This window comes from Streptosporangium sp. CA-115845 (genome assembly GCF_050943795.1).
Classification (GTDB): Bacteria; Actinomycetota; Actinomycetes; order Streptosporangiales; family Streptosporangiaceae; genus Streptosporangium.
This window is the reverse complement of the sequence record NZ_CP191988.1, coordinates 7,023,174-7,080,844: the sequence shown is the minus strand read 5'-3', so window position 1 is coordinate 7,080,844 and position 57,671 is coordinate 7,023,174. Positions and strand designations below refer to the sequence as shown.

Genomic DNA, 57,671 nt, shown 5'->3' with positions numbered 1-57,671 from the left:
GACGGTGGCTCCCAGTGGACCACGAGGAGATCACCCACCTCGACGGGCACGCCGAGTTCCTCGGTCACCTCGCGCCTCGCGCACGCGTGGGGCGCCTCGCCCTCTTCCACGACCCCACCGGGGAAGTCCCAGGTCGGCCGGTAGTTGGGTTTGACCAGCAGCACCCGGTCCTCGGGGTCGGTGATCAGCAGGCAGGCGCAGGTGAACACGGTGGGCAGGGTGGCGTACCAGGTGACGGGGTCGAGGTAGGGCTTGCTCACCCTCGCCACGCTACCGCCGCGAGCCGCCCGTCCCAGGCAAGGCCCGCCGAGCCGTCCGCCGGGCTCGATGAGATTCCCCTTGTCCATTCCGCCACGTCGGACACGTCAATATGGCCTACGCCCGACGACTTATCAAGGGCAAGATCGGCGGTTCGGGAACAGGCACTTACCGTCTGGACCCGGTCAAGGATTCGCTCAATCGGTTCGTGAAGAACGGCTCCCTGTTCGGGGATATATCACCAATATTTTAACAATCTGTACAGTTTCACGCTCCCGTCCGCCTGCAATCCCCAGTGCGATACGCCGTACGCCAAGGTCGGCCACACCACCTGGAACAACTGGACGATCATGTGGATGGTCCCGTCTGGCGTCACCCTGGCTTGGAATTTCACCATCACGCCGTCAGGCGCCACATGGACGATCAAGGCGCCGAGCTGGGTTATAGGCCTGGCATCTGGCGCGTCGGCCACGTTCGGCTTCCAGGCCAACGGCCCGTCCACGCCGTCCGACATCACCTGCTCCTGGCGAGCTGGGGGCATGAGGCTCATCGTGACGGAGGAGTTACAGGATTCGCATGACTCTTTCGGGTAATTAAGAATTCCTCTGTGATCTACATCACACAGTCTTTTGAGTCTGCCAATGGTGCAGGCATGTGAGCTGCCCGAACCCTTGGGCCGGTTCAATTCGCCGGCCTCCCGCACCGCTCTGACTGGCTTGTCAAGATCTATACCTGGTTCGTCCTATCTATGTATATCTGTGGTGTTCTTTATGCGGCGCTTACGGGGATGCGCTTGAGGCCCTTGGGGTTTCTGGTCTACGGGGAGTGTGGGCGTGGCCATGTGGCGTGCTCAGGCAGGTACGAGTGTGCCGGGTCGAAGCCGGTTCGGGCTCGGACGGAGCGGACCATCGAGGTGGGTGAGCCGCGTCGGCTTGGTCGTAACCCTGGCTCTCATGCCGGGGGTTCTCGCGCTGGAGGCGCAGTCGTTCGCGATCGGCCCTTCTCCGAACCGGCTGACAATCCCCGGTTCCCCATCTTCAGGTTCCGTCAGCAGTGCCCCTGTCCAGGATTCGGGGTCCGCGGCGAATCTGCCGCACCTCGTCGGCCCGGCCGCCACTCAGCCGCAAGCGGAAGGCAAGACGGGCAGCGACGGTAAGCGGCCCAAGGGTGCGCTTCCGCTGGAGAAGCCGCGCGAGATGGTGGACGAGCCGGCCACGAATGGGCTGAACAGTCCGCCGCCGTTGACATGGGAATCGTCCCCCGCTGCCACCGGATCAGCACAGGTGACGAACGGCGGACGACAGGCCCGTGTTCGCGCTGAGAGCACTGGTATCCGCAAAGTCTCTCCGTCGACGCTTAACGGCCGGAAAAGCGCGGTGCAGGGCGATACAAAGGCAGCCCGGACGCAGGCTGTGTCGGCTGTCACGGCCGCCGCACTGCCGACGGTGTCGGTTGTGGAGGCCTCCCCGGGACAGCAGGTGTCGGGGTTGTGGACGTTGTCGTCCACGGAGCCGATCTTTGATGCCTTCGGTGCTGATCCGGAGTCGCGGACACTGCGCCTGGAAGCCCAGGTCGAGCATGACCCGTCGGCTGCCGGTCAGGGGTCGGGGTTGATCTGGTCCGGTACTGGAAATCTGTCGACCAGTGGGTGTTCCACGGTGATTAAGTGCTGGTTGCAGACTCCTGCGGTGGCTTCGGGCAAGCTGAAGGACGGCTGGTTGATCCGTTGGCGGGTGCGGGTGTCGACCTCTGCCGCGGTGTCTGGTCCGTGGTCGGAGTGGCAGGCCGGGCGGGTGGACACCTCTAAGCCGACGGTGTCGGTTGTGGAGGCCTCCCCGGGACAGCAGGTGTCGGGGTTGTGGACGTTGTCGTCCACGGAGCCGATCTTTGATGCCTTTGGTGCTGATCCGGAGTCGCGGAAACTGCGTTTGGAGGCGGAGGTTGAGCATGATCCGTCGGCTGCCGGTCAGGGGTCGGGGTTGATCTGGTCCGGTACTGGAAATCTGTCGACCAGTGGGTGTTCCACGGTGAGTACGTGCTGGTTGCAGGCTCCTGCGGTGGCTTCGGGCAAGCTGAAGGACGGCTGGTTGATCCGTTGGCGGGTGCGGGTGTCGACCTCTGCCGCGGTGTCTGGTCCGTGGTCGGAGTGGCAGGCCGGGCGGGTGGATACCTCTAAGCCGACGGTGTCGGTTGTGGAGGCCTCCCCGGGACAGCAGGTGTCGGGGTTGTGGACGTTGTCGTCCACGGAGCCGATCTTTGATGCCTTTGGTGCTGATCCGGAGTCGCGGAAACTGCGTTTGGAGGCGGAGGTTGAGCATGATCCGTCGGCTGCCGGTCAGGGGTCGGGGTTGATCTGGTCCGGTACTGGAAATCTGTCGACCAGTGGGTGTTCCACGGTGAGTACGTGCTGGTTGCAGGCTCCTGCGGTGGCTTCGGGCAAGCTGAAGGACGGCTGGTTGATCCGTTGGCGGGTGCGGGTGTCGACCTCTGCCGCGGTGTCTGGTCCGTGGTCGGAGTGGCAGGCCGGGCGGGTGGACACCTCTAAGCCGACGGTGTCGGTTGTGGAGGCCTCCCCGGGACAGCAGGTGTCGGGGTTGTGGACGTTGTCGTCCACGGAGCCGATCTTTGATGCCTTCGGTGCTGATCCGGAGTCGCGGAAACTGCGCCTGGAAGCCCAGGTCGAGCATGACCCGTCGGCTGCCGGTCAGGGGTCGGGGTTGATCTGGTCCGGTACTGGAAATCTGTCGACCAGTGGGTGTTCCACGGTGAGTAAGTGCTGGTTGCAGACTCCCGCGGTGGCTTCGGGCAAGCTGAAGGACGGCTGGTTGATCCGTTGGCGGGTGCGGGTGTCGACCTCTGCCGCGGTGTCTGGTCCGTGGTCGGAGTGGCAGGAGGCCACGGTCGCGGTGAGCGGGACGGCAGGCAGCGGCCTGGGTGCGGTGCCGGCCACCCGTGGCACCGACTCGTGGACGGTGGCTTCGGCCATGCCGTGGCTGTATGCGAAGGTGACCGACGCCGGTGGAGCGAAGCTGGTGCTGGGTGCGGAGATCGAGCACGATCCGGCCGCGACCGGGCAGGGCGCGGGGCTGATCTGGTCCGGCAAGGGCACCACCTCCTCCTCTTCCGGTGGTAACGCGTGGGTGCAGGTGCCGGCTGGGAATCTGTCCGATGGGATGAAGGTCCGCTGGCGGGTACGCGGTGTCACCACCGCGGGCGCGGAAGGTGAATGGTCCCCCTGGCAGAACGCCACCGTCGATGTGACGAAGCCGGCTGCTTCCGATGTGGGGTTGACTCCGGCGACCAAGGGGGCGATGTCGTGGACGGCTTCGTCGGTTACGCCGTGGGTGTATGCCAAGGTCAGCGACCCTGATTCGCGTGCTTCGCGGCTGTGGGTACAGTTCGAGCACGATCCGGCCGCGACCGGGCAGGGCACGGGGCTGATCTGGGAGGGCAAGGGCACCACCGCCTATGCTTCCGGCGCCAACGCGTGGGTGCAGGTGCCGGCCGGGAATCTGTCCGATGGGATGAAGGTCCGCTGGCGGGTACGTGGTGAAACCACCACCGGTGCTCTCGGCCCGTGGACCGACTGGACCGCTACCAGCATCGACCTTCGCAAACCGTCGGTGGCGGGATTGTCGATGACGCCGGCGACTTGGGACGCAGGGGCATGGACAGCGGCGGCGACTTCGCCGTGGCTGTATGCGAAGGTGACCGACTCGGAGAATAGAGATTCCCTGCTCGCCGTGGAAATCGAGCACGACCCGACAGCGATCGACCAAGGCAGCGGCCTGATCTGGACCGGGAAGAGCGCTCAGCCGTACCGCTCCGGCGACAACGCGCTGGTGCAGGTGCCGGCCGGGAAGTTGTCCGATGGGATGAAGGTCCGCTGGCGGGTACGTGGTGAAACCACCACCGGTGCTCTCAGCCCGTGGACCGACTGGATCCAAGCACGCATTGACCTCCACAAGCCGTCGGTCGAGTCGCTGGGTATGGATCCGGCTCTTGCGGGTTCCGCGTCGTGGACGGCGGGGACGTTGACGCCGTGGCTGTATGCGAAGGTGACCGACCCGGAGAACCGGTCGAGCAAGCTCAACGCGGAAGTGGAGCACGACCCGGCTGCGGCGGGTCAGGGCACGGGCCTGATCTGGTCGGGTTCCTCGGACAAGACATACGCGCCGGGAACCAACGCCTGGGCGGTCGTCCCGGCCGGGAAGCTGACCGACGGCTGGCACATCCGCTGGCGGGCACGGGCCACAACCACCTCTGGAGTGTTGGGGCCGTGGTCGGAGTGGATGTCGGCTCGTGTGGACACGACGATCCTCAAGACGATCCCGCCCGGGCCTGTTGTGAGCAAGGTGTCGGCACCTGTCGGTCAGCTGGTATCAGGGGTGTGGGTATTGCCGAGCGCCAGCCCGGCCTTCACCGCCGCGATCTCCGATGTTGATCGGCGGCCTGGCGTGCTGGAGGCGGAGGTTGAACATGACCCGTCGGCTACCGGGCAGGGTTCGGGGCTGATCTGGTCGGGGCAAGGGAAGACCTTCGGGGAGACCTGTTTCACAGGGCAGACGTGTTCGGCCTCGCATCGGTCCCCTGCGGTGACGACGTTGCAGAATGGCTGGCTGATCCGTTGGCGGGTCCGCGCAGTGGTGCAGTCCACCGATTCTCTTGGTGCGCTGGTGTCTGGTCCGTGGTCGGAGTGGCAGGCAGGGCGGGTGGATACCTCCAAGCCGACGGTGTCGGTTGTGGAGGCCTCCCCGGGACAGCAGGTGTCGGGGTTGTGGACGTTGTCGTCCACGGAGCCGATCTTTGATGCCTTTGGTGCTGATCCGGAGTCGCGGAAACTGCGTTTGGAGGCGGAGGTTGAGCATGATCCGTCGGCTGCCGGTCAGGGGTCGGGGTTGATCTGGTCCGGTACTGGAAATCTGTCGACCAGTGGGTGTTCCACGGTGAGTAAGTGCTGGTTGCAGGCTCCTGCGGTGGCTTCGGGCAAGCTGAAGGACGGCTGGTTGATCCGTTGGCGGGTGCGGGTGTCGACCTCTGCCGCGGTGTCTGGTCCGTGGTCGGAGTGGCAGGCCGGGCGGGTGGATACCTCTAAGCCGACGGTGTCGGTTGTGGAGGCCTCCCCGGGACAGCAGGTGTCGGGGTTGTGGACGTTGTCGTCCACGGAGCCGATCTTTGATGCCTTTGGTGCTGATCCGGAGTCGCGGAAACTGCGTTTGGAGGCGGAGGTTGAGCATGATCCGTCGGCTGCCGGTCAGGGGTCGGGGTTGATCTGGTCTGGTACTGGAAATCTGTCGACCAGTGGGTGTTCCACGGTGAGTAAGTGCTGGTTGCAGGCTCCTGCGGTGGCTTCGGGCAAGCTGAAGGACGGCTGGTTGATCCGTTGGCGGGTGCGGGTGTCGACCTCTGCCGCGGTGTCTGGTCCGTGGTCGGAGTGGCAGGCCGGGCGGGTGGATACCTCTAAGCCGACGGTGTCGGTTGTGGAGGCCTCCCCGGGACAGCAGGTGTCGGGGTTGTGGACGTTGTCGTCCACGGAGCCGATCTTTGATGCCTTTGGTGCTGATCCGGAGTCGCGGAAACTGCGTTTGGAGGCGGAGGTTGAGCATGATCCGTCGGCTGCCGGTCAGGGGTCGGGGTTGATCTGGTCTGGTACTGGAAATCTGTCGACCAGTGGGTGTTCCACGGTGAGTAAGTGCTGGTTGCAGGCTCCTGCGGTGGCTTCGGGCAAGCTGAAGGACGGCTGGTTGATCCGTTGGCGGGTGCGGGTGTCGACCTCTGCCGCGGTGTCTGGTCCGTGGTCGGAGTGGCAGGCCGGGCGGGTGGATACCTCTAAGCCGACGGTGTCGGTTGTGGAGGCCTCCCCGGGACAGCAGGTGTCGGGGTTGTGGACGTTGTCGTCCACGGAGCCGATCTTTGATGCCTTTGGTGCTGATCCGGAGTCGCGGAAACTGCGTTTGGAGGCGGAGGTTGAGCATGATCCGTCGGCTGCCGGTCAGGGGTCGGGGTTGATCTGGTCTGGTACTGGAAATCTGTCGACCAGTGGGTGTTCCACGGTGAGTAAGTGCTGGTTGCAGGCTCCTGCGGTGGCTTCGGGCAAGCTGAAGGACGGCTGGTTGATCCGTTGGCGGGTGCGGGTGTCGACCTCTGCCGCGGTGTCTGGTCCGTGGTCGGAGTGGCAGGAGGCCACGGTCGCGGTGAGCGGGACGGCAGGCAGCGGCCTGGGTGCGGTGCCGGCCACCCGTGGCACCGACTCGTGGACGGTGGCTTCGGCCATGCCGTGGCTGTATGCGAAGGTGACCGACGCCGGTGGAGCGAAGCTGGTGCTGGGTGCGGAGATCGAGCACGATCCGGCCGCGACCGGGCAGGGCGCGGGGCTGATCTGGTCCGGCAAGGGCACCACCTCCTACGCTTCCGGTGGTAACGCGTGGGTGCAGGTGCCGGCTGGGAAGCTGTCCGATGGGATGAAGGTCCGCTGGCGGGTACGCGGTGTCACCACCGCGGGTGCGGAAGGTGAATGGTCCCCCTGGCAGAACGCCACCGTAGACCTCCGCAAGCCGAGCATCGACGGCCTGGGGATGAATCCGGCGATTCGCGGCACGACATCGTGGACGGCAGAGTCGTTGACGCCGTGGATGTATGCCAAGGTGACCGACCCGGAAAACCGGCCCAGCAAGCTCAATGTCGAGGTGGAGCACGACCCGGCCACCGGTGACGAGGGCACGGGCCTGATCTGGTCGGGCGCCTCTGACAAGGAATACGCGTCCGGGACCAACGCCTGGGCGGTCGTACCGGCCGAGAAGCTGACCGACGGCTGGCACATCCGCTGGCGGGCACGGGCCACAACCACCTCTGGAGTGTCGGGGCCGTGGTCGGATTGGGTGTACGCGACCGTGGCGGCGCTGCCGTTCGAGTCGTTCTCCCCGGCGAACAACAGCCAGGTGGGCACCCTGACGCCGGTGCTGTCGGCGAATGCGCGCCCCTACAACAAGGGCGAGGTCAAGTACTGGTTCCAGATCTGCGCAGGAACCGCACCGAACTGGCGCTGGTGCAAGGACTCCGCGGCGGAGACCAAGGATTGGACCGAGGAAGGCACCTGGCAGGTCAACGACAAGCGGTTGAAGTGGGGCGAGACGTACTCGTGGATGGCCAAGGCGGCCACCACCTACACCACGGTGACCTCCTCGTGGCGGACCTTCACCCCGGTGCCGGAGCAGGGCAACATCAACGGGCTGTTGGCAGCGGGGACGCAGGGCCGTGAGTTCAACCACACCTCGGGCAACTTCGCGCACACCGCGACCGACGCCTCAGTGGCGGCGGTAGGGCCGCCGCTGTCGGTGAGCCGTACCTATAACAGCCTGGACCCGCGCACCGACGGCATGTTCGGCGCCGGATGGACGACCCGTTATGACATGCGGATCGAGGTGGAGCCGACCGGCAGCCTGCTGGTGACCTACCCGGGCGGCGAGCAGATGCGGTTCGCGCCAACGGGCAATGGCAGCTTCGCACCCCCGCAGGGAACATTCGCGACGCTGGCCGCCGAGCAGGCGGGTGGCTGGCGGTTGATGGACAAGTCCGCCACCTCCTACTGGTTCGACGCTACCGGCCTCCTCACGAAGATCACTGATCATCGGGGGCGGGCGCAGGAGCTGACTCGCGGCACCGATGGCAAGCTGACCAAGGCGACCGCCACAGGCGGCCGGTCGCTGACATTCACCTGGGCAGGGAACCACGTGATGAGCGTGTCCACCGACCCGGTGGATGGCAACCCGCTGACCTGGGCTTACAGCTATGAGGGTGATCAGCTGGTCAAGGTGTGCCCGCCGACTTCGGCGACCGCCTGCAACAGCTACACCTACGGAGCGGGCTCGCGGTACAAGAGCGTGATCACCGATTCGCGGCCGGAGTACCACTACCGGCTGAACGAGGCCGAGACCCGTACCGGCAGCACCGTCGCGAGCGCGGCGGGCTGGAACATCACCGAGGAGCAGGCCAAGCTGGACGGGACCACCCCGGCCGACCTCGGCGCCCAGGTGCCGGGTGCGCTGGCCGGGTCGCCGGACACCGCGATGCGCTTCAAGGGAGCGGCGACCTCGACCTTCGTGCAGCTGCCACGGAACGCCGTGAGCGGCCAGGGCGTGGAACTGGCGGTCGAGGCGTGGTTCAAGACCACCGCCTCCGGCACGGTCATCGGCATGCAGAACACCGCCGACAACACGCCGTCGGCGTCCGCGCCGGTGGTGTATGTCGGCACCGACGGCAAGCTGCGCGGCCAGTTCTTCACCGGCCTCTCGACCATCGCGCACACCCCGATCACCTCCACCGGGGCGGTGAACGACGGAGCCTGGCACCATGTGGTGCTGTCGGCGACGGAGACCAAGCCGGCCACGAGCTCGACGCCGGCGGAGCACACCCAGACGCTCTACCTGGACGGCCTGGCCGTGGGCACGCTGGCTGGGGAAATCCAGCACGGCGACATGTGGGAAACCCGGATCGGATCCGGTCAGGCCTCTTCGGCCTGGCCGTTCACGACCAGCGCGGCCGCGATCTTCCCGTTCAACGGCGACATCGATGAGGTGGCGGTGTACGGCAAGCCGCTCGGCGTGGCAGCGGTGGCCCGGCACTTCACGGCCGGGAAGCCGCAGCCGCAGCTGACGCAGGTGACGTTGCCGTCCGGCCGGGCCTGGGTGGTCAACACCTACAACCCCGACGGGGGCCGGTTGGCCACGCACACCGACGCCCATGGCGGCACGTGGAAGCTATCGGACCCGGTGTACGCCAAGCAGACCACCATCTCCACCTTCGCTACCGTGACGGTGACCGACCCGTACAACGGGGTCGTCACCTACGTCGCCGACGCGCAGCGTAGCTACAGGCAGGTGTCGGTGACCGACCAGATCGGCGCTACCACGAGATACATCTATGACATCGGAGGTTTCCCTGCCAAGGATTACGATCCCAACGGGAACGCGGTGGAGATGGCATTCAACGCCCGGGGCAACATGTTGTCCAGGAAGACCTGCCGGGCGGCCAACAGTTGCTCCACCGAATACTTCACCTATTTCCTAAATGCGGAGAACTCCTTCGACGCTCGCAACGACCTGAAGATCGCACACCGGGACGGCAGGTCGGCCTCGCCGACGGATGAGACGTACCAGACGTCCTGGACGTTCAACACCTATGGCGAAGAGGTCAAGCAGACCACCCCGGCCACCGAGGACTTCCCGCAGGGCCGTTCAGCGGTGAAGACCTACACCGACGGCACGGAACCAGCGGTAGGCGGAGGGAACACTCCGGCAGGACTGCTGAAATCAGCCAAGAACTACAACGACGACGAGGTCACCTACGCCTACACCTCGTCCGGGGATGTGGCGGTGGAGACCGTGGCGACCGGGCTGACGTACAAGCGGGAGTACAACGTGCTCGGCCGGATGGTCAAGGAGATCGAGGTCTCGAAGGCGTTCCCGGACGGGCTGGCCACGACGATCACCTATGACGCGCTCGGCAGGAGCACCTCGCATACGGGCGCGGGCGTCAAGAACGAGGTCAGCGGTGTGACGCACACGGTGAAGTGGAGTCGTACCTACGATCAGGACGGGTTGCCGCTGATCGAGACGCTGTCCGACCTGACCGGCGGCGACGCGGCCAGGACCACCGCCTACGGCTATGACTCCTACGGGCGGCTGGAGACGGTGACCGGCCCAGAGGGCGGTGTGCAGCGCTTCGCCTACGACCGCAAGGGGCAGAAGGTGAGCTTCACCGATGAGCGTGGCACCACCTTCCATTACGGCTATACGGCGCGGGGTGAGCTGGCGACGAGCACGCTGAAGGGGTGGACCGGCAGTCCGCTGGACCCTCAGCAGGCGGCCGACGTGGCGATGGTCTCGTACGCCTACGACCCGGCCAGCCGGCTGGCCTCGGAGACAGATGCGATGGGCCGTACCACCGCCTACACCTACTACGGCGACGACCTGCCGGCGAGCAGGATCGCCAAGGGGGCGCGGCTCAACGGATCGTCCACACCGCGAGACGTGGTGCTGGGATCACGGGTGTACGACGCGGCGGGCAACGTCGTAGAAGAGACGACCGATGGTGGCACGCTGCGGTTGGCAGGCGTGTACGACGCCGCGGGGCGGCTGACCCGGCTCGCGACGGATCCGGACAAACTCAACCGGGTCGCCAACTACAGCTACGACGCCAACGGCAACGTGATCAAGATCAGCCGGAGTGCGGCGGGCTCGGACCGCACCGAGGTCAGCGAGTACGCCTACAACGCCGCCAACCAGCCGATCCGAGAGGTGGTGCACAACGACGACGGGGAGGAGCTGATCACCACGGTGACGGTGGATGACCGGGGCCTGACCACGGCGACGACGGATCCGCGGGGTAACGCGCCGGGCGCCGATCAGGCAGCGTTCACCACCAACATCACCTACAACGCCCTGAGGTTGCCCACGCAGGTGCAGTCACCGCCGGTGGCGGTGGAGCATGCGGGCGTGGCCCCGGTCACCCAGCGGCCGGTGACGAGAACCGCATACAACACCTACGGGGAGCCGACGCACCGGGCCGATGCCGAAGGCAGGGTCGTGACCAGTCTCATGGACCGGGCCGGCCGAGTGGTCGAGCAGACGATGCCGGCCTACACGCCGCCGGGCGGGCAGTCGATCACGCCGAAGACCACCTCCGGCTATGACACGGCGGGCCAGCTGATCAGCAACACCGACGCCAGGGGGCGGGAGACCACGTTCGTCTATGATGGCCTGGGCCGGAAGGTACAGGTCAGAGCACCTAAGGCGGCGCTGTCGAGCTACGGCTACGACCTGCTGGGCGAGACGTTGTGGACGGTCGACCCGATCGGCGCCCGGTCGGAGTCCACCTACGACGACCTGGGCCACCAGATCACGTTGACGACGATCGAGCGCCAGCCGGTCCAGGCCATCTATGTCACCCGCATGGAGTACGACGACGCCGGCCGGGTCACCAAGACCACCCGGCCGACCGGAGACAGCTCCATCCGGGCCTATGACGCCACCGGTGCGCTGACCGCGCACACGAACGCGCTGGGCGACACCACGACGTTCGCGTACGACCTGGCCGGGCGCCCGGTCAAGTCGACCGACCCTCTGGGGCTGTCCAGCACGGCCGCTTTCGACCTGGCCGGGCGGAAGATCCAGACACAGGAGCTGGACGCGCAGGGCGCGGTGCTGCGTACCCTGCGGTTCGGGTATGACGCGACCGACAACCTGATCAGCGAGACCTCGGCCGAGGGGCACACCACCACGCAGGTGTTCGACGCGGCCGACCGGCTGGTGGAGCGCCGTGAGCCGGTGTCGGCGACCGAGACGATCACCACGCGCTTCGGGTACGACGCCGCCGGGGCGCAGACCCGCTCGACCGACGGGCGCGGCAATGCCACCTACACCACCTACAACAGCCTCGGCCTGACCGAGTCGGTGATCGAGCCGAGCACTGCGGCGCATCCGCAGGCGGCCGACCGTACGTGGACCACCGTCTACGACGCCGGCAGCAATCCGGTGACCACCCTGCTCCCGGGCGGGGTGCGCATCGACCGGGTCTTCGACGAGCTGAACCGGCTAACCCAGCAGACCGGCACCGGCGCGGAGGCCGACACCGAGACCAAGACGTTCGACTACGACCTGGCGGGCCGGGTGACCAGAGCCAACGATCTGACCTTCGTCCTCAACGACCGAGGGCTGCTGCTGAAGACCAGCGGAGCGGGCGGGGATGTCAGCACCTATGCCCACGACGCCAACAACCGGTTGGCCCAGCGCGTGGATGTGACCGGCACTTCCTCCTTCACCTGGGACAACGCCGACCGGCTGACCCAATCGGTCGATCCGGTCAGCGCGAAGACCGTCGACTACGGCTACGACAAGAACTCGCGGCTGACCTCGATGGCCTACGGCGCGTCCGGGGCGCGGCGCAGTTACAGCTACGACGGGCTGAACCGGCTGACCAAGGACCAGCTCACCACCTCGACGGGAAGCCTCATCGCGTCGATCGAGTACGGCTACGACCTGGACGACAGCCTGACGTCCAAGACGACCGCGGGTACGACCGGCGCCGGGCGGAACACCTACACCTACGACTGGTCCAACCGGCTGACCTCCTGGACCACGCCGGACGGTACCAAGACCGGCTATGAGTGGGACGCGGCAGGCAACCGGGTCAAGGCCGGTGGCAAGACCTTCACCTACGACGAGCGCAACCGCCTGGCCTCGGGAGACGGGCACACCTACACTTACACCGCCCGTGGAACCTTGGCCGAGGACTCGACCGGCATCGTCCGCCTCACCAAGTTCGACGCCTTCGACCGGTTGATTAAAGACGACACCGTCGTCTATGACTATGACGCCCTGGACCGGGTGGAGACCCGTACCGGAGGCGGCAAGAGCACCCGGATGGTTTATGACGGTGTGAGCAACAATCTGACGGCGGTGACCGACGGCGGTACAGGCGTGGTGAAGTCGACCTTCGGCCGCGACGCGCTAGGCCGCACGCTCGGATTGTCGGACGGGGGCGGCGGGCGACTGGCCTTCTGCGATCTGCGCGGTGACTTGATCGGCACCTTCGGAGCAGATAGCACGTCCTTGGCCGATTCGGTCGTCTATGACCCCTTCGGCGAGGTGCTCGCCCGTACCGGGCCGGCTCACGACCTAGGTTACCAAGGCGGCTATACCGACCCGGACACCGGCAAAGTGAACATGGCCTCCCGCTGGTACCAGCCCAGCACCGGAAGTTTCGTCAGCCGGGACACTCTCGGCCAGGTCCCCGACCCCAGCGTGCAGCTCAACCGCTATACCTACGCCAATGACAACCCGCTGACCTTGGTGGACCTGGACGGGCACGCGGCGAAGAAGACAACGGCGAAGCCGAAGCCGAAGGAGAAGGAGAAGGAGAAGGAGAAGGAGTACAAGGCCTGCGAGAAGCAGGGCTTCAAGAACAAGAACGGGATCAACTGCGACGCGGAAAAGAAGATAGCTAAAGAGACGAAGAGTTTCGTCATCGACTGTAATAAGGGTCTCAGCGGCGACGAAAACGCGTGTTCGGACGGTGCGGCCGCTTACACTACTTGTCGCCTGGGAGGAAAGAAGTCGAACACCTGCGAAGGCACTGGCGTCAAGGAAGCCTGCGTCACTCAGGGCGGAGGCAGCCTCTGTAAAAGTTCCATCGAGGCATACGACTCCTGCCGGTCGGACAAATCGATCGCTCGTTCCGTGTGCATCGAAGGAAATCCGCAGTACGTCGACTGCATGCATCGCTACAGCAACGCGCACGACACCTGCGTCGGGGCGACCGGAGCCTACGAACGATGCCGTATCGACGGCGAGAACGGCGGTTCCAAACCTCAATGCATGGTGGCGGGCGAGGTCTACGCGGTCTGCTCCTACCAGGGCGGGCTCAAGGATCTAGGCGCTCGCAGCGGCTACGACCAGATGGACTCCGTCTGCAAGGAGGTGGCCAACGATACGGTCCGGTGCTTCCTGAAGGTCAAGGGCTCGCTCGGAGACTGCTTCGCTGCCGGTGTCGTCCAACTGGACTGCGTCAAGGCCACGAAGAGAGTCGGCGACTGCGGAAAACTGGCCGACGACATCTACTGGTGTATGTCTAATCCCAAGTCGGACTTCTGTGACTCCACCCCTTACGAGAGGCGCTGTGTGACCAAGGAAAAATCCAAGACGTGCGAGAAGTACTACTCGTCGGTTCAGGCGTGGTTCACATCGGAGATCTACAAGAAGTCCGATCTCACGACACCCGGGGTCTGTCAGGTGAAGGATTTCCTGTCTTTCATACCTGTGGCCAAACCGGCGGAGACAGCGGCGAGCACAGTCTGTGGACTCATTGATAACGGGATCAAGATTCTCAATACAGTTAACAAGAACGTCGATCTCAATGCCGACTGGAAGAAGGCGCGCCTGAGCTCTCCCGGCACCGGGCTCATCCTCAAGAAGGTTTGTATCGACATTGCCGGCAATGTAGGCTCTGTTTGCATTAACTCCGCCCATCCTGCCTGAATGGGAGGCTCTCATTGAGGCGGAATCAACGCCCGGAATGGATCCAGGCAGGGCTGTGCGGAGGCATCGCGCTGGTAGCCTTGCTGGGCATCGGGTTTCTCTACGTGGTGTCCAGCCTGCCCGGCGGGTCCGGCACGCCGGTTCACCAGCGGGTCACGGTCGGGGCTGCAGTGGAAAGGGCTCAGAGCCGGACCAGTGGCGCACTGCTGAGCGCGCCGGGCGTGTCGCGGGCCCGCTACCGGTCCTGCAAGGCGTCCGGTTTCAAGGGAAAAGCCTGCGAAAGCGCCGTCGCCCTTGAGCGCGATCTGAAGGCGTTCCTCGCCGACTGCCGCAAGGCCGACGCGGTCGGAAGGGACAGGAGCCCGTGTGTCACGGGCGCTGACGACGTCGCCAAGACATATTTGAACTGCCGGTTCACCGGAAAAACCGACCGGCAGTGTGAGTCGCCCGCAGTGCACGAAGCGTGCGTCTACCGAGGGGCCGGACTGCTCTGCAAGGACGCCGTTCCCGTCTATGCCGACTGCCGCAGCCCCGATGCGAACGGTGTGGTGACAGAGCGGAGCATCTGCGTCGAGGGAAACATCGAATACGAATATTGCAGGTATGCCTGGGGAGTCACCGTCAGCGGGGATGTCTGCGTGCCCGCGACGGCGATTTATCAGACCTGCCGGCGTGGATCGCCGGTCCCCGAATGCGAGGCCAGAAGAGACGAGTACGCGAGGACCCACCATCAGTAGAGGCGGAGAAGCGCCTTTCCTGCTTTCTGATTAGGCCCGGACGAGGCGCCTGGCATGGGCAGGCGGAACACGGCCGTAACTCCCGTGCATCGTCGCGGACCCTGATCGCGTGAATCGCGAAGGAAGAACTCCGTACCCTGCCGGCCTGCGCCCGCGAGCGGGCACCGTGCTCAGTGATCTCTCAGCCGAGCTTCTTGACCAGCACCTCGAACTCCAGGTCGTCCCTGGTCGGCAGGCCGAAGCGCTCGTCGCCGTAGGGGAACGGGGCCGTCTCGCCGGTGCGGACGTAGCCTCGGCGCACGTACCAGGCCAGTAGTTCCGCGCGGACCGAGATCACCGTCATGCGCATCTCGTCCACGCCCCACTCGTCGCGGGCGAGACGCTCGGCCTCGGCGAGGACCGCCTTGCCGAGGCCGCCGCCCTGCAGCGTGGGGCGTACCGCGAACATCCCGAAGTACGCGTGCCCGCCCTGGCGCTCCACCTGGCAGCAGGCGACGATCTCGCCCTCCGACTCCGCGACCAGCATGCGGCCGTCCGGGTTCTGCACCGCGGCGGTCACGCCCTGGGCATCGGTCCGCTGCCCGCCCAGCAGATGCGCCTCGCTCGTCCAACCGGCCAGGCTCGACTCTCCCCGGTACGCGGACTCGACCAGGGAGACCAGGGTGGGGATGTCCGTGACGGTGGCGGCACGGAAGGTCGCTCGCGCGGTCCGCGAAGGGCTGTTCATGCGTGCGGGGTCCTCTTCAGTAATCGGTGGATCATGCGGATGCCGGGACATCCGGTGCCGTGAGCCAAATCTAGCGGGACGGTTCTCCCCGGCCGGCCGCCACCTCGGTGCGGAAGTCGCCGCCGTACCCCAAAGCCCGGCATCGGACTGAGTGACGGCCTCTTCCGTCCAGTCGCGGCTCTCCATCTGCCGGGGCGGGCGTTCGCCGGTGGCGGGATCCGATGGGTACCGGACGTGCTCGGAGGGTGGTTTGCTTGCCCCATGGACGAGGTACAGATCACTCGCTATCTGGACAGACTGGGCGTGGCCCGGCTCGCGGAGCCGGATGCTCTGAGCCTGCGGGCCTTGCAGTTCGCGCACCTGAGGACGGTGCCGTTCGAGAACCTGAGCATCCATCTCGGCGAGCCGATCTCGCTCGACTCCGACGCGCTGTTCGACAAGATCGTCAACCGTCGTCGCGGCGGTTTCTGTTATGAGCTGAACGGGTTGTTCGCCGAGTTGCTGACCGCGCTCGGCTACCGGGTGACGTTGCTGGCCGCCCGGGTCTTCGGCGGCGGCGCGCCGGGGCCGCTCTTCGACCACCTGGCACTCCGCGTCGATCTCGACGAGCCGTGGCTGGTCGACGTCGGGTTCGGCGACTTCTCCGACGAGCCGCTGCGGCTCCACGAGCGTGCGGAGCAGAAGGACGGCGGGGGCGTGTTCCGGATCGCGCCCGCCCCCGGCGACCACGGTGACCACGGCGACCTCGACATCACGCACAATGGCGACCCGGGTTACCGGCTGACCGCCCGGCCCTACGAGCTGGCGGACTTCGTCCCGACGTGCTGGTGGCAGGCGACCTCCCCGCAGTCGCACTTCACCAGGTCACCGATCTGCTCGATGCGCACGGCCCGGGGCCGGACCACGCTCAGGGACCGCAAACTGATCTCCAGCGTGGACGGTGAGCGCGCCGAACGCGTCCTGGACGAGACCGAACTCCTCCCCGCCTACCTCGACTCCTTCGGGATCACCCTCGACCGGGTCCCCTCCGCCGCTCCGACGCCATAGCTGCCCTGACCAGGTTGAACCTGGCCGAGCTTCTGCCCACGGAACGACCTGGAGCGCGGTTCTCCACCGGGATACGGCCCGGTCAGGTCGTGGTGAGGGAGCGGTCGCGGTTGACCAGGGCGGCGTAGGGGCCGCCGGCGGCGAGGAGATCGTCGTGGCTGCCGCGTTCGACGACGCGGCCCCGGTCGAGGACCACGATCTGGTCGGCGTCGCGGATCGTCGACAGGCGGTGCGCGATCGTGATGGTGGTCCGGCCGCGTGACAGGGTGTCCAGCGCCTCCTGGACGGCGCGCTCGGTCTGGGTGTCCAGGGCGCTGGTGGCCTCGTCGAGGACCAGTACGGGCGGGTCGCGCAGCAGCGTCCTGGCGATGGCCAGGCGCTGCTTCTCGCCGCCGGAGAAGCGGTAGCCGCGCTCGCCGACCACGGTCTCGTACCCCTCGGGCAGCGAGGCGATGTGGTCGTGGATCCGGGCGGCCCGGGCGGCGGAGACGATCTCCTCGTCGGTGGCCGAGGGGTTGGCGAACCGCAGGTTGTCGGCGATCGAGGAGTGGAACAGGTAGGTCTCCTGGGAGACCACGCCGACCGTCTCGGCCAGGGCCTCGAAGGTCAGCTCGCGCACGTCCACCCCGTCGACGGTGATCCGCCCGCCGGTCACGTCGTACAGCCGGGGCAGCAGGTAGCTCAGCGTGGTCTTGCCCGAGCCGGTCTCGCCGACCACGGCCAGGGTGGTGCCCGCGGGGACGACGAGGTCGATGTCCGACAGGGTCGGGGTCTCTCCGTAGGAGAAGTCGACGTGCTCGAAGCGGATCTCGCCGCGTACGCTCTTCGGCGTGCGGGTGCCGGGGTGGATGTCCACGGCCAGGTCCAGGTACTCGAAGATCCGGGCGAACAGCGCCAGGGAGCTCTGCACGTCGACGCCGAGCCGGAGCAGCGACACCGAAGGGCGGAACAGGTTCAGCTGGAGGGTGGTGAAGGCGACGACGGTGCCGATGGAGATCGCCGAGGTCAGTCCGGTGGCCCAGTAGATCATCGCGGGCATGGCCGCCATGATGATCTGGATGGTGGACTGCCGCCAGCGCCCGGCCATGCTGGAGCGGAGTTCCAGGACGGCCAGTTCGTCCGAGGCGACGGAGAACCGCCTGGCGAGCTCGGGGCCCTGGCCCATCGTCCGGCCCAGCAGGATGCCGCTGATCGACAGCGACTCCTGGATCATCGACGACATGGCGGCCATCTTCCGCTGCCGCTCGGAGGTGATCTTTCTGCGTTCCCGGCCGACCCGGCGGCTGATGCCGACGAAGAGCGGGAGCAGCAGCAGCGACACCACGGTCAGCCGCCAGTCCAGCACCAGCATCGCGATGACCGTCGCGATCACGGTGGTCAGGTTGGAGACGATCGCGGCGGCGGTGGAGGTGACCACCAGTTGCATGCCGCCGATGTCGCTGGCGATGCGCGACTGCACCTCGCCGGTCCTGGTGCGGGTGAAGAAGGCCATGGACATGCGCTGCAGGTGGCCGTAGACGGCGGTGCGCAGATCGTGCATGACGCGCTGGCCGACCCCGTTGGAGATCAGCATCTGGATGACGTCGAGCACGCTGGTGACGACGGCGACCGCGACCATACCGAGTACGAGCAGCGTCAGCAGACCGGTCCTGCCGTGCGGGATGGCGTCGTCGAGCACCGCGCGGAGCATGAACGGCGAGGCCAGCGAGACGAGCGAGGACAGTCCGATGAGGGCGCCCACGATGACCAGCCGGCCCCGGTAGGGGCGGAACAGGCCGACGACGCGCCGCAGGGGCGCGCGGGGCTCGCTGTTCGCGGGGGGTGGTCCGTCTTCGGGGGGCGCTTCGTCCGCGCGGGGATCGTCGGTCATGCGAGGGGGTTCGTGCCGTTCGGCACTCCTGGTCTGTTCCGTCATGGAACTCCCTTCTGAAGTTTGCTCGAACTAGAGATTACTGTGCTGGTCAGGCCCTTCCTTGGGCAGCCGACCCGTCGAGGAGTCCGCCCGGCGGGAGCGGCCTGATCTCGAACGCGTCATGCGGGAGACCGGACCCGTGAGGGGGCGAACCTCCCGGCTTCGGTGACTCTGTTGCCCGATCGCCGCCGGCCGACGTCCGGCATCGTCATCCGGTACCGGACGCGCAGGTCTCGGAGAGCGAAAACGAATCGGGCAACGAAGTCTTCAGCGGCGGGGAGGAAGTCGACGACTTTCCTGGCAGGAGATCGTTGATCTATTCGAAAGCGATCTATAACGTCATTTAGCGTGACTCGTCCCCCCAAGTTGCTTAAAGTACTGATCGCCGCAGTTGTACTGATGCCCATCGGTCTCGCCTCCCTGCCCGCCTCCGCCGACCCCGCCCCGGACCCGGAGCACCCCTGGCGCCTGGAACACTGGCCCCAGACCCAGCCCTGGCAGCAGGACGCCCCCGAGGCTCCGGCCGCGCGGCACGCCCAGCCCGTCACCCCGGCCCCGATCGACCCGCAGAACTGGAAGAACCCGGACCACATGACGTGGGCCGACTACCGCAAACCCCCCGGCACCAACTGGGCCGACCCCGCGACCAAGGGTTCCAAGCGCACCTTCCGCGGCGCGCTCGTCCTGGCCGACTATCCCAACCAGCCGTTCGTGGTCACCCAGCCCAAGGGCTCGACGGTCTTCAGAAACCCCAGCGCCGAGGCCCACGACATTCCCCGTGACCAGGTCGCCGGCTTCTACCGGGACTTCCTCAACACCCCCAACGACCTCAACCGGGGCCACACCATCCACGAGTACTGGATGGAGGACTCCGGGGGTCGCTACGGCGTGGAGTTGACCGCGTTCGGCCCCTACCAGATGCCGGGCAAGTCACACGAGTACGCCATGGAGTTCCAGGGAGGCACCGCCTGCCCGGCCGGTGACACCTGCAACCGCAACATCAGGACCGACGCGCGGGCGGGGTGGATCGGCGACGTCGGCCAGGAGGTTCCGGCGGGCTTCGACTTCGTCTTCTACCTGAGCGCCGGCCAGGACGAGTCGGCCACCTGGCAGGAGTTCGGCCCGATCAAGTTCCCCACCAAGGAGGCGGTGACCGACGACTTCGGCCCGCCCGACCCGGCCCTGCCCAACTGGGCCAGAACCCGCTACGTGGAGTGGACGTCCTGGGCCTCGGCCTCCTCCATCTGGCCCAACGCCGGGGGCGGGTCCTCCACCCAGGCGGAGAGCTCGGGGCAGGGCGTCTACGCCCACGAGCTCAGCCACATCCTCGGCATCGGCGACAACTACAACAACCCGTTCGGGGTGCCGCCGCGCCGGGCCTACACCGGCATCTGGGAGATGCTCAGCCGGGGCAGCTTCAACGGCCCGGGCGGCCCGCACAGCCGCTGGATGATCCCGCCCACCGGGGGCGGCTCCATGGGAGCCCAGCACATGCTCCGCAACAAGATCAAGCTTGAGATGGTGGACGAGGCCAACGTGCTGCGCCTGTCGCGGGAGGCACTGGCGGAGTCGGGGCTCGTCGTGGCCAAGGTGACCGCCCGGGTGGCCCAGCCGGGATCCGGTGGCCTGTCCGGGGTCAACATCGCCTTCGGTGACGGCGACCGCAGCCCGGCCTGCGACGTGAACGCCGACCCGCTGTGCGACGGCGGCGGCTACAACAACTACACGCTCGAGGTCGTGGACCGGATGGGCGCCGACTCCTTCACTCCCGACTCCGGCGTGCTGCTGGCCAAGACCAAGAACGCCGACCGGGCGCCCTTCGAGTGGGTCATCGACGCCAACCCGCAGGACATCGGCATGACCGACTACGTCCTGCCGGACGGCACCGCCGTGCCCATCACGATCGGCGACTACCGCCAGTTGTCGGACGCCCTGTTCCACGCGGGCACCGGCTCGGGCTCCGAGTTCGAGTACGTGGACGAGGCGAACCGGCTGCACTTCTACGTCCTGGATCTCAAGCGCGACCGCACGGGCGTGCTCTCCTACACGGTGGCGATCCGCTCACTGGACGGCGCCGGCCCGAACAAGCGCGGGGTGAAGGTGCTCCCGTCCGTCGGCCTCCCGTCCGGCGACGGCCCTTCCACCTGCCGCTTCCCGCTGTTCAACACCGGCAGGGCCGCCCAGGCCGCCGGGCAGCACCCCGAGGATGTGAGCGCCTATCTCAAGAGTGACGTCTACCGGCTGTCGGCGAAGGTCGAGGGACGAGGCTGGACCGCCTCGCTGCCCAACGAGCTCGCGACCGCGGGCTCGGGCAAGAGCACGCTGGTCGCCGTCAACGCCCTGCGGGCGGCGGGCGGCAGCCACCTCGCGAAGGTGACCCTGACCGCCACCTCGGAGAGCGATCCCACCAAGACCGCCAAGGCGACCTGTCAGGTGCTGGGGCGCTGAGGCCCGGACCGTGTCACCCCCGGCGGGGGTGACACGGAAGGTGTCCGGAGTGAGGGCGCGCGGCGCGTTCCTCGTGGAGAATGGAGCTGATCGTCCGGTGGCCGGGTCACCCGGCCACCGGACGGTCGTTCGCAGGGCGTGTCGTGCTCTTCCTACGAGGGGTGTGAATGGCCGGGCCGTCGAACGTGCCTGATCGGCGTGGCTCCAGACCGCCGAGACGCCGGATCCCGCTGGCGGCGCCCGCGGTGGCGGGGATCGCCGCGGCCGTGGCCAGCGTCCTGGCGACCTCGCTGGACGTGTGGGAGCTGCCCACCGAGGCCAAGGTAGGCGCCACCGCGGTGGCCGGCCTCCTGGTCGGACTGCTCACCTGGGCGACGACCGGCAGGCGGTCCGAGGAGCAGGAACCGGCCGCCACGGCGCCGTGGCGGCCGCCGGACCAGTGGCCGCCGGTCTCCGCGCACTTCACCGGCCGTACCGAGTCGCTGGCCGAGCTGCGCGAGGTCTTCGCCGCGCGCCGCCGCTCCAGAGACCACGCGGAGAACGCCTCACCGCTGGTCGTCTCGGTGTACGGCAGGGGCGGGGTGGGCAAGTCCGTGCTCACCGCCAGGTTCGGCCACGAGATCGCCGGGAGCTTTCCCGACGGCCGCCTCTACGCGGACCTGCGCGGCGAGGTGGAGGCTCCGGTCGATCCGGAGGAGGTGCTGATCGGCTTCCTGCGCGCGCTCGGCGTCCGGCTCACCACCGACCCCGGAGGTCTCGCCGAGCTCCGCGCGCTCTGGCTGACCTGGACCAAGGGCAGGCGCATCCTCATCTGCCTGGACAACGCCCGGGACGGCGACCAGGTCAAGGACCTGATCCCGGCCGAGCCGGGGTGCGCGGTCCTGATCACCTCCAGGCAGCCGCTGTTCCTGCTCAACACCTACGACAAGCGGCTGTCGGTGTTCAGCGAGGCGCAGGGCGTCGAGCTGCTGGCCCGGCTGGCCGGGGACGACCGGGTCGCCGCCGACCTGGAGTCGGCCCAGGAGATCGTCCGGATGTGCGACCACCTGCCGCTGGCCATCAGCATCTGCGGCGGACGCCTGGCCACCCGGGAGAACTGGACGCTGCGCCGGCTCGCCGACCGGCTGCGGGACGAGCGCCGCCGCCTGGACCAGCTTGAGATCGCCCGCAGGCTGGACAAGAGCGTGCGGGCCTCCCTCCAGCTGAGCTACGACGACTGCACCGGCCTGCAGCGCCGCCTGTTGCGCCTGCTCAGCCTGCTGAGCGCTCCCGATGTGCCCGGCTGGGTGGCGGGGGAGCTGCTCGCCACCTCGGAACCCGAGGGCGCCGACCAGCTGGAGGCGCTCATCGACGCCCAGCTCGCCGAGTGCTCGGGTACCGACCTGTCCGGGGTGATGCGCTACCGGCTGCACGACCTCGTCAGGATCTTCGCCCGTGAGCTGGCGTTCTCCGACGACGACGACAGTCACCGCCGGGCCGCCATCGAGCGGGTCCTGTCCGGCTACCGCCGCCGCGCGGAGGCGGCGGCCGTGGCCCGCTGGCCCCAGGACTGGGGCCGCAGGGTCAGGCCCGCCGAGCCGGGAGCGGTGACGCAGGCCCAGGTCTCGGCGGCCGACTGGCTCAACGCCGAGCGGCTGACCCTGGTCGCCGTGATCGGACAGGCCAGGAGCATGCAGATGTGGGAGCTCGCCTGGGGGCTGGGCCGGGCCTTCTGCTCGCTCTGCCACTCGCTGCGGGCCTACTGGTCCGACTGGCGGGCGGTCGCCGAGATCCTGTGCGAGGCCGCGGAGCGGATGGACGACCGGCGGGCGCTGGGCATCGCGCTGCTGGACCGGGCGGCGGTGGCGGGCGGCCAGGGCGGCCACCACAGCGCCGCGGCGGACGCCGAACGGGCTCTGGAGATCTTCACCGACCTCGGCGAGTCCTGGTGGGCGGCGCGGGCGATGCGCACGGTCGGCATGACCCTGTTCAACAACGGCAACCTGGACCGGGGACAGGGCTACCTGATCGGCGCGGTCACCGCCTTCAAGGGCGAGGAGGACCGCTGGTGGACGGCCAGGGCCCGGCGCAACCTCGCGGAGCTCAGGCTTGCCCAGCGCAGGCCCGAGGAGGCGCGCGAACTGCTGGAGGAGGCCCTGGAGGTGTTCGAGCGCGACCGAAACCGCTACTCGGAGGCGCAGACGCTGCGCGCCTACGGGGAGGTGCTCGGTGTGACGGCCAGGGGATCGCACGCCGCCGGGGACAGCCGAGCCGCCGAGGAGGCATTCGCCAGGGCCGGTTTCAGCCTGGACCGGGCGGCCGAGATGTTCCGGCTCCGCGGCGAGCTGTGGGAGGAGGCCAGGTGCCTGCGCGCGGCAGGGGAGGTCGGCAACCCGGCCAACGCGCTCCGCGAGCTCACCTACGTGCGCCGGGCCACCGAGATGCTGACCGCGCTCGGCGACTCGTGGGGCGTCGCCAGGGCCGAGCTGTCGGCGGGACGCGCCCACGGGCGGCTCGGCCGCACGCGAGAGGCGCAGGAGTCGCTGCTGCGGGCGGTGCGCGACTTCGAGGAACTGGGTGATCGCTGGTGGATGGCCAGGAGCCTGCGCTACCTGGGAGAGGCGTATCTGGAGGCGGGTGAGCGGCAGGCCGCGGTGGACGCCCTGCGCCAGGCCCAGGACATCTACCGCAGCCTCGGCAACCAGGCGGGGATGGACCGCACCCTGGAACTCCTGCGCCGTGCGGAGGGCTGAGCGTCCCCCTTCACGCCTGGCCGAGAGCGCGGCCGGGGGCCTCAGGGGTCGGCGGTCGTCAGCAGGTGCCTGGCGGCGCCGCGGGCCTCGTCGATGCTCTCGTGGAACAACTCCCTGATCTGCCGGGCCTGCTCGGTCAGGCGTTCCAGGTCGGGGACGGCCAGCGCGTCCTCCGCCGTCTCGGCGATCAGCGCCTCGTACTGCGGGGTCCGTTCGGCGAGCACCTGAAGCTGCCGGTGGGCGAGGTAGAGGCCGTCGGCCTTGCGGACCTGCCTGGCGTACTCCTCCAGCGCGCGGATCCGCCTGGTCAGCGAGCTCTCAGCGGCCTTCAGCGCCTCGACATAGGGGGTGAACGCCTCGGCCACCTCCGGTGGGGGCGCGTCCGGTACGAGGCGGCGGTGCTCGGCCCTCAGCTTCGACAACCGCACCAGTTTCGTGGCGATCTGCCAGGTCTGCGCGGGCAGCGTCACCGCGTTGTCGATCGTGTCGAGCAGCCCTGCCTGGTTGATCCGGGAGTCGAGCACCGTCCTGGTGGCGTCCTGTGCGCGGCGGAGCAGGTCGCCGCAGTCGGTGTCGAGGTCCTCGGGCAGGATGAACCGGTCGCCGTGCTCCACGGCCAGCCGGACGCGCCGCCGCTCGCGCAGGCTCCGGGGGTTGTCGCTCAGGCTGCGCAGCGCGGCGATGAAGATCAGGATGAGGGCGGCGAGGAAGCCTCCCGTGCTGCTCAGCACCGCCATGAGCAGCAGGATCCCGGCGATCGCGAACGCCTTGATGAGATCGGGTCTCCCGGCCTCGGGGATGTGTCCCAGCCGGGCCGCGCGCAGCGCCTGCGGGCCGGCGCGCAGGACCGAGGAGATCGATTCGGGCAGAGCCGGATCGATCAGCAGATGCGGGGCGCGTCTTCTCGGATCCACGCGACCTCCTTGCGTCGGGACACAGGCGGGCACCTTCACTCTTCCTCATGGAGAAAAATGCGGTGCATTTACGGACGCGGTACATGGACATCGGCAATTACGGAAATAGGTCCTATGCGTTAACTGGCCATACGTAAAGGGGAGTATAAACTTGGCGGCGATGAACGACTTCACGCGTTGGATTGATCTTGAAGGTGCCGTCAACGTACGCGACCTCGGCGGGCTCGCCACGGTGGACGGCGGGACCACACGCTTCGGCCGCATCTACCGGGCCGACAACCTGCAGCATCTGACCGAGCGGGACATTCAGCTGCTCGTCGCCGACCTGAAGCTCCGCAACGTCGTCGACCTGCGCTCGGGTCCGGAGGTGCGGCTGGAGGGGCCGGGACCGCTCACCGGGGTGCCGGAGGTGAGCATCCACCACCTCACCCTGTTCGCCGAGGGCGGCAGGTACACCGATGTCGAGGCCGACACCATCGACGCGGACCGGGTGCTGCCCTGGACGGCGCGGGACGAGGAGGACCTCGCCGAGTTGCGGGTGACCGGCTACTACTACGCCTACCTCCGCGACCGTCCCGACTCGGTCCTGGCGGCCCTGCGCGCCATGGCCCGCGACGACGGCGCGGCCCTCGTGCACTGCGCGGCGGGCAAGGACCGCACCGGTGTCGTCAGCGCCCTCGCGCTGGAGGTCGCCGGTGCCACCCGTGAGGCGATCGTCGCCGACTACGTCGCCACGGGTGACCGCCTGGAGGGCATCCTGGCCCGGCTGCGTTCCAGCGCCACCTACCGTGACGACCTCGACACCCGCCCGGCCGACGACCACCGGCCGAGGCCCGAGTACATCGAGCAGTTCCTGCACGTCCTGGACAACCGTTTCGGCGGCCCGCTCGAATGGCTCGCCTCGCACGGCTGGAGCGCGAGCGACTCCGGTCTCCTCCGCGCCCGCCTGCGCGACTGAGGTTCCCTGTCAGGTCGCGCGACCGGCCCGCGCTTCCGGTACGGAGGCGCGGCACCCGGATGTTGAGCGGTGGCGCGTCGTCAGGTCGTCAGAGGGTGACGACCCGGCGCTCGGCGGCCGAGCGCCGGGCCGCCTCCAGCACCGTGAGAGCCTCGACGACCTCCCCGGGGTCGACCGGTGGCGGAGCGCCCTGGCGCAGACCGGCGGCCACGGCCCGGTAGAACCCGGCGTAGGCGCCGGGTTCGGTGGGGACGACGCGGTTGTCGTCGTCGGTGCCGAGGGTGCCCCACCGCTCCGGAGGCTCGGCACCGAAGCCGGGAGAGGCGGGGGTGAGACCGGCGCGCAACTGCTCCTCCTGCACGTCCAGCCCGTACTTCAGGTAGCCCGCCCGCGAGCCGAGCACCCGGAAGCGGGGGCCGAGCCGGGGGGCGACCGCGCCGGCCCACAGGTGGGAACGGGCCCCGCCCACGTGGGAGAGGGCGATGAAGGTGTCGTCGTCGGCGTTCACCCCCGGGCGCCGCACGTCCGACTCGGCGTAGACGTCGACGACCGGGCCGAGCAGGCGCAGCACCTGGTCGACCAGGTGGCTGCCGAGGTCGTAGAGCAGCCCGGCGACCTCGTCGGTGCCGCCCGTCTCGCGCCAGCCGCCCTTCGGCAGCGGCCGCCAGCGCTCGAAGCGCGACTCCAGCCGGGTGATCTCGCCGAGCTCGCCCGCCGCGACCAGCCGCCCGAGCGTCAGGAAGTCGCCGTCCCAGCGCCGGTTCTGGAACACGGTCAGCATCAGGCCCCTGGCACGCGCCAGCTCCACCAGGCCGCGCGCCTGTCCGGCGGTCGCGGCCAGCGGTTTGTCCACCACGACCGGCAGGCCGGCCTTCAGGGCGGCCTCCGCCAGCGGAACGTGGGTGCGGTTGGGGGAGGCGATCACGACCAGGTCGACCGGGTCGGCGCCGTCCCACAGGGCGGCGGCGTCGCCGACCACCCGCGCGCCGTACCTCCCCGAGGCCTCGGCGGCCCGGCCGGGGTCACCGGTGACCACCGCGGACAGCCGCATACCGGGGGTCGCGGTGATCAGCGGGGCATGGAAGAACGCCCCCGCCACCCCGTACCCGATGAGGCCGACGCGCAGGTCAGTCACCGCGATGTTCGTCGCGTTCGGCCAGGAACGCCTCGAACTGGGCGGCGAGTTCGTCGCCGGTCGGCATCTCCGTGGACTCGGCCATCAGGCTCGCGCGCTCGGAGCCCGCGGCGAACGCGTCGTACTGCTGTTCCAGACCGGTGATGGCGGTGGACAGCTCCTGGGATGCCTCGATCTGCTCGGCGATCTCGGCGTCGGTCTTCCCGGCGGCCTCGCGCAGGCCATCCAGCGGGAACACCAGCCCGGTGCTCTTGGTGACCGCCTCCAGCGCGGTCACCGCGGCCGAGGGGTATTCGGCCTGCGCCAGATAGTGCGGAACGTGCACGGCGTAGCCGAGGGCGTCGTGCCCCTTGGCGCCGAGCCGGAACTCGATCAGCGCGGTCGCGCTGCCGGGCACCTGGACCTTGCCGAAGGCGCTGGTCTGACCGGCGACGAGCTCGGGCCGGGTGGCGTGTCCGGTGACGCCCAGCGGGCGGGTGTGCGGGACGGCCATCGGGATGCCGTGGAAGGTCACCAGCCTGCCGACGCCCAGCCGGGTGACCAGCGTTTCGACGGCGGAGGTGAACAGCTCCCACTCGCGGTCCGGCTCGGGGCCACTGAGCAGCAGGAACGGTGTGTCGGTGCTGTCCTGGACGAGGTGCAGCGTGATCTCGGAGCTCTCCACGGACACCCAGCGGTCACTGTCGAAGGTCATGGTGGGCCGCCGGGAGCGGTAGTCGAGCAGGCGGTCCACGTCAAAGGTCGCCACGACCCGGTGCTCCAGCTCGTCGAGCAGATGGGTGATGGCGAGCCGTCCGGCGCCACCGGCGTCCACGAACCCGTCGAAGTGGTAGAGCAGCACCGGATCGGTCAGCTCAGGGACGTCTCCGCTGAGCCGGTAGAGATCCGTCGGGTCGAACACCGTTTTCCAGCCTTTCGTCGATCGTCTCTTCAGCTCAACCCACGGGGGGTCCGTTGAATTCCGGATGCCCTCGGCGGTCACAGGCACCCTATCGGGGCACAACGGGTCACATGCAGCCTGACCCTGAGCTTGAGGAGTTCGCAACCCGTCTGTTCGACCTGGCGAGAGCCGGTGAGACGGAGACGCTCCGTGCCTACCCTCGGCGACGGACGCGGCCCGGATGTTCGGCCAGGGCGAATACCGGAAATGGTTCGGGCGTTAAGCCGAAAATTGCGATATCCAGGTGTTTGCCGATGTATAGGAAAAGTATCGCCCTTCGGCCATCCTTGAGGAGTGGGAACTACTACTACGCGTAGGTCAGGCCTACCACTTCGCGTCCCCCCGTTACCCTGCCCCTTTCCCAGCGAGGTCAGCCCCCATGTCGAAAGGGTCAACGCCGAGACCCTCGACTGGCTGGTGGACACCGGCATCCTGGATGACGCCGAGACCGTGGAGCGCTATCGGCGGGCGAAGTACGGCTGGCTGGGGGCCCGTACGTACCCCTACGCCGAGCACCACACGCTCCGCCTGGTGACCGACTGGTGCGTGTGGCTGTTCGCCTTCGACGACGCCTTCTGCGAGTCGGGCCGCGGCGCAGGCGAGATAACCCGCGCCCTGCCCCGGCTGTTCACCGTCCTCGACGACCTGGAGACCGGGCAGGAGGTCGACGACGTCTTCGCCAGGACGCTTCTGGAGATCAAGGGCAGGATCGCCAGATACGGGGACGACGACCAGCTCGACCGCTGGCGCTCCGTTACCAAGGACTACCTCTTCGCCCAGGTGTGGGAGGCCGCCAACTGCGAGGCCGACGTGGTTCCGCAGCTGGACGACTACCTCTTCATGCGGCGGCGCACCGGTGCCATGCTCACGGTCTTCGCCCTCATCGACGTCGCGAGCGGACGCGCCCTCACCCCCGAGGAGTGGCGCCACCCCGACGTCAAGGCGATCACCGAGAGCGCCAACGACGTCGTGGTCTGGGACAACGACCTCATCTCCTACGCCAAGGAGAGCGAGGGCGTCAACTCCCGCAACAACCTGGTGAGCGTGCTCGCCAGGCACCGGGGCTACTCCCGGCAGCAGGCGATGGAGGCGATCGGCGCCATGCGCAACCAGGCCATCGCCGACATGGTGGCGCTGCGCCCCTCCCTTGAGGCGCTCGGCTCCGAGGCGGTGCTCGCCTACGTGCGCGGCCTGGAGTTCTGGATCAGCGGCAGCGTCGACTACTCGCTGACCAGCTCCCGTTACCAGGATCGTCCGTAGTGCTCCGGCGGTTACGCCGCGGGTGAAGCGGACTCTCCCGCGTAGCGGGGCTGGAAAAGCTGTTTCGCCGCTACGACGGAACAGCGGGTAGTACGGTGATCGCCGTCAGGTACCGCCGGGCGGGTGGGAACGCGGGCCGGAAGGCTCGAAAGCCGGTGGAGACCCGGTAAGACCACTTCGGTGGCACAGGTCGGTGAAGCAGGAAGCCGCAGAAGTGCCGCATCGGCGGCACAGGCTGAATCTTCGGCATTCATGCCGAAGAGCGCGTCAAACGACGGCCTGGCAGCAGGGGGAGAGTCCGCCGGGTGACTCACCCGGAGAGCACCTGACCGTCCTCGTGGTCTCCGAGCGCGAGGACGATCAGCTCCTCCAGGTTCAGCTTCCTGCCCCGGGAGAAGGCCTCCTCGTGTGCCTCGTCGCCGAGGACGCGCCTGCACTCCTTGACGCAGCGGTCGTGCTCGGAGTTGAAGAAGGGGGAGCCCATCTGCGGCATCCCGAAGGTCCGCCAGTTGGCCTGACCGCCGCCCATCAGCAGGGAGGCGAGCACCGGCTGACCGTCCTCCAGCGCCTGCCTGGCGACCACCTCGATCGCCAGGCCGATGCCGAGCACGTCGTGGAAGTAGCGTTTGAGGCGGAGCGCCTCACGGGCGTTCGACGTGGCCTCGGGCGAGCGGCCCATCGCCTGGCACACGCTGGCGAGCGCGTAGATGGCGTACGAGCGCAGCCACAGCTCGCCGCGCTGGGTGCAGACCGCGATGCAGTCGCGCAGCAGCACCTCGGCCTCGGCCGGCTCGTTCTGGATGAGCAGCACCATGGACAGCTCGACGATCGAGGGGAGCAGACCCGGGTTGAGCTCCCGCCCGCTCTTGTGGAACTCGATCGCCACGCCCAGCAGCGCGCTCGCCTTCTGCAGGTCGTTCTGGAGGAAGGCGGCGGTGCCGAGCATCTTGGTGGCCAGGATGACCGCGCCCGAGTCGCCGACCCTGACGGCGTCCGAGCTGCACTGCTCCGCGGCCTCGATGGCACCGCTGATGTTGCCCTGCGCGCTGTTGATGTAGGACAGCACCCAGAGCGCCTTGCACCGCTCGGCGCTCGGCTGGCGAGCCAGCTCCAGGGTCTTCTCCAGGTAGAGCCTGCCCTCGCGGGCCAGCCCGCAGGCGACCCACATGAACCACAGGGAGGACAGCAGCTTCAGCCCGGACTGCACCTCGCCGGGGGTGCGCAGGCAGTAGTCGAGCGCGACGCGGATGTTGTCGTGCTCGTGGCGCATCCTGACGTACCAGTAGACCTGGCGGGCGCCCGACCAGGCGTCCTCGCTCCTTGAGGCCAGCTGCAGGTAGTAGTCGCGGTGCTTCTCCCTGATCCGGTCGCGCTCGCCGAGCTTGTCCAGCCACTCCTCGCCGTACTGCCGCAGGGTGTCGATCAGCCGGTAGCGGTGCCCGGACGGCGTGCCGTCGCTCAGCAGGATCGACTTCTCCACCAGGCTGGAGATGAGGTCCATGATGTCCTCTGAGGGGAGGCTGTCCCCTGAGCAGACGTAGCGGGCGGCATCGAGCTCGAAGTCTCCGGCGAAGACCGACAGCCGTGCCCACAGGAGCCGCTCGGCCGGTTCGCACAGCTCGTGGCTCCAGCCGATCGCGGCCCGCAGCGTCTGGTGCCTGGGCAGCGCGGTGCGGCTGGCCCCCGCGAGCAGGCTGAACCGGTCGGCCAGCAGGCCGAGGATCTGCTCCACGGAGAGCGCGCGCATCCGGACCGCGGCCAGCTCGATGGCGAGCGGGATGCCGTCGAGACGGCGGCAGAGCTCGGCCACCGGGCCGATGTTGCCCTCGTCCAGCATGAAGTTGGGCACCACCGCACCGGCCCGCGCGACGAAGAGCTGAACCGCCTCGTTGGTGAAGACGTCCTCGCCCGGGGAGTCGCCGGGGACGGTCAGCGGCGGGATGGTGACCGTGTGCTCGCCCTTGGCGTTCAGCGACTGGCGGCTGGTCGCCAGGATGGTCAGGCCCTTGGCGCTGCGGAGCAGGTCCTCGAAGAGCGCGGCGCACGCGTCGACCAGGTGCTCGCAGGTGTCGATGATCAGGAGGATCTCGCGGTCGCCCAGCCACTCGATCAGCGTCTCGTCCGCCGAGCGGGCGGACTGGTCGGCGATCCCGAGGGCCGAGGTGATCGTGTGGCGCACCATCCCCGAGTCCTGGAGGCGGGCCAGGTCGGCGAACCAGACGCCGTCCTTGAACTGGCTGCGCATCAGATGCGCGATCCGCAGGGCGGTGCGTGACTTGCCGACCCCTCCGATGCCGGTCACCGTGACCAGGCGGTGCTCGTCCAACCGCTGCCTGAGCGTGGTGAGCAACCTGGTGCGCCCCACGAAGCTGGTCAGCTCGTTGGGGAGATTGCCGTCTCGCCGCCATCCTGCTGGCGTTGTCATGGCGCCTCACGGGGGTTGCGGAAACCTGCCCTCGCATCGTACCCGCTGGGCTTTCACCTGTCCCCGGCGTCGCCAAGCCCCGCCTGCCTTCTCCGCGAAGAGGCAGGTCCGGCCTATCTTCTCCGCGAAGAGCGAAGACCGGCCGGGCGGATGGCTAGCATGGGCACGTGACAGTGCTCGAACCCGATGACCTGCGTCCCGTCGACCTCGCAGACGACGGCCTGCCGGTCCTGCCCGACCAGACCGCCGACGACACCGACGTCGGCTGGAGCGAGTGGCGCGAGGCCGACGACGACGCCCGCCTGATCGAGGAGCGCCCCCCGCACTGGGGCTGACCTACGTCCGCGTCCCTCCGCGCCCGGACTCATCAGGCGCGGAAAGGGACATGTCAGGGCGGCCCCACCCGGGTGAGAAACGCCGATCGATCTCCCGGCGGGATGGCCGGGTGCTTCGGGCGGACCGACCGGCCGGGGCGATCACGCGCCGTCCTCGACCAGGTGGGCGAACTCCGGATGGTGCCACGGCAGGGTGACCGGTTCGGCGGGGAGGTCGCCCGCGAAGAGGCGGTCCAGCAGGGGCGGCAGGTTCCAGGGGACCACGTTGGCGGTGGTGGAGCGCAGTTCCGGCAGGGACCACCAGTGGTGGGCGCCGATATCGGTGCGTTCGTAGTCGGTGAAGCCCGAGGTGTCGACGGTGAAGCCGGGCACCCGCAGGAAGAAGTACGACTCGACGGAGTAGTACATCCGGCCGTTCCAGGCCCCCCGCCAGTGCCCCGCCGTCGTGGCGACCATCGGTCCCAGCAGGTCGGCGGTGACGCGGTGGCCGGTCTCTTCGAGGAGTTCGCGGGCGGCCGCGACGGCGACGGGCTCGCCCGGGTCGATCCCGCCGCCGGGGGTGAACCACGTGCCGTCCGCTCCTTGGAAGAGCAGCAGGCGGTCGTGGTGGTCGGCCAGGAAGACGCGGGCGGAGGGCCGCTGGATGGGGCGGGTCACCCTCACCACCTTAGGGAGTTCAGCCGACGCCGCTGACGGGGCTGCAGATCCACAGGACGCCGGCCATCTTGGTGCCGTCGTTGCGCACGTGGTGCGGCGTGCTGCTGCGGAACTCGATGCTGTCGCCGGCCCGTAGCACGTACGTGGCGTCGTCGAGGGTGAGCACGACCTCCCCCGCGGTGACGATGAAGACCTCCTGCGAGTCGCCATGGGTGTACGGCTCGTCACCGGTGCTCGATCCGGGATCGAACTCGCCGCCGTAGATCTCCAGGTTCCGCAGCGGGCGCTGGGTGATCAGGTATTTGCGCGCGCCGGGCTCGCTGGCCAGCCGGGGATGCTCCTCGAAGCGCACCGCCTGCGGCTTGGGTTGCTGGTCCTCGGTGAACAGGTCGGCCATGCTGACGCCGAGCGCCTCGGCGACGCTGCGCAGCGAGCCGATGCTGGCGCTGGTGTGCCCGCGTTCGAGCTGGCTGAGAAAGCTGGGGCTGACGCCCGCCGCGTCGGCGACGGTGCGCAGGGAGAGCCGGCGCATCGTGCGGAAACTACGGATCTGTTCTCCCACATGGCGGTGGACGGGGGCGGCCTGGGTGTCCTTCGGTGACATGGACGCCAACTCCTCGGTCTCCTGCGTGTGCGGCGGCAGGTGATCTTACCGGGTCACGGTTCGGCAGCACTAAATACACTCCTTGTCAGTGTAGCTGAACACTCTGTACAGTGCCCTGAAACACAAGTTGTGTCATAGTGAACAACGCATTTCGCTGGGAGAGAACAATGGCTGGCGACGGTTTCATCCTGGGCTCAGGCCGCGCGATTCAGCGGAGGGACTTCCTCCGCCTGGCCATGGCGGGCGCCGCGGCCGTCGGCAGCGTTCCGCTCCTGGCCGCCTGCGGCGCCGAAGAGAGCGGCCCCGCCGGATCCGCGGCCAAGGGCGGCGGCATCACCTACGCCTCCTACGGCGGCACCACCGAGGACGCGGTCAAGAAGGCATGGGGAACGCCGTACACCACCAAGTACGGCACCGCCCCGCGTTACGCGAGCCCCGTCGAGCTCGGCAAGATCCGCGCGATGGTCGAGGCGGACAGCGTGGAGTGGGACGTCGTCCAGGCGTCGTTCTCGCACGCCCGCAACAACCGTTCCGAGCAGCTCTACCAGGTCATCGACACGTCCAAGCTGGACACCTCGGACATCATCGAGAACGCGATCCAGGACCGGGGCATCGGCGCCTACGTGCTGTCGTACGTGATCGCGTACAACAACGAGAAGCTCGGCGACAGGGGCCCGAAGAGCTGGGCCGAGTTCTACGACGTCAACGCCTTCACCGGGATGCGCGGGGTGGAGAACGACCCGCAGATCATCCTGGAGACCGCCCTGCTGGGCGACGGCGTCAAGCCCGAGGAGCTGTACCCGCTGGACCTGGACCGGGCGTTCAAGAAGCTGGACGCGGTCAAGTCCAAGATCGTCTGGTACAAGACCGGCGCCGAGCAGCAGCAGCTCATCCAGAGCGGCACCGTCGACCTGCTGGTGGCCTGGAACGGCCGCGCCTACGACCTGATCACCAAGGGCGCCCCGGTCAGCGTCGAGTTCAACCAGCAGCTCACCTACGTCGGCTACCACGTCATCCCGAACGGCGCCAAGAACGTCCAGGGCGCGATGGACTTCATCGGCGTCTCCCTGGAGCCCGCCAACCAGGCCGCCTTCGCCGAGCTGACCTCCTACGCGCCGGTCAGCAAGAAGGCCGTCGACCTGGTCGGCGACAAGGTCCGCCCGCTGCTGCCCACCGCCCCGGAGAACCTGGCCAAGGCCGTATGGGTCAAGGAGGACTACTGGGTCGAGAAGCTGGACGAGGTCTCGGCGCGCTGGACGGAATGGCAGGTGGCCTGATGGCCCGTGCCGGAGCGCCGCGGGCGCGGCGGCCGGTCCTGGGGGCCTCCTCGCTCAGCCTGCTGGGCCTCGTGTTCGTCGTACTCGCGTTCGTGGTGCCGCTGGTCCTGATCATGCTGCGCAGCTTCACCGAGGCGCCGGGTGGCCTGCACTGGTACGGCACGTTCCTGGGCTCGGAGGGCTACCTCCGGGTGCTGGGCACCACGTTCGAGGTGGCCGTCCTGACCACGCTGGCCTGCCTGGTGCTCGGCCTGCCGTTCGCCTGGTGCATGACCATCGCGAGCCCCAGGCTGAGGACGCTGCTGACCATCGCGCTGATGCTGCCGCTGTGGACCAGCCTGCTCGTGCGCACCTACGCCTGGCTGGTGATCCTGTCGCCCAAGGGCCTGGTCAACTCCATGCTCATGAACATCGGGCTGATCGGTGAGCCGCTCAAGCTGGTGCACAACTCCACCGGCGTGCTGATCGGCATGACGCAGATCATGCTGCCGATGATGGTGCTGCCGATGTACGCGGTGATGCGCTCGGTGGACATGCGGCTGGTCTCGGCCGCGCAGAGCCTGGGCGCGCGGCCGGCGGTGGCGTTCTACACGGTCTACCTGCCGCTGGTCATGCCGGGGATCATGGTGGGCGCGGTGATCGTGTTCATCGTCTCGCTCGGCTTCTTCGTCACCCCGCAGATCCTGGGCAACGCGCAGAGCACGATGCTCGCCCAGATCATCGAGCAGCAGTTCTCCAAGCTGCTCAACTGGGGGCTCGGCTCGGCCATGTCCACGGTGCTGCTGGTGCTCACGCTGGTGGTGCTGGCCGTCGCGGCGAAGACCTTCGGAATCGGAAGGCTGCTGCGCCGATGACCAGACGACTCGCGTGGATCGTCACCGCGCTGGTGACGGTCTTCCTGCTGGTGCCGATCGTGGTGATCGTGCCGGTGGCCTTCAACGCCTCGCCGTACATCGAGTTCCCGCCCAGCGGCCTTTCGCTGCGCTGGTTCGAGAACTTCTTCACCTCACCCGAGTGGGTGGAGGCCGCGCTGGTCAGCCTGCGGGTGGCGGCGATCACCACGGTGCTCGCCACGGTCCTTGGCACACTCACCGCCATCGGCCTGACCCGGACCAGGGCCCGCTACCTGGGCGTGGTCAACGCGGTCATCGCGCTGCCGATGATCGTTCCGATGGTCGCCTACGCGCTGGGAGTGTACGCGGTCTACGTGCACTTCGGGCTCGTGGGCTCGATGACCGGGCTGATCGTCGCGCACACGGTGCTGGCGCTGCCGTATGTGGTGCTGAACGTGTCGGCGCCGCTGCAGACGCTCAACCCGAACGTGGAGCGGGCGGCGCGGAGCCTGGGCGCCTCGCCGGTCAGGGCGTTCCTGACGGTGATCCTGCCGCAGATCGCCCCCGGCGTCATGGCCGGAGCGCTGTTCGCCTTCCTGACCTCGTTCGACGAGGTGGTGGTCGCGATCTTCGTGACCAACCAGGAGACGACCACGCTGCCGGTGAAGATGTGGGAGAGCGTGCAGACCGACCTGGATCCGACGATCGCCGCCGTCGCGACCATGCTGATCGTCACCACGTCGATCCTGCTGGGCGGGTCGGCGCTGCTTGGACGGAAGAACCGAGATGAGAGTGCACACGATGACGCCGACGCCTGAGATCGCCCTGCGCCTGGACTCGCTGGCGAAGTCCTACGGGAACGTGACGGCGGTCGACTCCATCGCCCTGGACGTCCACACCGGTGAGTTCCTGACCCTGCTCGGCTCCAGCGGCTCGGGCAAGAGCACGACGTTGATGATGGTGGCCGGGTTCGAGACGCCGACCTCCGGCCGGATCCTGCTCAACGACCGGGACGTGGTCGGCATCCCGCCACACAGGCGGGAGCTGGGCGTGGTCTTCCAGAGCTATGCCCTGTTCCCGCACATGTCCGCGCTGGACAACGTCGCCTACCCGCTGCGCATGCGCGGCGTGGCCAAGCAGGAGCGGCGGGCGCGGGCCATGGAGGCGCTGGAGGGCGTGCAACTCGCGGCGGGTGCGGCCCGGCGGCCCAGCGAGCTGTCCGGCGGGCAGCAGCAGCGGGTGGCCCTGGCCAGGGCGCTGATCACCGACCCGCGCGTGCTGCTCATGGACGAGCCGCTCGGCGCACTGGACAAGAAGCTGCGCGAGCACATGCAGATCGAGCTGCGCCGTCTGCACCGCGAGCGCGGCGTGACCGTCGTGTACGTCACCCACGACCAGGACGAGGCGCTGAGCCTGTCCGACCGGATCGCGGTGATGAGGGACGGCCGCATCGAGCAGGTCGGCGCGCCAAGGGAGATCTACGCCGCCCCCGCCACCCGCTTCGTCGCCGACTTCATCGGCGAGGCCACCCTGCTCGAAGGCCGGGTGGCCGGTGCCGCCGGCGACGACCTGTACGACGTCCGCACCACCGAGGGCCGGGTGGTTCAGGCCGCCTCCGCCCGCGCCTTCGCCAAGGGCGACGCGGTCGTGGTCATGATCCGCCCCGAGGTCATGCGGCTGGGCGGTGACGGCTCCGAGCGGGTCGGCGTCAGGGTCGTGGACGTCGGCTACTTCGGCAGCGAGCTGCGCTACGAGTGCCGTACGGCCGACGGCGCCACCGTGATCGTCCGCGAGCTCGCCGAGCGCGACCACCGGCCGGTCCCCGTCGGCCAGGAGACCGAGGCCCGCTGGGCCGCCCGCGACTCCATCCTCATCAGCGCCTAACACCTACCGAAAGGCCGCAGTATGTCCCACGGCTCAATCGTGCTCGTGAACGCCGACGTACGCACGATGGACGATGACCACCCCCGCGCCGAAGCGGTGCTGATCCGCGACGGCGTCGTCGAGCGGGTGGGCTCGACGCAGGAGATCGACGCGCTCGCCGGAGACCTGCCCCGCGTCGACTGCCAGGGCCGGACCGTCCTGCCGGGTTTCGTCGACGGGCACACGCACTTCGAGCTGTCGTGCGCGTCCCTGACGTACTGGCTGAGCGCCCAGACGCCGCCCGCCACGTCGCTGGCCGACATCGCCGAGGCGATCAGGTCGCAGGCCGAGGCGGACGGCAACGGCTGGCTGGTCTGCCGCTCGTCGTTCGGCCTGCAGACCAAGGTGGCCGAAGGGAGGCTGTTCACCCGGCGGGAGCTGGACGAGCTGGAGCCCGAGCGGCCGCTGATCATCTTCGCCGGGCTGCACGTGTCCATGCTGAACACCGCGGGCCTGAAGCGCATCGGCATCCTGGACGGCCTCGAAGAGCGCGGCATGACCATCCACCGCGACGCCGACGGCGAGCCGAACGGCGTGGTCACCGAGGTCTGGGACAAGCTGCCCGGCTTCTCCGCCGAGCTCATGCGCGCCGCCGTCGAGCGGCACACCGAGTCGCTGCTGCTGGCCAACGGGATCACCTCGATTCACACCATCCCGTTCGCCGCCTCCGACGAGGCCGCCCTGCGCGACGCCCAGGCGAACGGCACCCTGCCCGTCGCGGTCACCACGTACACGCACGTGCCCAGGCTGGCCCGGCTGGAAGACGTGATCGCGGCCGGCCGCCGCTCGGCCGGCGAGCCCGCCCCGTGGCGCTTCGGCGGCGTGAAGATCTTCGTGGACGGCCAGCACGGCGACGGCCTCGACGAGGTCTTCGACGACGCCAAGTGGACCCAGGACGAGCTGGACGCGTTCGTCGGGCTGGCCGACGAGAACGGGATCCAGCTCTGGATGCACGCGGTCAGCGAGGGCGCGGTGCGGATGGCGGCCGAGGCCGTCGCCAAGACCGGCCCGGCCAGGCACGGCCGCCTCCGGCACCGCATCGAGCACGGCGCCGACTACCTCGACCTGGACGACGCCCGCGCGATCGCCGATGCGGGCGTGCGGCTGGTGACCACGCCGCACTTCCTGGCCTCGGCCAGCGAGGAGCGGCTGGCCCGCAAGGGCACGCCGCTGCGCAGCCTGATCGACCTCGGCTTCGAGGTCATCGGCGGTACCGACACCACCGGCACGGTGCCCGAGGGCGCCTCCCCGCTGTACAACATCGCCTGCGCCGTCAACCGGGGCGGCCCCGGCGCGACGCCCACCGCCGAGGCGATCACCTTCGACGAGGCGGCCCGGATGTTCACCTCGTGGGCCGCCGCCGGCGGGCACGAGGACCAGGTACGCGGCGCGCTGAGGCCCGGCCTGGCCGGGGACGCGGTGATCCTCTCGCACGACGTGTCCACCGTCGCCGACGCGGACCTGTTCGACGTGCGCGTCGCGCGCACCATCATCGCCGGGATCACCCGCCACGCCGGAAGGGCCTCGGCGTGACAGTCAACGGAGAGGTGTCGTTCTGGTACCGGGAGATCGGCCTGCCCGCTCCCCGCCCCGCGCTGGAGCGCTCCATCGAGGCCGATGTGTGCGTCGTCGGCGCCGGGTACACCGGCCTGTGGACCGCCTACTACCTGAAGAAGGCCGACCCCGGGCTGAACGTCGTCGTCCTGGAGCGCAGGTTCGCCGGCTTCGGCGCCTCCGGCCGCAACGGCGGCTGGCTGACCGCCGCGCTGGCCGGATCGGCCCGCCGTTTCGCCAAGACGCACGGCCGCGAGGGCGTCGTGGCACTGCAGCGGGCGATGAACGAGACGGTCGACGAGGTGATCGACGTCGCCGCCAAGGAGGGCATCGACGCCGACATCGTCAAGGGCGGCATCCTCGACGTCGCCCACATCCCCTCCCACCTGCCCAGGCTCCATGACGAGGTACGGCACGCCCGCGAGTGGGGCAACGACGACATCACAGTCCTCGACGCCGCGCGGACCAAGGCCAGGATCGCCATCCCCGCCGCCCTCGGCTCCTCCTTCAACCCGCACTGCGCCCGAGTCCAGCCCGCCAAGCTGGTGCAGGGCCTGGCCAGGGTCGTCGAGGAGCTCGGGGTGACGATCTACGAGTCGACGCCGGTCACCGAGATCGTGCCGAACGAGGCCCGCACCCCGCGTGGCACGGTACGCGCCCGGTACGTGCTGCGGGCCACCGAGGGCTTCACCGCGGAGATCGCGGGCGAGCGCCGGACGTGGCTGCCGATGAACTCCTCGCTGATCGTCACCGAGCCGCTGCCCGGCCATGTCTGGGACGAGATCGGCTGGGAGGGGCGCGAGCTGCTCGGCGACCTGTCGCACGCCTACATCTACGCGCAACGCACCGCCGACGACCGGATCGCGATCGGCGGGCGGGGCGTGCCGTACCGGTTCGGATCGAAGACGGACGAGGACGGGAAGACGCACGCCTCGACCGTGCGGGCGCTGCGGGAGGCGCTGGTCCGGCTCTTCCCGGTGACCCGCACGGCCGCGATCGACCACGCCTGGTGCGGGGTGCTCGGGGTGCCGCGCGACTGGTGCTCCACCGCCGGGCTGGACCCGGTCACCGGGCTCGGCTGGGCGGGTGGCTACGTCGGGCACGGCGTGGCCACCACCAACCTCGCCGGGCGTACCCTGCGCGACCTGGTGCTCGGCGCGGACACCTCGCTCACCCGGCTGCCCTGGGTGGGCCGCAGGGTGCGCAAATGGGAGCCCGAGCCGCTGCGGTGGCTCGGTGTGCAGTCGATGTACACCGCCTACCGGGCCGCCGACCGGGCCGAGCTGGCCAATGGGCGCTCCACCACCTCGTCCATCGCCAAGGCGGCCGACCTCGTCGCACGCCGTCAATGAGTTCACCCGAGAGTCAAAGGAAAACGCGCGATTATGAGCATCGTCCTGCCCGACGCGACCACAGCCGACCTGGGACCGGACGCCCCGAAGCCGACCTCGGTCGCCGGTGACCAGCGTGAGGCCGGCCTCACGGTGTGGAGCAGCGAGGACGGCGACACCGTCACCGGCGTGTGGGAGTGCACCCCCGGCACGTTCACCGCGGTCCGCGACGGCTACCACGAGATCTGCCAGATCCTGACGGGCCGGGCCACCATCACCCACGAGGACGGCACCAGCGCCGAGGTCGGGCCCGGCAGCACGCTGGTCATGCCCGAGGGCTGGCGCGGTGAGTGGCACGTCCACGAGACCCTCCGCAAGATGTACGTGACCATCCACCTCTGACTCCCCGAGCCTCCTCGCGCCCGCCCGGCGCGGGGAGGCCGGCCAGGCTCTGGTACGACATGCGCCCCGGCCCTGACTAGGAGACCACGTCCTTGCTCCGGAAGCGGCGGAAGGCGAACGCGATCAGGATCGCCGAGTAGGTGACCGAGACGGCCACCCCCTTGAGCATGCCCTCGTACGAGGGCTGGGGCGCCAGGGCGTCCAGCCACGCGTTGTTCCAGAAGGTCGGCAGGAACTCCCTGAGCGAGCCGAGCGCCTCGACCGCCTGCAGGATGCTACTGACGATCACCAGGCCGACCGCGCCGCCGACCGCGCCCAGCGGGGAGTCGGTGCTGACGGAGAGCAGGAAGGCCAGGGCCGCGACCACGAACTGGCTGACCAGGGCGTAGCCGATCACCACCCCGAACCGGGGCAGCACGTCCAGCGCGGCGATCGTCTCGCCGGTCCCCGGCACCCGGACGTCGTTCCAGCCGAAGGCGAGGGTGCCGGCCAGCAACGCCATCACCGGCAGGCAGACCACCGCCGCCGCGGAGTAGCCCATCGCGACGACCAGCTTCTGCCGCAGCAGCCGGTCGCGCGGGATCGGGGAGGCCAGCAGGTAGCGCAGCGACGACCAGCTGGCCTCGCTGGCCACGCTGTCGCCGCAGAACAGTGCCACCGCGACGACCAGCAGGAAGCTCGCGGACACCGACAGGGCGAACGCGGCGAAGTTCAGGCCGCCCTCGACGGCCAGGTCGGAGATGCGCAGCGAGGTGCCGGGCTGCCCCGACCCGGCGCCGACCTTGAAGGCGATCACCAGGATCCACGGCAGCGCGAGCAGCAGGCCGAACATCACCAGCGTGCGGCGCCGCTTGAACTGGCGGACGATCTCCACGGCGAGCGGCAACGTGCGGCCCGGCGCGTACCCGCGCGCCGAGCCGTTTCGCGCGAGGTCGCCCGGCGAGCCGGCCGGGGTGGTGAGGGCGGCGTTGGAGTCGCTCATACCTTGTTTCCGATCAGGTCCAGGAAGACGTCCTCCAGGCGGGTGCCCGAGCCGTTGACCGGGGTGCGGCTGGCCAGCAGCTCGCTCACGGTCCCGGCCGTGACCAGGCGCCCGCGGTGCATGACCACCGCGTGGCTGCAGGTCTGCTCGACCTCCGACAGCAGGTGGCTGGAGACGATGACGGTACGGCCCCCCTCCGCGTAGCGGATCAGGACCTCGCGCATCTCGCGGATCTGGGGCGGGTCGAGCCCGTTGGTGGGCTCGTCCAGCACCAGCAGATCGGGCAGGCCGAGCATGGCCTGGGCGATGGCCAGGCGCTGGCGCATGCCCTGGGAGTAGGTGCGGACGGCGCGGTCCAGGGCCTTGCCGAGCCCGGCTATCTCCAGGGCCTCGGCGAACCTGGCGTCCTCGGCGGGCCGCCCGGTCGCCTTCCAGTACAGCTCCAGGTTCTCGCGGCCGTTGAGATGCGGCAGGAAACCCGGGCCCTCGACGAACGAGCCGAGCCTGGACAGGACCGGGGCGCCGGGCACCACCCGGTGACCGAAGATCCGGATCTCGCCGCCGTCGGGCCGGATCAGGCCCATCAGCATGCGCAGGGTGGTGGTCTTGCCCGCCCCGTTGGGGCCGAGCAGGCCGAGCACCTGGCCGTGCTCCACGGTGAACGACAGGTCGTCCACCGCGCGCTCGCCGTTCCGGTACGCCTTGGTCAGCCCACTGATCCGCAGCGGTACGGAGTCCAGTTCGGGGTCGCGGCCGTCGGTGGTGCGGCGGCGCCCGGCGAGCAGCAGGACGGCCGCGACGACGAGGGATGCCAGCGGCAGCGCCCAGATCCACCAGGCGGGGCCGGTCTGCGGGGTGAGCAGGGTGGCGTGGGTGGGGACGGTCACGGCCGGCGAGGCCAGGGCGACCTGGTGGACGGCCGGGGCCGCCGGGGTGCCGTAGGCCAGGTCGGTGGTGGTGAACGCGACCCGCAGCCGGTGTCCGACATCGAATCTGTGGTCGATGGCGGGCAGGGTCACCGTGGCCTCGCCCGAGCCGTCCGCGCCGATCGCGATCCTGAGCGGGGCGACGAGCCCCTCGGGCAGGATCGGCGCCTGGGTCGCGCCCGCGATGTCGTAGAGCTTGGCGAACAGGGTGACCTCGTCCGCCGGGCTCTTCGCCTCGTCGCTCCCGGTCCGCGTGTCGGGCGCGGGTTCCGCGGTCACCCGGACCCGTACCGTCGAGCTGCCGGTGACCTGGAGCGGGGCGGTCAGCGGGGCGGAGTCGAAGACGGCGCTCTGCCCCGCCATGTCGATGGACAGGTTCACCGGGGCGCCACCGCCGAGGCCGCCGAAGCCGGGCACCGTGGAGATCGAGGAGGGAGAGCCGCCGGGCGGGGTGGCCACCGACTGGTCGGGGCCGCTGAGCGGGACGGAGGTCTGGCCGCTGCCCGACAGCCCGGGGTAGCGGTCGGCCGTGGCGTGCAGCTGGACCGGACGGCGGGTGCCGGGGTCGCGGGCGCCGGCGCGGGTGACCGTGAAGGCGTCGCCGGCCTGAGCCGCGTCGCCGGCCTCCTTCAGGTAGCGATCGAACCAGCCGAGCGTCCTACCGTGCAGCCAGTCGACCTCGCCGTCGCCGCCGTCGTGGCCGCCGTCGAACCAGGCGACCTGTACCGGGGCGCCGGTGGCGGCGATGGCCTTGGCGTTGGCGTCCGCGTGGCCCAGCGGGAACAGCGAGTCGCGCTGTCCCTGCAGCAGCAGCGTCGGAATCCTGATCTTCCCGGGCACCGAGATCGGGCTCGACCTGCGCAGCGTCTCCACCGCGCTCGCCGTCGCCCGGCCGCTCTGGGCCACCTGCTGGTACATGTCGCAGATCTCCGGCAGGAACCGGCCGCAGCGCACCTCCTCGGCGGTGAGCGGCCGCTCCTGCGCCTGCCGCTCCGCGCCTCCGCCGTTCCCACCACCGAGGGGGGCCGGGCCGATGGCCGGTGCGGGGCCGCCCCGGCTGAAGAAGAGCCCGGCCCACATGCGCTTGAACACCCCGTTCTGGGGCCCCTGCCCGGTGGCGTCGGGGAACAGCGCGTCGGCCAGGTCGTACCAGGTGATCTGCGGGACGATCGCGTCGATCCTGGGGTCGTGGGCAGCGGCCATCAGCGCGATGGCCCCGCCGTACGAGCCGCCCGCGATGCCCACCCGCGGGTCGCCCGCCGCGTCGAGCCGGACCTCGGGCCGCTTCGCGACCCAGTCGACCAGCTGGCGCACGTCCTTGACCTCGTAGTCGGGGGAGTTCAGCGCGATCTGCCCCGAGGAGCGGCCGAAGCCCCGCGCCGACCAGGTCAGCACGGCGTAACCGTCCTGGGCCAGCCGCACCGCGGCGTCCCTGACGCTCTGCTTGCTGCCGCCGAAGCCGTGCGCGAGCAGCACCGCCGGAGCCCTGCCGCCTCCGGCGGGAGGGAAGAAACTCGCGTCCAGGGTGACCCGCTGGTCGTCGCCCGGCCCGTCGAGCACTGTGATCATCTGCTCCTGGGCCCGTACGTCCGGTGCGGACGGCCAGACCAGCCAGGCCACGACGCCGACGGCCAGCACGGCGACCACCGCGATCCAGGTGGCCGACCTTGCCCCACGTTTCACCGGTTCTCCTTGAGCGTGGGAATCCCCTCCCTTCGAAAGAGGGAGGGATGTCACGGCGTGAGCTTACTGATCCAAGCTGAGACGCTCCTGAGACGACTCTCAGGAGCGTGCCCGCCGGTCATCCGAGCAAGGATGATCACCTGTGCCGGAAGGGTGACGGTCGCCCCGATGGCTCGGGGATGTCCCTGATTGCGGACTGAGGTGGAGGGCGGCATCATTTCGACACGTGAAGCCAGTAGAAAGCCTCCGAAGAAGAGCCACTCCGGTCATCGAGTGGGCTCTGCCGTATTGGACGCGAGGGAAGGCCGGCAGGGAGACCCCGGAGGACCTGTTCAGGCTCCTCTACTTCGGGTGGCTGGTGGCTTTCTCCTTCAAGGTGCTCGGGGCGTCCTGGGACGTCTCCTGGCACTTCAAGTGGCTCCGTGACGACCTGGCCCCGCCGCACCTGCTCAACAGTGTCGGCACCGCCATCGCCCTCGCGCTCACCATCATCCACATCTACACCGGTTACGGCGTCGACAAGCTCGCGCAGCGCCTCATCACCTGGGGCACGGCGGTCTTCCTGATCGCGGTACCGCTCGATCTGATCAACCACCGGGTCAACGGGCTCGACATCACCTCGTGGAGCCCGTCCCACCTGATGCTCTACATCGGCACGCTCTTCATGGTCTGCGGCGTCCTCTGGGGCTGGTTCATCCGGGCGGTTCCCGGCCGGACGCGCACGCTGGTCCTCGGCGGGCTCTTCGTCTTCCTCTTCGAGAACGTCTGGTTCCCGGAGCAGCACCAGGAGTACGGGGTCTACGGCCTCGCCGCCTGGGACAGGGGCGAGCCGGACGCGGAACCGATCCTGATCAGGTTCGCCGCCGACCAGATCGGCCTGCCGGTGGACGACAGGGCGGTGGCGCTCCACTTCACGCTGCCGGTGCCCGACCAGCTCTACCCGCTCTACGCCGTGATCGCCGCCATGCTGGTGGCCGTCTGCGCGCGGGCGATGATCGGCCGGATGTTCTCCGCCACCGCGGTGGTCGGCGCCTACGTGGCCTTCCGCGCCCTGATCTGGCCCCTGCTCTCGGTCGCCGACTTCCCGCACTCGGCGGTGCCGGTCTTCCTGATCGCCGGGGCGCTCGCCGTCGACCTGGCGTTCCTGATCAGGATGCCCGTGGTCAGGGCGCTGGTCGGCGCACTCGGCGTCACCCTCATCGTCGACCAGGCGCTCCGCTTCCAGCACGCGATGTTCATGGCGCCCCCGCTGGTGACCCCCGCGACCATGCTGATCGGGGGGGCGGGGCTGGCCGTGCTGTGGCTGGCGGCCGAATGGGCGTTCGGCCGCTACACGCTCCGGGCTCAGGACAGGGAGGCCGTGGTCAGCGCCACCGCCACCCCGTAGGCGAGTCCCATCACGGTGATCTCGGCCGCCGCCCACGCGACGACCGCCGTCGCCCGCCGCTCCGCGATGTGCGGCAGCAGGCGGAAGCGGATGTGGGCGGCGAACGGGATCAGCAGCGCCACGCAGGCGACCTTGACCACCACCAGCGGGCCGTACTCACCGCTCAGCAGCGCCCCCGGCAGCTCCACCCCGGGGGTGAGGGCCATCGTGGCGAGGCCGGTCACCAGCCCGGAGACGCTGACCAGGACCAGCGCCAGGGTGGCCAGGCTGGAGAACTTCGGCAGCACCCGCGCCAGCAGCTCCCGGTCCGCGGCGACCAGCAGGATGATCGTGAGCAGGCCGCCGGTCCAGGCCGCCGCGCCCATCACGTGCAGCTCCATCGAGATCATGATGGGGTCGTGCCAGACCGAGTCGACGGCGTGGCCGGTGACCGGGATCGGCAGCAGTCCGAAGAAGGCGATCACGATCCGCAGCTCGGCGGGGACCTTCTCGCCGTACCGCACGGCCAGCAGCCCGATCCCGGCATAGGAGAGCGCGCAGGCGGCGCTGAAGAGCATCCCCTGCCCGGTGCCGACATTGTCGACGTAGGCGGCGATCATCGACGGGGTGGGGATCGTCCCGGGGTTCAGCTCGGCCGCCTTGAAGACGATGACGACCAGTGCCAGCAGTGCCCACGCCCAGGCGAAGGTGACGGCCATCGGCCGCGCCCGGCGCATCACCGGTTCGGTCCGCTCGGGGTCGTCGAACCCGAGCAGCTTCGGCAGCAGGCTCAGCCCGACCACCGCCACCGTCGCCAGGTCCAGCAGCACCCGCAGCACCGGCAGGCCGTACTCCACCAGTGGCCCGGCGACGTCGATCCCCGGCACCGCCTCCTGCGCGGTGAACGCGGTCGCGGCCAGCACGGCCAGCACGGCCCCCGACACGAACCCGCCGGCCACCAGCCTCCTGGCGGTGCCGGCCTCGGGAGCCCGCTCGACGGTCACGGTCATCTCGCGCCCTCCTCCTTCGTACGGCGCATCGCCACGACGGTGGCCCCGCCCAGCAGGACGATGGAGGCGGCGATCCACAGCACCGCCATCCCGGCCCCGCCGTTCTGCGCGGCCTCGGCGGCCTGGGCGCCCAGGCCGGGGTCCTGGGCCGCGGCGGCCGAGGCCGCAGGTGCCGGGTCCGCGGGCGCCTGCTCGGTACCGGCCTGCCCCGAGGAGGCCGGGCCGGGCGCCGTCAGGGTGAAGGTGATCTTGCTGGCGACCGGGTGACCGTCGGAGGAGAGGATCCGGTAGCCCACCACGTACTCCCCGGCGGGGCCGAGGGCCTTCACCCGGACGCTGGCCTTCGCCCTGTCGACCGAGGTCTTGCCGTCCTCCCACCGCGTGCCGTCGGGACCGGTCACGCTGATCTGCGCGAAGCCCTGCCGGACGGGCTGGTCGAAGGTGAGCGTGATCGTCTCGGGTCCGGTGGCCAGCGCGGCACCGTCCTTGGGGTCGCTGTCGATCAGCACGTTGTGGGCCTGCGCCGGGGTGACCGCGCCGAGCAGCGTGGCGCACGCGAACAGCAGGACCGTGAGTAGCCGCCTCACCGATCATTGCCTTCCGTTGGGTCCGTCATGACCTGGACATGTTCCCACGCTCGCGTGCCAGGGACGTGGTCGCCCGGGCGAAGGCCGGGCATGGAGGGAAAATGGAGGGAAAAGGGGGGCGGCCGATGGGCCCGGCCCCCTCTGAATCCCGCACCGGAAGATGCCCGGGACGGTGCGGAGGCCGGAGGCGCGAAGAGCAGGAAAGGAGAGCGCGGGAAGGGAAAGAAAGGAGCGCGGGGGCGCGGTGAGGGGGTGATGGTGGAAGGCCGGGGAAATAGGAGAGGAGCGGTGCGGAAAAGCCGCGGAGGAGGAAAAGGAAATGCGGGCGGCAGGCCGGGGAAAGGTGAAAGGAAGGGCGCGGCCGGCGGGCCGTGCCCTTCCTCGTCATGCCGTGACGCCGCCGGGCGGAGTCACGTGTGCGGTCAGCAGGGCAGGAGTGCCTCGTCCTCCGTGGGGACGCCCAGAATCGCGGTGAATTCCTTGTAGAGCCTGACCCGGTTCGCGACCTGCCTGGGGTTGCCGCCGTTGCACTCCAGGGCGCCGTTGATGGCCCAGATCGTCCTACCGAAGCCGTGGCCGCCGACCATCGCGTTGTGCGCCGTCATCGTGCCGGGGCCGTTCTGGGTCATCCAGTACCAGATGCCGGTCATCCACGCGACCGAGGCCTCGTTCTGCACCAGGTTCGGGTTGTTGAGCAGGTCGATCTCAAGCGCGTCGCCGGCCGTCTTGTAGTTGAAGTTCCAACTCAGCTGGATCGGCCCGCGACCGTAGTAGGAGGACAGGCCCGCGGGGCAGCCGTACGGCTCGCGGAGGTCACAGTAGTGGGGGTAGTTCGCGGTGTTCACCTCGACGATGTGGAATAGGCCGCCGGTCTCGTGGCTGATGTTGGCCAGGAAGGCCGCCGCCTCCCGCTTCTTGGCGGTCTCGTCGCCCGTGCTCGCGAAGGCGGGGTAGGAGCTCAGGGCCGAGACCAGGCCGTTGTAGGTGTAGAAGGGCTTGCGGTTCGGGAACATCTGGTTGAACTGGGCTTCGCTGACCATGAAGCTTCCCGGGTTCGGGTCGCAGACCCCCTTGTCCGTCCAGATGCCGGAGGAGCCACCCGGGGTGTCGCCTCTGGTCCACCACTTCGCCCGCCAGTTACGGCCGTTGTGGGAGGCCCTCAACCCGCCGGCGTACCCCTTCGTGGACTCCCACGCGGACGCGCAGATCGGGAGGGGGGTGGAGGTGGCTGCGGCTGAGGCCACAGGGAGGCCCACTGCCAGCGTGCTCGCGATCGCTATGGCGGAGAGGGACGCCATGATGCGCTTTTTAAACATTTGTTCTCCTAGGTGCGGTGTGAACCGCACGTGACGACGATGGGGCCGATCCTTATACGAACTTTGACGCCACGACCTGTTACCCGTTGGAGATCGCCTCCATGGGATTGACGATAACCAATCGGAATTCGAGTTCTTGCGTCAATAGATCGGCTGCAAAGTTCTGCATGGTGCGTATGGCCGATGGCGCAAAAGGGTCCGGCCAGGCATGAGGGCCCGCAATGACTTTCCGCTCGCGGGCGGTATGGAGTCTGCCCGCGAGCGGAAATTGTCCGCTCGCCATAAGCGGGCGCCGAATCGTGTCTCCTCGGCCATTCCCCCATGGGTAAAACCCGGATGGCGCCTTGTGAGGCTTCCATCCGGGTTTCGGCCCCATTGAGAGGCTCGGTGTGCTGTCTCTAGCTCAGGCGCAGCCAGAGGGAGGCGACGTTCGGGGGCTCCCAGCCCGCCAGGGCCGTGTGGGGCTGGCGGCACTCATATTCGACGCCCGCGTAGGAGACGCGGGTGCCGGTGGTGTAGGCCGTGCCCGCCTTCCAGGCCGGGGAGGTGCCGGTCGGGGTGACCGTCGGGGTCGGGGTCGGGGTCGGGGTCGGGTCGACCGTGGGGGTGATCGTCGGCGTGGGCGTCGGGGTGGGGGTGACCGTGGGGGTGATCGTCGGCGTGGAGGTGGGGGTGGTGCAGGCCCCGAGGTCCTTCCAGACGTCGTTGGTACCGGGCTCGTTGTTCTGGGTCCACCACCTGGCCTCCCACTGCCTGCCATTGTGGGAGACCTTGTTGCCGCCGTGGTAGATCTGGGTGGGCGACCACGGGGGAGCGACACAGCCGCCGGGATCGACGGTCGGGGTCGCCGTCGGGGTCGCCGTCGGGTTGACGATCGTGCCGCCGCGGGCGTGGTCGACGGTCAGGCCGTAGGTCTTGCCGCCGAAGCTCACCGTGAAGTTGGCCGGCGACGGGGCGGGCAGATAGTAGATGTAGTCCATGTTCAGCGAGGCGCCGGGGGCCAGCGGCTCGTTGGCCCGCAGCTTGAAGGAGATCCGGTTGAAGTCGCCCTTCAGGCCGCCGATGTTGTTGCCCGTGCCGTGCTCGTTGCTGATCACGGTGACGCCGAAGCCGGACTGGTCCCTGGCGGTCCCCGGGGCCGAGCTCGCGTAGTCCCACTGGAACTCCGCGCCGCCGGGGATCGTTATGGTCGACTTGTTCGTGATCTTCAGCTTCCCGGTGATCGGGTAGTTGTTGTCCCCGATCGGGAAGCCGCCGATCTCCACGTTCATGTCGAGCTTCTCGTTCGGCACGTTCACCTTGGCACGGGTCGCGCCGTACGGTGCGGCGGTCTTGAGCGTGTCGTACATCTGGCTGGTGAGCGTGTTGCCCATGAACCACTCGCCCTTGGCCGCGTCCCACGCGTAGTCGCCGGCGAGCTCCCAGATCATCAGGCCGCCGATGCCCCTGTCCTTGACGTAGTTGGTCTTGACGCCGATGGACTGGTCGTCCTCGGTGGACAGGAAGACCTTCTTGGTGGAGTTCCACAGCCATGGCGCGACCAGGGTGGAGTCGTAGTGCCGGGTGTAGGTGCCGGTCAGCGTGTGCTCGGGGTTGGCCGGGTTCAGGCCGTAGGCGGGACCGTAGGAGCCGACCCGGCCGTCCTGGAGGTTCTTGGCGTGCCACAGCGGGTTGCCGCCGCCGCTGACCTCGGTGTTGTTCTCCTTGTCGTGCCAGAGGTTGTCGATGCCGCGCGCGCCGTCGCCGCAGGTGGTCAGGCCGATCGGGCAGCCGCCGGTGCTCTTCGCCGTGCCCCACAGGCCGTTGGTGCCACCGGTGACGTTGCGCCAGCCCCGGGTGTAGTAGGGCACGCCGATGTTGATCCGGCCGGCCTGCATCGCGCCGCGGAAGTAGTGGTAGGCCCAGTCGGTGTTCAGATAGCCGATCCCGCCGTACGCCGCGGTGTTGTAGACGTTCCACTTGGCGAGTTCGGCGTCCTTGCCGTCGTCGTAGAGCGCGGCGTTGGGGCCGACGAACTCGTTCCACGAGCCGTGCAGGTCGTAGGACATGATGTTGAGGTAGTCCAGGTACTGGGTGACCTGGAAGGTCTCCATGCCGCGCAGCAGATAGCCGGACGACGGGGCGGCGACCGTCAGCATGTAGTACTTGCCGTCGGCGACCGAGGCGGCGTTGAGCTTGTCGCGCAGCGTCTTCATCAGGATCGCGTAGTTCTTCATCAGCGACGCGCGGCGGGCGTTGCCGACCTGCCAGTCCAGCGGGTGGCCCGCGTCCTTCATCGAGGTCGGGTACTCGTAGTCGACGTCGACGCCGTTGAAGCCGTACTTCCTGATGAAGTCCACCGAGGAGTCGGCGAAGGCGTTGATGCCGGCCGTGTTGGTGGAGCCGTCGGCGTTTGTGGTCATCGTGTAGAAGCCGCCGGAGGGCTGGCGCGCGCCGGAGGGGTCGAAGTAGCCGCCCGTCTCGGCCCAGCCGCCGACGCTGATCAGCGTCTTGACGTCCGGGTTGGCCTTCTTGTACTTGTTCAGCAGGTTGAAGTGGCCCTTGTACGGCAGGGCGGGGTCGAGCGTGTCGATCCCCGGCCACTCCATGCCGGTGGCCGCGTTGGTCGGGCTGTCGGGGCCGACCGAGATCCTGTTGTCCGAGCCGACGTGCGCGAACGCGTAGTTGATGTGGGTGATCTTGTTCCACGGGATGTCTTTGGCCAGATAGGACGGCTGGCCGTTCTTGCCGGTCCGCCAGCTGGTGAAGTAGCCGATGATGCGGCGCGGGTGGTCGGCGCCCATCTTCTCCCGGCCGGCCTCGTCGTAGACCTGGCAGAAGGGCACGTTGAGGCCGGGGGTGGTGTAGAGGCCGTCCGGGCGGCAGGACTCGTTGTCGGCCGCGGCGCCGGCCGTTCCGGCCAGCGCGCCCGCTATCAGAGCGAGTGACGCGCCCGCCGCCGCAAGGCCGGCGCGTAGACGTGAGGACATGGGGGAGCTACCTCCAAGGCGAGGAAACATAGCCGTGATCCCGCCCCCCCACGGGTCATTGAACGGGAAACTATGCGCTCCCATCAGGCGCGTCAATGCTTTCTATTAAGAAAGTTTACTTATAATTAGCGCCGGGTGGCCGCGGACGGCAGATGGTCAGGTCAGGGTCGCCGCCGTGTTCCAGATCAATGTCCGCCGGTGTGGCGGTCGGCCCCCGGTTTCTCCAGGGCGGTCCTGAGCGCGCCGAGGAACTCCGCCGCCTCGCGGCCGTTGGCGAAGCGGTGGTCGTAGGCGAGGCCGAGAGAGATCACCTTTCTGGTGACGAAGGCGCCTTCGCGGATCTGGACCACCTCGGGGCGCGGGGCGCCGAGGGAGAGCGCGCAGATCTGACCGGGGAAGACGATCGGGATCGCGGTGATCACCGAGGTGTCGGTGTGCAGGGTGAGCATGATGTTGCCGCCCACCAGGTCGCGCTCCCTGAAGGCCCCGCTCAGCGCGATCTCGCGGAAGCCTGCCAGGTCGCGGGCGATCTCGTCGAGCGGGCGCCGGCCCGCGTCGCGCACCACCGGTACGTACATGCCGCCTCCGACGTCGACGGTCACCCCCACCTCCGCCGTCGTGGCGCGGCGGGCGCGGCGACCGTCGACGGGGGTGGCGAAGAAGAGGGGGAAGCGGTCGAGCAGCCGCCCGGTCGCCTGGACGAGCAGCTCGGGCAGGCCGATGAGAGCACGTAGCCGCTTCGTCTCCGCGCGGGCGAACGGCAGCGCGTCCGTCACGTCCACCCGCATGACCGTGAAGGAGGCGGGGATCTCCCGGTGCGACCGCTCGACCACCTCGGCGGTACGCCGCTGCGCTCTGGAAGGCTCGATCAGCCGGGAGTCGTCCTGGTCCGGCGGGATGAGCGGGACGGGGCCTCTCATCGGTTCGATCGGGGGAAGGGTGACGCTCACCGCGCCGCCCGTTCCGGCCCGCGAGATGTGCGGCGGGACCAGGTCGGCCCGCCGGACCACCTTCCTGCCGAGGGCCCGGACCTGGTCCAGGGAGATGCCGTACTCCGCCATGGCCTGCCGGGCGGGGGCGGTGATGACGATCTTCTCCTGCCCCGCGCCGGTCTCGGCGGGTGCGGGTGCGGGATCGTCTCCGGGATCCTCGCCGTCGGGCAGCAGGCGGGCGATGGCCTGGCCGGGAGAGCACTCGGCGCCCACCTGAAGCAGGTGCCGCAGCGTACCGTCCCGTTCGGCGGTCAGCTCCTCGGCCGCCTTGGAGGTCTCCAGCACCGCGAGCGGCTCCCCGGCCCGTACGGCCTGGCCGTCCTTCGCCTCCCACGCCACCAGCAGGTACGAGGCGTCGTTGTTGTTGAGCTTGGGTACCCGGATCTCGGTCACAACAGGGCCTCCGCGACGGCGTGCCGGATCCGGCCGGACTGGACGAGGATCTCGCGCTCCAGGTGGGGGGCGGCCGGGATGACGCTGTCGGCCGCGCTGATGAGGCTGATGGGGCGGCGCAGGGTGGACCAGAGCCGGGGGTGGAGCACCCGCGCCACCTCGGCACCCCAGGTGCCGCCCGCCGAGCCGTCCTCGACGACGCACACGTGCCGGGCGCGGTCGAGCCCGGGGAGCGTGGGCAGCGGGTAGAGCCGCGCGGGAACCAGCAGCTCGCAGGCCACGTCCTCCTCCATCAGCAGGGCGCGCATGGCGTCAAGCGCCCGGTGGGTCATGCCGCCGTGGACGATCAGCGTGCAGTCGGGCTCGGTCACGCCGTCCACGAAGACCCGGGCGACGCCGTCGGTCAGCTCGTAGCGGAACAGGTCGTCCACGACACCGCCCTCGTACCTGCGCCGGGTGTAGAGGACCTTGTCCTCGAAGAACAGGCAGGGCTGTTCCAGGGCGAACATCAGGGCGAACAGCTCGCCCGCGTCATGGAAGGGGGTCATCTCGAACAGCGAGAGGCCGGGCACGCCGATGAAGTGCTTCTGCGGGCTCTGGCTGTGGGTGGGGCCGTAGCCGCGGTTGCCGCCCGACGGGCAGCGGACGACCAGCGGGATGGGGACCCTCCTGCCGTACATGGAGGTGGACTTGGCGGCGAAGTTCACCAGCTGGTCGAAGGTGAGCGCGGCGAAGTCGGCGAACATGATCTCGACGATCGCGCGGTCCCCGGCCAGCGCCAGGCCCGCGCCGATCCCGGCGATCGCCCCCTCGCTCAGCGGAGTGGACCGGACGCGGTGGCCGAACCGGGTGGACAGGCCCTTGGTGACCTTGAAGGCCCCGCCGTACGGATCGCTGATGTCCTCACCGAGCAGGTGCACGCGGGGGTCGGCCTCCATCAGGTCGTGCAGTGCCCGGTTGAGGTGCTCGGAGACGCGGGTCACGGGCGCTCCCAGACCGACGGGGGACGGGCGGCGACCTCGGCGGCGATCCGCTCGACCCGCTCGCGGGCCGCCAGGTCCAGGGCGGCGAAGTGCTCGGGGAAGTCCCGCGCGTAGCGGGCGTACCAGTCGTGGCCGGCGGCCAGGGCGATCTCCTCGGGGGTGCGTGTGTCGTCGCCCTTGCTGTGCGGGCCGATCCGGTGGGTGACGAACTCGACCACCAGCGGACGCGACTCCCCGCGGACCACGCCGAGCAGGGGCGCCAGCTCGGCGCGGATCTCGCAGACCTCGGTGGAGGTCACCCGGTGGTGCGGGATGTCGAACGCGGCGGCGCGGGCCGCGATGCTCCCGGCCATCTGCGCCGACGTCGGGGTGGACTGGGCGATGCCGTTGTTCTCGACGACGACCAGCAGCGGGACCCGCCAGAGCCGCGCCATGTTGAGCGCCTCGTAGACCGCCCCCTCGCCCCAGCTGCCGTCACCGACGTAGACGCAGGTGAGCGCGCCCGTCTCGTTGAGCTTCAGGGCCACGCCGACCGCGACGGGCAGGCTCTCGCCCTGGACGCCGGTGGACAGGAAGCGGCGGTGGTAGACGTGCTGGCTGCCGCCGACCCCGGCGCAGAGCGCGCCCTCGCGACCCATGATCTCGGCGAGCAGTCCGTGCGGCTCGGCGTACCTGGCCAGGAAGTGCCCGTGGCCGCGGTGGTTGCTGAGGACGAAGTCGTCATCGCGGAGCAGCGGCGAGAGCGCGACCGGGATGTACTCCTGGCCCAGGCAGGTGTGGGTGGTCCCGCTCAGCTCACCCGCCTCGAAGAGCCTGAGCAGGGTCAGCTCGAAGTGCCGGATGAGCAGGAGGAGTTCCAGGTCCTTTCTCGGCGGTGGGGACGGCGGCTGCCGCAGGCACGGGGGGATTGGGGCGGTGACGACCACGTGTGCGCTCCTGGCATCGAACGATCTTGGGGAACACGCTCGGCCACGGAGGCGGAGGCGGCATGGGAGCGCTCCCATTCGGAGCGTAGGAGGCGCACGAATGAGAGTCAATGACTGTGCGGATGACAGATATTCAAGAAATGAAGAATAGGGGTATTCATCTGCAAAAAGGACCTAAAAGGCGGTTTGTTTTGGTTCGCGGTGCTCGAAAACAGCGCTGTAACCTTGACGAATTCGGCGGGAGATCTCTAGCCTCCTCCGTGGGAGCGTTCCCACGACGCCGTGCAGCCGCGCGGTGACATGAGGCGCCCGGCCGGGCGCCCCCACTCGCCCGAACGCTCACATCTTTCGGCGCCGGGGTGACTCCGCGCCGCGCAGGTCTCCGGGCCGCGCCGATCCGGCCGGCCGACATGGGATCGCACACTCGGGCGATCCCGTTCCCCGCCACGGGGGAACGCTCACGGGTTCCTCTTCGCCAGTACGGAGGTGTCTTGACGCGAACCGGCCTCTCACCGGCCAAGAAAGCACTGCTCGCCCAGCGACTGGGCGGCCGCGTCGTCACGGCGGCGATTCCGCCGCGCCCTTCCGGAGCGGTGCCCCCGCTCTCCCCGGCGCAGGAACGGCTCTGGTTCCTGGAGCAGTACGCCCCTGGCACCTCCGCCTACACCGTGGCCTTCGCGGCCACGCTGGAGGGGGAGGTCGACGCCGAGGCGCTCGCCCGGGCACTGACCGAGGTGGCCCTCCGGCACGAGAGCCTGCGCACCCGGCTGGTCACCACCCCCGACGGCGGTCCCGCGGTCGTCGTCGACGACGCGCCCGCGGTCGTGCTGCGGACCGCCGGCGACCTCGCGGAGATCGACGAGGAGCTGGCCAGGCCCTTCGACCTCGCCGCGGGCCCGCCGCTGCGGGCGCTCCTGGTCCGGCTTGGACCGTTCGAGCACGTACTGCTGCTCACCATGCACCACGCGATGACCGACGGCTGGTCGTGCGACATCGTCATGGAGGAACTCCTCACCCTGCACGCCGCGTACCGCGAGGACCGCGACCCGGAGCTGCCGCCGGTGCCGGTGAGCTACGGCGACTACGCGCACTGGCAGCGGGAGCGCGACCACGCCGAGGAGATCCGCTACTGGCGGCGGCGTCTGGACGGGCTGCCCCCGCTGGAGCTCCCCGCCGACCGCCCGCGTCCCGCCGAGCAGAGCTGGGAGGGCGCCGCCTGTGGCGTGGCCCTGGACGCCGAGCTCGGTGCGGCGGTCGCCGCGCTGGGCCGCGCCCACGGCGCCACCCCGTACATGATCCTGCTCGCCGCCTTCGAGGTGCTGCTCTCGCGCTACTCGCGGCAGGACGACTTCGCGGTCGGCTCGCCCGTCTCCGGGCGGGACCTGCCCGAGCTGGAGCGGGTGGTCGGCGTGTTCGTCAACTCGCTGCCGATGCGCGCGGACCTGTCCGGCGACCCCACGTTCGCCGAACTGCTGGCCAGGGTCAGGGAGACGGCGCTGGACGCCTACGCCCACCAGGAGCTCCCCTTCGACCGGCTCGTCAGCGAGCTGGGCGTGGAGAGGGACGTCAGCAGGTCACCGGTGTTCCAGGTGATGTTCGCCCTGCAGAACTACCGTTCCAGGCCGCTGGAGGCCCCGGGCCTGACCATGACCCCCTATCCGGTGAAGGCCACGGCCAGCCGGTTCGACCTGGCCCTCTACCTGTTCGAGACCCCCCACGGGATCGCCGGCCACCTCACCTACAGCACCGCGCTGTTCGACCCCGGCACCGTCGCGCGGATGGCGGCGTGCTTCGAGAACCTGATGAGGTCGATCGTCGCCGACCCCGGCGCGCCGATCTCCGAGCTTGAGATCCTCCCGCCGGACGAGCGCCGCCGGGTCCTGGCACTCGGCGAGTCCACCCCCGTGACCCCCTTCGGTACCGGGCTGCTGCACGAGGCCGTGTCCGAGCGGGCCCGGCTCACCCCGGACGCCGTCGCGGTCGTGGCGGGCGACACCTCGCTCGGCTACGCGGAGCTCCAGGGGCGGGCGGAGCGGCTCGCGCGCCTGCTGCGGCGGGCCGGCGTGGGCCGCGGCGACCGGGTCGCCGTCTTCCTGGAGCAGTCGGCGGACACGGCCGTCGCGGTACTCGGCGTGCTCAAGGCGGGCGCCGCCTACCTCCCGCTGGAGCCCGACCATCCCGGTGACCGGATCGCCTACGTGCTCTCCGACGCCGGGGCGCGGGCGGCCGTGACCACGTCCGGCCTTCGTGACCGCCTGCCGGAGGGGCTGCCCACGGTCGGAGTCCCCGCCTCGGGCGACCCGGAAGGCGCCGAGGACTCCGACGGGCCGGACGCCGGGCCGGTGGAGAGCGGGGTGACCCCCGACGACCTGGCGTACGTCATCTACACCTCGGGGACCACCGGGCGGCCCAAGGGCGTGGCCGTGCAGCACCGGCAGGTCATGGTCTATCTCGCCGGGGTGCGGGAGCGGCTGGAGATCGAGCCGGGCGGGGTGTTCGGACTGCTCCAGTCGCTCGCCTTCGACTTCGGGGTGACGATCTTCTACCTGTGCCTGATGACCGGGGGCGCGCTGCACCTCATCCCCCCGCGCACGGCCGCACCGGAACTGGCGGCCTACTTCCGCAGGCACGGCGTCGACCATCTCAAGATCACCCCATCCCACCTGGCGGCGCTGCTCGCCGACGCGACCCCGGACGAACTGCTCCCCGGCAAGCTGCTGATCCTCGGCGGCGAGACGGCACCGCGCGCCTGGGCCGCGGAACTCGCGGCGGCCGGGCGGTGCCGGGTGATCAACCACTACGGCCCCACCGAGGCCACCGTCGGCGTCACCACCTACTCCGTCGAGCCCGGAGCCGCTTCCGAAGTCGCTCCCGCCTCGGGGGCCGCCCCGGGGGCGGGGACGGCGCTGCCCATCGGATCGCCCATGCCCGGGGCGCTGGTACACGTGCTCGACGACAATCTGCGGCCGGTCCCGGCCGGGGTTCCCGGCGAGCTCTACCTGGGCGGCGACCGCCTGGCCCGCGGCTACCTGGGCCGTCCCGGGCTGACCGCCGACCGCTTCCTGCCCGACCCGTACGGCGCCCCCGGTGCCCGGA

39 protein-coding genes (2 of these 39 cut by a window edge) are annotated in these 57,671 nt (G+C 69.2%); 18 read left to right on the top strand and 21 right to left on the bottom strand.

The features are described from left to right. Positions 1–260, bottom strand: partial view of an NUDIX domain-containing protein gene (locus ACQP0P_RS33730; protein ID WP_433362747.1) — the 5' portion only. The gene continues 217 nt to the left of window position 1, outside the view; only the first 260 of its 477 coding nucleotides appear in the window; it begins with the start codon at positions 258–260; its stop codon lies off the left edge, out of view. A gap of 348 nt (positions 261–608) precedes the next feature. Here ACQP0P_RS33730 and ACQP0P_RS33725 point away from each other — a divergent pair, with 348 nt between their 5' ends. Then, positions 609–851 carry a cellulose binding domain-containing protein gene (locus tag ACQP0P_RS33725; RefSeq protein ID WP_433362744.1) on the top strand — a complete coding sequence of 81 codons (243 nt, stop codon included), beginning with the start codon at positions 609–611 and terminating at the stop codon, positions 849–851. 1,004 nt (positions 852–1,855) lie between these two features. On the opposite strand, the gene ACQP0P_RS33720 is transcribed toward ACQP0P_RS33725, so the two are convergent. From ACQP0P_RS33720 to ACQP0P_RS33710, 3 genes are all read right to left on the bottom strand, one after another. Then, positions 1,856–2,134 (bottom strand): hypothetical protein, encoded by a 279-nt coding sequence (locus tag ACQP0P_RS33720; RefSeq protein WP_433362741.1) that lies wholly within the window; start codon positions 2,132–2,134, stop codon positions 1,856–1,858. Between the two features lie 90 nt (positions 2,135–2,224). Beyond that, entirely contained in the window at positions 2,225–2,503 is a 279-nt protein-coding gene (locus ACQP0P_RS33715) for a hypothetical protein (RefSeq protein ID WP_433362738.1), read from the bottom strand. A 90-nt stretch (positions 2,504–2,593) separates the two neighbouring features. After that, positions 2,594–2,872, bottom strand: a complete 279-nt coding sequence (locus ACQP0P_RS33710; RefSeq protein ID WP_433362738.1) for a hypothetical protein — start codon at positions 2,870–2,872, stop codon at positions 2,594–2,596. A 181-nt stretch (positions 2,873–3,053) separates the two neighbouring features. Between ACQP0P_RS33710 and ACQP0P_RS33705 the strand changes: the two genes are divergently transcribed. After that, on the top strand, positions 3,054–14,291 hold the full coding sequence (locus tag ACQP0P_RS33705; protein WP_433362735.1) for an RHS repeat-associated core domain-containing protein: 11,238 nt from the start codon (positions 3,054–3,056) through the stop codon (positions 14,289–14,291). An 80-nt stretch (positions 14,292–14,371) separates the two neighbouring features. Next, positions 14,372–15,028 (top strand): hypothetical protein, encoded by a 657-nt coding sequence (locus tag ACQP0P_RS33700; RefSeq protein ID WP_433362732.1) that lies wholly within the window; start codon positions 14,372–14,374, stop codon positions 15,026–15,028. A gap of 181 nt (positions 15,029–15,209) precedes the next feature. On the opposite strand, the gene ACQP0P_RS33695 is transcribed toward ACQP0P_RS33700, so the two are convergent. Next, complete coding sequence (locus ACQP0P_RS33695; protein ID WP_433362729.1) at positions 15,210–15,755, bottom strand: GNAT family N-acetyltransferase; 546 nt, start codon at positions 15,753–15,755, stop codon at positions 15,210–15,212. A gap of 261 nt (positions 15,756–16,016) precedes the next feature. Here ACQP0P_RS33695 and ACQP0P_RS33690 point away from each other — a divergent pair, with 261 nt between their 5' ends. Beyond that, complete coding sequence (locus ACQP0P_RS33690; RefSeq protein WP_433362726.1) at positions 16,017–16,802, top strand: arylamine N-acetyltransferase family protein; 786 nt, start codon at positions 16,017–16,019, stop codon at positions 16,800–16,802. Positions 16,803–16,884: 82 nt separating this feature from the next. Here ACQP0P_RS33690 and ACQP0P_RS33685 read toward each other — a convergent pair whose 3' ends face one another. Continuing rightward, on the bottom strand, positions 16,885–18,717 hold the full coding sequence (locus ACQP0P_RS33685) for an ABC transporter ATP-binding protein (protein WP_433362723.1): 1,833 nt from the start codon (positions 18,715–18,717) through the stop codon (positions 16,885–16,887). A gap of 345 nt (positions 18,718–19,062) precedes the next feature. On the opposite strand from ACQP0P_RS33685, the gene ACQP0P_RS33680 reads away from it, so the two are divergent. Both ACQP0P_RS33680 and ACQP0P_RS33675 read left to right on the top strand, forming a co-directional pair. Then, complete coding sequence (locus ACQP0P_RS33680; protein ID WP_433362720.1) at positions 19,063–21,162, top strand: M6 family metalloprotease domain-containing protein; 2,100 nt, start codon at positions 19,063–19,065, stop codon at positions 21,160–21,162. Positions 21,163–21,329: 167 nt separating this feature from the next. After that, positions 21,330–23,894 (top strand): tetratricopeptide repeat protein, encoded by a 2,565-nt coding sequence (locus ACQP0P_RS33675; protein ID WP_433362717.1) that lies wholly within the window; start codon positions 21,330–21,332, stop codon positions 23,892–23,894. A 41-nt stretch (positions 23,895–23,935) separates the two neighbouring features. Here ACQP0P_RS33675 and ACQP0P_RS33670 read toward each other — a convergent pair whose 3' ends face one another. Next, on the bottom strand, positions 23,936–24,808 hold the full coding sequence (locus tag ACQP0P_RS33670) for a hypothetical protein (protein WP_433362714.1): 873 nt from the start codon (positions 24,806–24,808) through the stop codon (positions 23,936–23,938). Between the two features lie 160 nt (positions 24,809–24,968). On the opposite strand from ACQP0P_RS33670, the gene ACQP0P_RS33665 reads away from it, so the two are divergent. Further along, positions 24,969–25,766, top strand: a complete 798-nt coding sequence (locus ACQP0P_RS33665) for a tyrosine-protein phosphatase (RefSeq protein WP_433362711.1) — start codon at positions 24,969–24,971, stop codon at positions 25,764–25,766. Positions 25,767–25,854: 88 nt separating this feature from the next. Here ACQP0P_RS33665 and ACQP0P_RS33660 read toward each other — a convergent pair whose 3' ends face one another. After that, positions 25,855–26,901 carry a Gfo/Idh/MocA family oxidoreductase gene (locus ACQP0P_RS33660; protein WP_433362708.1) on the bottom strand — a complete coding sequence of 349 codons (1,047 nt, stop codon included), beginning with the start codon at positions 26,899–26,901 and terminating at the stop codon, positions 25,855–25,857. After that, positions 26,894–27,802: a proteasome assembly chaperone family protein gene (locus ACQP0P_RS33655; protein ID WP_433362705.1), complete on the bottom strand. Its 909-nt coding sequence runs from the start codon at positions 27,800–27,802 to the stop codon at positions 26,894–26,896. The genes ACQP0P_RS33660 and ACQP0P_RS33655 overlap by 8 nt, the downstream gene beginning before the upstream one ends. A 456-nt stretch (positions 27,803–28,258) precedes the next feature. On the opposite strand from ACQP0P_RS33655, the gene ACQP0P_RS33650 reads away from it, so the two are divergent. Continuing rightward, positions 28,259–29,101: a 4-epi-cubebol synthase gene (locus tag ACQP0P_RS33650; protein ID WP_433362702.1), complete on the top strand. Its 843-nt coding sequence runs from the start codon at positions 28,259–28,261 to the stop codon at positions 29,099–29,101. 310 nt (positions 29,102–29,411) lie between these two features. Here the strand turns inward: ACQP0P_RS33650 and ACQP0P_RS33645 are convergent, their stop codons facing one another. Next, positions 29,412–31,526 (bottom strand): ATP-binding protein, encoded by a 2,115-nt coding sequence (locus ACQP0P_RS33645; RefSeq protein ID WP_433362699.1) that lies wholly within the window; start codon positions 31,524–31,526, stop codon positions 29,412–29,414. Positions 31,527–31,693: 167 nt separating this feature from the next. Between ACQP0P_RS33645 and ACQP0P_RS33640 the strand changes: the two genes are divergently transcribed. Beyond that, positions 31,694–31,861, top strand: coding sequence for a hypothetical protein (locus tag ACQP0P_RS33640; RefSeq protein ID WP_355558313.1), 168 nt, complete (start codon positions 31,694–31,696; stop codon positions 31,859–31,861). Between the two features lie 141 nt (positions 31,862–32,002). On the opposite strand, the gene ACQP0P_RS33635 is transcribed toward ACQP0P_RS33640, so the two are convergent. After that, positions 32,003–32,518 carry an NUDIX hydrolase gene (locus tag ACQP0P_RS33635; RefSeq protein WP_433362695.1) on the bottom strand — a complete coding sequence of 172 codons (516 nt, stop codon included), beginning with the start codon at positions 32,516–32,518 and terminating at the stop codon, positions 32,003–32,005. A gap of 19 nt (positions 32,519–32,537) precedes the next feature. Beyond that, entirely contained in the window at positions 32,538–33,122 is a 585-nt protein-coding gene (locus tag ACQP0P_RS33630) for a helix-turn-helix domain-containing protein (RefSeq protein WP_433362692.1), read from the bottom strand. A 167-nt stretch (positions 33,123–33,289) separates the two neighbouring features. Between ACQP0P_RS33630 and ACQP0P_RS33625 the strand changes: the two genes are divergently transcribed. The 7 genes from ACQP0P_RS33625 to ACQP0P_RS33595 are packed head-to-tail and all read left to right on the top strand — an operon-like array spanning position 33,290 to position 40,442. Further along, positions 33,290–34,399 (top strand): extracellular solute-binding protein, encoded by a 1,110-nt coding sequence (locus ACQP0P_RS33625; protein ID WP_433362689.1) that lies wholly within the window; start codon positions 33,290–33,292, stop codon positions 34,397–34,399. Next, positions 34,399–35,253, top strand: coding sequence for an ABC transporter permease (locus tag ACQP0P_RS33620; protein WP_433362686.1), 855 nt, complete (start codon positions 34,399–34,401; stop codon positions 35,251–35,253). Before ACQP0P_RS33625 ends, ACQP0P_RS33620 begins: the two co-directional genes overlap by 1 nt. Continuing rightward, positions 35,250–36,050: an ABC transporter permease gene (locus ACQP0P_RS33615; protein ID WP_433362683.1), complete on the top strand. Its 801-nt coding sequence runs from the start codon at positions 35,250–35,252 to the stop codon at positions 36,048–36,050. Before ACQP0P_RS33620 ends, ACQP0P_RS33615 begins: the two co-directional genes overlap by 4 nt. Beyond that, positions 36,034–37,116, top strand: a complete 1,083-nt coding sequence (locus tag ACQP0P_RS33610) for an ABC transporter ATP-binding protein (protein WP_433362680.1) — start codon at positions 36,034–36,036, stop codon at positions 37,114–37,116. Before ACQP0P_RS33615 ends, ACQP0P_RS33610 begins: the two co-directional genes overlap by 17 nt. A 45-nt stretch (positions 37,117–37,161) precedes the next feature. After that, positions 37,162–38,688: an amidohydrolase gene (locus ACQP0P_RS33605; RefSeq protein ID WP_433362677.1), complete on the top strand. Its 1,527-nt coding sequence runs from the start codon at positions 37,162–37,164 to the stop codon at positions 38,686–38,688. After that, complete coding sequence (locus tag ACQP0P_RS33600; RefSeq protein WP_433362674.1) at positions 38,685–40,061, top strand: NAD(P)/FAD-dependent oxidoreductase; 1,377 nt, start codon at positions 38,685–38,687, stop codon at positions 40,059–40,061. Before ACQP0P_RS33605 ends, ACQP0P_RS33600 begins: the two co-directional genes overlap by 4 nt. Positions 40,062–40,094: 33 nt before the next feature. Then, positions 40,095–40,442 (top strand): cupin domain-containing protein, encoded by a 348-nt coding sequence (locus ACQP0P_RS33595; protein ID WP_433362671.1) that lies wholly within the window; start codon positions 40,095–40,097, stop codon positions 40,440–40,442. A gap of 76 nt (positions 40,443–40,518) precedes the next feature. On the opposite strand, the gene ACQP0P_RS33590 is transcribed toward ACQP0P_RS33595, so the two are convergent. Then, positions 40,519–41,424, bottom strand: a complete 906-nt coding sequence (locus tag ACQP0P_RS33590) for an ABC transporter permease (protein ID WP_433362668.1) — start codon at positions 41,422–41,424, stop codon at positions 40,519–40,521. Beyond that, positions 41,421–44,033 (bottom strand): alpha/beta fold hydrolase, encoded by a 2,613-nt coding sequence (locus tag ACQP0P_RS33585; protein WP_433362665.1) that lies wholly within the window; start codon positions 44,031–44,033, stop codon positions 41,421–41,423. Before ACQP0P_RS33585 ends, ACQP0P_RS33590 begins: the two co-directional genes overlap by 4 nt. A 226-nt stretch (positions 44,034–44,259) precedes the next feature. Here ACQP0P_RS33585 and ACQP0P_RS33580 point away from each other — a divergent pair, with 226 nt between their 5' ends. Continuing rightward, on the top strand, positions 44,260–45,420 hold the full coding sequence (locus ACQP0P_RS33580; RefSeq protein ID WP_433362662.1) for a hypothetical protein: 1,161 nt from the start codon (positions 44,260–44,262) through the stop codon (positions 45,418–45,420). On the opposite strand, the gene ACQP0P_RS33575 is transcribed toward ACQP0P_RS33580, so the two are convergent. The 7 genes from ACQP0P_RS33575 to ACQP0P_RS33545 form a co-directional block, all read right to left on the bottom strand. Then, positions 45,378–46,409: a copper resistance D family protein gene (locus tag ACQP0P_RS33575; protein WP_433362659.1), complete on the bottom strand. Its 1,032-nt coding sequence runs from the start codon at positions 46,407–46,409 to the stop codon at positions 45,378–45,380. The two genes, ACQP0P_RS33580 and ACQP0P_RS33575, sit on opposite strands and share 43 nt — an antisense overlap. Further along, positions 46,406–46,996, bottom strand: coding sequence for a copper resistance CopC family protein (locus ACQP0P_RS33570; protein WP_433362656.1), 591 nt, complete (start codon positions 46,994–46,996; stop codon positions 46,406–46,408). Before ACQP0P_RS33570 ends, ACQP0P_RS33575 begins: the two co-directional genes overlap by 4 nt. Positions 46,997–47,418: 422 nt before the next feature. Next, entirely contained in the window at positions 47,419–48,294 is an 876-nt protein-coding gene (locus ACQP0P_RS33565; RefSeq protein WP_433362653.1) for a glycoside hydrolase family 19 protein, read from the bottom strand. Between the two features lie 416 nt (positions 48,295–48,710). Continuing rightward, positions 48,711–51,281 (bottom strand): chitinase C-terminal domain-containing protein, encoded by a 2,571-nt coding sequence (locus ACQP0P_RS33560; RefSeq protein WP_433362650.1) that lies wholly within the window; start codon positions 51,279–51,281, stop codon positions 48,711–48,713. Between the two features lie 185 nt (positions 51,282–51,466). Beyond that, a complete protein-coding gene (locus ACQP0P_RS33555; RefSeq protein ID WP_433362647.1) occupies positions 51,467–52,666 on the bottom strand; it encodes a 2-oxo acid dehydrogenase subunit E2 in 1,200 nt (399 codons plus the stop codon). Further along, a complete protein-coding gene (locus tag ACQP0P_RS33550) occupies positions 52,663–53,649 on the bottom strand; it encodes an alpha-ketoacid dehydrogenase subunit beta (RefSeq protein WP_433362644.1) in 987 nt (328 codons plus the stop codon). The genes ACQP0P_RS33555 and ACQP0P_RS33550 overlap by 4 nt, the downstream gene beginning before the upstream one ends. After that, positions 53,646–54,575, bottom strand: a complete 930-nt coding sequence (locus ACQP0P_RS33545) for a thiamine pyrophosphate-dependent dehydrogenase E1 component subunit alpha (protein WP_433362641.1) — start codon at positions 54,573–54,575, stop codon at positions 53,646–53,648. The genes ACQP0P_RS33550 and ACQP0P_RS33545 overlap by 4 nt, the downstream gene beginning before the upstream one ends. A gap of 410 nt (positions 54,576–54,985) precedes the next feature. Between ACQP0P_RS33545 and ACQP0P_RS33540 the strand changes: the two genes are divergently transcribed. After that, positions 54,986–57,671, top strand: partial view of a non-ribosomal peptide synthetase/MFS transporter gene (locus ACQP0P_RS33540; protein ID WP_433362638.1) — the 5' portion only. Its footprint extends 2,978 nt past the window's final position; only the first 2,686 of its 5,664 coding nucleotides appear in the window; the start codon lies at positions 54,986–54,988; the stop codon falls past the right edge of the window.

Bases quoted from the DNA above. Each gene is read 5' to 3' on its own strand.
- ACQP0P_RS33725 (WP_433362744.1), top strand. From the start codon at position 609: ATGTGGATGGTCCCGTCTGGCGTCACCCTGGCTTGGAATTTCACCATC.
- ACQP0P_RS33695 (WP_433362729.1), bottom strand. From the start codon at position 15,755: ATGAACAGCCCTTCGCGGACCGCGCGAGCGACCTTCCGTGCCGCCACC.
- ACQP0P_RS33690 (WP_433362726.1), top strand. From the start codon at position 16,017: ATGGACGAGGTACAGATCACTCGCTATCTGGACAGACTGGGCGTGGCC.
- ACQP0P_RS33685 (WP_433362723.1), bottom strand. From the start codon at position 18,717: ATGACGGAACAGACCAGGAGTGCCGAACGGCACGAACCCCCTCGCATG.
- ACQP0P_RS33675 (WP_433362717.1), top strand. From the start codon at position 21,330: ATGGCCGGGCCGTCGAACGTGCCTGATCGGCGTGGCTCCAGACCGCCG.
- ACQP0P_RS33665 (WP_433362711.1), top strand. From the start codon at position 24,969: ATGAACGACTTCACGCGTTGGATTGATCTTGAAGGTGCCGTCAACGTA.
- ACQP0P_RS33645 (WP_433362699.1), bottom strand. From the start codon at position 31,526: ATGACAACGCCAGCAGGATGGCGGCGAGACGGCAATCTCCCCAACGAG.
- ACQP0P_RS33630 (WP_433362692.1), bottom strand. From the start codon at position 33,122: ATGTCACCGAAGGACACCCAGGCCGCCCCCGTCCACCGCCATGTGGGA.
- ACQP0P_RS33625 (WP_433362689.1), top strand. From the start codon at position 33,290: ATGGCTGGCGACGGTTTCATCCTGGGCTCAGGCCGCGCGATTCAGCGG.
- ACQP0P_RS33620 (WP_433362686.1), top strand. From the start codon at position 34,399: ATGGCCCGTGCCGGAGCGCCGCGGGCGCGGCGGCCGGTCCTGGGGGCC.
- ACQP0P_RS33615 (WP_433362683.1), top strand. From the start codon at position 35,250: ATGACCAGACGACTCGCGTGGATCGTCACCGCGCTGGTGACGGTCTTC.
- ACQP0P_RS33610 (WP_433362680.1), top strand. From the start codon at position 36,034: ATGACGCCGACGCCTGAGATCGCCCTGCGCCTGGACTCGCTGGCGAAG.
- ACQP0P_RS33595 (WP_433362671.1), top strand. From the start codon at position 40,095: ATGAGCATCGTCCTGCCCGACGCGACCACAGCCGACCTGGGACCGGAC.
- ACQP0P_RS33590 (WP_433362668.1), bottom strand. From the start codon at position 41,424: ATGAGCGACTCCAACGCCGCCCTCACCACCCCGGCCGGCTCGCCGGGC.
- ACQP0P_RS33575 (WP_433362659.1), bottom strand. From the start codon at position 46,409: ATGACCGTGACCGTCGAGCGGGCTCCCGAGGCCGGCACCGCCAGGAGG.
- ACQP0P_RS33565 (WP_433362653.1), bottom strand. From the start codon at position 48,294: ATGGCGTCCCTCTCCGCCATAGCGATCGCGAGCACGCTGGCAGTGGGC.
- ACQP0P_RS33560 (WP_433362650.1), bottom strand. From the start codon at position 51,281: ATGTCCTCACGTCTACGCGCCGGCCTTGCGGCGGCGGGCGCGTCACTC.